The organism is Polaribacter sp. (assembly GCF_051251875.1).
GTDB lineage: Bacteria > Bacteroidota > Bacteroidia > Flavobacteriales > Flavobacteriaceae > Polaribacter.
The window spans coordinates 1-57,671 of record NZ_JBPOGL010000004.1; the positions used below are offsets into that span (position 1 = coordinate 1).

At 31.5% G+C, this 57,671-nt stretch carries 39 protein-coding genes and 1 tRNA gene; 32 read left to right on the forward strand and 8 right to left on the reverse strand.

Annotation, left to right across the window (positions count from 1 at the left end; translation table 11 throughout):
• Window positions 1-553 precede the first annotated feature (553 nt).
• A complete protein-coding gene (locus tag ACSHW5_RS03035) occupies window positions 554-1,882 on the reverse strand; it encodes a RagB/SusD family nutrient uptake outer membrane protein (RefSeq protein WP_435674637.1) in 1,329 nt (442 codons plus the stop codon).
• A gap of 19 nt (window positions 1,883-1,901) precedes the next feature.
• Window positions 1,902-5,093: a SusC/RagA family TonB-linked outer membrane protein gene (locus tag ACSHW5_RS03040; protein ID WP_435674638.1), complete on the reverse strand. Its 3,192-nt coding sequence runs from the start codon at window positions 5,091-5,093 to the stop codon at window positions 1,902-1,904.
• A gap of 568 nt (window positions 5,094-5,661) precedes the next feature.
• Between ACSHW5_RS03040 and ACSHW5_RS03045 the strand changes: the two genes are divergently transcribed.
• Complete coding sequence (locus ACSHW5_RS03045) at window positions 5,662-6,735, forward strand: T9SS type A sorting domain-containing protein (RefSeq protein ID WP_435674639.1); 1,074 nt, start codon at window positions 5,662-5,664, stop codon at window positions 6,733-6,735.
• Window positions 6,736-6,744: 9 nt separating this feature from the next.
• On the opposite strand, the gene ACSHW5_RS03050 is transcribed toward ACSHW5_RS03045, so the two are convergent.
• Window positions 6,745-7,710, reverse strand: a complete 966-nt coding sequence (locus tag ACSHW5_RS03050) for a Gfo/Idh/MocA family protein (protein ID WP_435674640.1) — start codon at window positions 7,708-7,710, stop codon at window positions 6,745-6,747.
• A 301-nt stretch (window positions 7,711-8,011) separates the two neighbouring features.
• Here ACSHW5_RS03050 and ACSHW5_RS03055 point away from each other — a divergent pair, with 301 nt between their 5' ends.
• The 16 genes from ACSHW5_RS03055 to ACSHW5_RS03130 all read left to right on the forward strand — a co-directional run bounded on the left by ACSHW5_RS03055 (window position 8,012) and on the right by ACSHW5_RS03130 (window position 31,491).
• Window positions 8,012-10,318 carry a chondroitinase-B domain-containing protein gene (locus ACSHW5_RS03055; RefSeq protein ID WP_435674641.1) on the forward strand — a complete coding sequence of 769 codons (2,307 nt, stop codon included), beginning with the start codon at window positions 8,012-8,014 and terminating at the stop codon, window positions 10,316-10,318.
• Between the two features lie 939 nt (window positions 10,319-11,257).
• Window positions 11,258-12,475: a D-mannonate dehydratase ManD gene (manD, locus tag ACSHW5_RS03060; protein WP_435674642.1), complete on the forward strand. Its 1,218-nt coding sequence runs from the start codon at window positions 11,258-11,260 to the stop codon at window positions 12,473-12,475.
• A 19-nt stretch (window positions 12,476-12,494) separates the two neighbouring features.
• Window positions 12,495-13,637, forward strand: coding sequence for a Gfo/Idh/MocA family protein (locus ACSHW5_RS03065; protein ID WP_435674643.1), 1,143 nt, complete (start codon window positions 12,495-12,497; stop codon window positions 13,635-13,637).
• Between the two features lie 12 nt (window positions 13,638-13,649).
• Window positions 13,650-15,404, forward strand: a complete 1,755-nt coding sequence (locus ACSHW5_RS03070) for a sodium:solute symporter family transporter (protein ID WP_435674644.1) — start codon at window positions 13,650-13,652, stop codon at window positions 15,402-15,404.
• A 60-nt stretch (window positions 15,405-15,464) separates the two neighbouring features.
• A complete protein-coding gene (locus ACSHW5_RS03075) occupies window positions 15,465-16,256 on the forward strand; it encodes a hypothetical protein (RefSeq protein ID WP_435674645.1) in 792 nt (263 codons plus the stop codon).
• A gap of 474 nt (window positions 16,257-16,730) precedes the next feature.
• Window positions 16,731-17,654, forward strand: coding sequence for a T9SS type A sorting domain-containing protein (locus tag ACSHW5_RS03080; protein ID WP_435674646.1), 924 nt, complete (start codon window positions 16,731-16,733; stop codon window positions 17,652-17,654).
• A 211-nt stretch (window positions 17,655-17,865) separates the two neighbouring features.
• A complete protein-coding gene (locus tag ACSHW5_RS03085) occupies window positions 17,866-20,136 on the forward strand; it encodes an alginate lyase family protein (protein WP_435674647.1) in 2,271 nt (756 codons plus the stop codon).
• A gap of 25 nt (window positions 20,137-20,161) precedes the next feature.
• Window positions 20,162-20,536 (forward strand): cupin domain-containing protein, encoded by a 375-nt coding sequence (locus tag ACSHW5_RS03090; RefSeq protein ID WP_435674648.1) that lies wholly within the window; start codon window positions 20,162-20,164, stop codon window positions 20,534-20,536.
• A gap of 351 nt (window positions 20,537-20,887) precedes the next feature.
• Window positions 20,888-24,004, forward strand: coding sequence for a SusC/RagA family TonB-linked outer membrane protein (locus ACSHW5_RS03095; RefSeq protein WP_435674649.1), 3,117 nt, complete (start codon window positions 20,888-20,890; stop codon window positions 24,002-24,004).
• Between the two features lie 29 nt (window positions 24,005-24,033).
• Window positions 24,034-25,467, forward strand: coding sequence for a RagB/SusD family nutrient uptake outer membrane protein (locus tag ACSHW5_RS03100; RefSeq protein WP_435674650.1), 1,434 nt, complete (start codon window positions 24,034-24,036; stop codon window positions 25,465-25,467).
• Between the two features lie 29 nt (window positions 25,468-25,496).
• Entirely contained in the window at window positions 25,497-26,468 is a 972-nt protein-coding gene (locus ACSHW5_RS03105; protein ID WP_435674651.1) for a PKD domain-containing protein, read from the forward strand.
• Between the two features lie 90 nt (window positions 26,469-26,558).
• Window positions 26,559-27,440, forward strand: coding sequence for an NAD(P)-dependent oxidoreductase (locus ACSHW5_RS03110; RefSeq protein WP_435674652.1), 882 nt, complete (start codon window positions 26,559-26,561; stop codon window positions 27,438-27,440).
• A gap of 164 nt (window positions 27,441-27,604) precedes the next feature.
• A complete protein-coding gene (locus tag ACSHW5_RS03115; protein ID WP_435674653.1) occupies window positions 27,605-28,309 on the forward strand; it encodes a FadR/GntR family transcriptional regulator in 705 nt (234 codons plus the stop codon).
• Between the two features lie 153 nt (window positions 28,310-28,462).
• A complete protein-coding gene (locus ACSHW5_RS03120; protein WP_435674654.1) occupies window positions 28,463-29,767 on the forward strand; it encodes an MFS transporter in 1,305 nt (434 codons plus the stop codon).
• A gap of 28 nt (window positions 29,768-29,795) precedes the next feature.
• Window positions 29,796-30,560, forward strand: a complete 765-nt coding sequence (locus ACSHW5_RS03125; protein ID WP_435674655.1) for an SDR family NAD(P)-dependent oxidoreductase — start codon at window positions 29,796-29,798, stop codon at window positions 30,558-30,560.
• 88 nt (window positions 30,561-30,648) lie between these two features.
• Window positions 30,649-31,491: a DMT family transporter gene (locus tag ACSHW5_RS03130; protein ID WP_435674656.1), complete on the forward strand. Its 843-nt coding sequence runs from the start codon at window positions 30,649-30,651 to the stop codon at window positions 31,489-31,491.
• Between the two features lie 171 nt (window positions 31,492-31,662).
• On the opposite strand, the gene ACSHW5_RS03135 is transcribed toward ACSHW5_RS03130, so the two are convergent.
• Window positions 31,663-31,736, reverse strand: a tRNA-Asn gene (locus ACSHW5_RS03135).
• Between the two features lie 186 nt (window positions 31,737-31,922).
• Between ACSHW5_RS03135 and ACSHW5_RS03140 the strand changes: the two genes are divergently transcribed.
• The 4 genes from ACSHW5_RS03140 to ACSHW5_RS03155 all read left to right on the forward strand — a co-directional run bounded on the left by ACSHW5_RS03140 (window position 31,923) and on the right by ACSHW5_RS03155 (window position 39,088).
• Entirely contained in the window at window positions 31,923-34,655 is a 2,733-nt protein-coding gene (locus ACSHW5_RS03140) for a 2-oxoglutarate dehydrogenase E1 component (protein ID WP_435674657.1), read from the forward strand.
• A gap of 179 nt (window positions 34,656-34,834) precedes the next feature.
• Entirely contained in the window at window positions 34,835-36,043 is a 1,209-nt protein-coding gene (odhB, locus tag ACSHW5_RS03145; protein WP_435674658.1) for a 2-oxoglutarate dehydrogenase complex dihydrolipoyllysine-residue succinyltransferase, read from the forward strand.
• 193 nt (window positions 36,044-36,236) lie between these two features.
• Window positions 36,237-36,605: a DUF2200 domain-containing protein gene (locus ACSHW5_RS03150; RefSeq protein ID WP_435674659.1), complete on the forward strand. Its 369-nt coding sequence runs from the start codon at window positions 36,237-36,239 to the stop codon at window positions 36,603-36,605.
• Between the two features lie 74 nt (window positions 36,606-36,679).
• Complete coding sequence (locus ACSHW5_RS03155; RefSeq protein WP_435674660.1) at window positions 36,680-39,088, forward strand: helix-turn-helix domain-containing protein; 2,409 nt, start codon at window positions 36,680-36,682, stop codon at window positions 39,086-39,088.
• Window positions 39,089-39,095: 7 nt separating this feature from the next.
• On the opposite strand, the gene ACSHW5_RS03160 is transcribed toward ACSHW5_RS03155, so the two are convergent.
• Entirely contained in the window at window positions 39,096-39,731 is a 636-nt protein-coding gene (locus ACSHW5_RS03160; RefSeq protein ID WP_435674661.1) for a YqaA family protein, read from the reverse strand.
• A gap of 140 nt (window positions 39,732-39,871) precedes the next feature.
• Here ACSHW5_RS03160 and aat point away from each other — a divergent pair, with 140 nt between their 5' ends.
• Window positions 39,872-40,516 (forward strand): leucyl/phenylalanyl-tRNA--protein transferase, encoded by a 645-nt coding sequence (aat, locus tag ACSHW5_RS03165; RefSeq protein ID WP_435674662.1) that lies wholly within the window; start codon window positions 39,872-39,874, stop codon window positions 40,514-40,516.
• 26 nt (window positions 40,517-40,542) lie between these two features.
• Here the strand turns inward: aat and ACSHW5_RS03170 are convergent, their stop codons facing one another.
• Together ACSHW5_RS03170 and uvrC are read right to left on the reverse strand one after the other, a co-directional pair.
• The gene (locus ACSHW5_RS03170) at window positions 40,543-42,738 is read right to left on the reverse strand and encodes a patatin-like phospholipase family protein (RefSeq protein ID WP_435674663.1); all 2,196 of its coding nucleotides are present in this window, start codon (window positions 42,736-42,738) and stop codon (window positions 40,543-40,545) included.
• Window positions 42,739-42,757: 19 nt separating this feature from the next.
• The gene (gene uvrC / locus ACSHW5_RS03175) at window positions 42,758-44,575 is read right to left on the reverse strand and encodes an excinuclease ABC subunit UvrC (RefSeq protein WP_435674746.1); all 1,818 of its coding nucleotides are present in this window, start codon (window positions 44,573-44,575) and stop codon (window positions 42,758-42,760) included.
• Between the two features lie 181 nt (window positions 44,576-44,756).
• Here uvrC and ACSHW5_RS03180 point away from each other — a divergent pair, with 181 nt between their 5' ends.
• From ACSHW5_RS03180 to ACSHW5_RS03210, 7 genes are all read left to right on the forward strand, one after another.
• Entirely contained in the window at window positions 44,757-45,134 is a 378-nt protein-coding gene (locus tag ACSHW5_RS03180; RefSeq protein ID WP_435674664.1) for a hypothetical protein, read from the forward strand.
• 254 nt (window positions 45,135-45,388) lie between these two features.
• On the forward strand, window positions 45,389-45,787 hold the full coding sequence (locus ACSHW5_RS03185) for a hypothetical protein (protein WP_435674665.1): 399 nt from the start codon (window positions 45,389-45,391) through the stop codon (window positions 45,785-45,787).
• Between the two features lie 131 nt (window positions 45,788-45,918).
• Complete coding sequence (locus ACSHW5_RS03190) at window positions 45,919-46,710, forward strand: sensor histidine kinase (protein WP_435674666.1); 792 nt, start codon at window positions 45,919-45,921, stop codon at window positions 46,708-46,710.
• Window positions 46,711-46,723: 13 nt separating this feature from the next.
• Window positions 46,724-47,404, forward strand: a complete 681-nt coding sequence (locus tag ACSHW5_RS03195; protein WP_435674667.1) for a response regulator — start codon at window positions 46,724-46,726, stop codon at window positions 47,402-47,404.
• Between the two features lie 285 nt (window positions 47,405-47,689).
• Window positions 47,690-48,262 (forward strand): phage tail protein, encoded by a 573-nt coding sequence (locus ACSHW5_RS03200; RefSeq protein ID WP_435674668.1) that lies wholly within the window; start codon window positions 47,690-47,692, stop codon window positions 48,260-48,262.
• Window positions 48,263-48,779: 517 nt separating this feature from the next.
• Window positions 48,780-49,352 carry a phage tail protein gene (locus ACSHW5_RS03205; RefSeq protein WP_435674669.1) on the forward strand — a complete coding sequence of 191 codons (573 nt, stop codon included), beginning with the start codon at window positions 48,780-48,782 and terminating at the stop codon, window positions 49,350-49,352.
• A 163-nt stretch (window positions 49,353-49,515) separates the two neighbouring features.
• The gene (locus ACSHW5_RS03210; RefSeq protein ID WP_435674670.1) at window positions 49,516-52,680 is read left to right on the forward strand and encodes a T9SS type A sorting domain-containing protein; all 3,165 of its coding nucleotides are present in this window, start codon (window positions 49,516-49,518) and stop codon (window positions 52,678-52,680) included.
• A 358-nt stretch (window positions 52,681-53,038) separates the two neighbouring features.
• On the opposite strand, the gene rseP is transcribed toward ACSHW5_RS03210, so the two are convergent.
• Window positions 53,039-54,394, reverse strand: a complete 1,356-nt coding sequence (rseP, locus tag ACSHW5_RS03215) for an RIP metalloprotease RseP (RefSeq protein WP_435674671.1) — start codon at window positions 54,392-54,394, stop codon at window positions 53,039-53,041.
• Window positions 54,395-54,566: 172 nt separating this feature from the next.
• Between rseP and ACSHW5_RS03220 the strand changes: the two genes are divergently transcribed.
• The 3 genes from ACSHW5_RS03220 to feoB are packed head-to-tail and all read left to right on the forward strand — an operon-like array spanning window position 54,567 to window position 57,638.
• Window positions 54,567-55,247, forward strand: a complete 681-nt coding sequence (locus ACSHW5_RS03220; protein WP_435674672.1) for an SCO family protein — start codon at window positions 54,567-54,569, stop codon at window positions 55,245-55,247.
• 51 nt (window positions 55,248-55,298) lie between these two features.
• On the forward strand, window positions 55,299-55,523 hold the full coding sequence (locus ACSHW5_RS03225; RefSeq protein WP_435674673.1) for a FeoA family protein: 225 nt from the start codon (window positions 55,299-55,301) through the stop codon (window positions 55,521-55,523).
• A gap of 6 nt (window positions 55,524-55,529) precedes the next feature.
• Window positions 55,530-57,638 (forward strand): ferrous iron transport protein B, encoded by a 2,109-nt coding sequence (gene feoB, locus ACSHW5_RS03230; RefSeq protein ID WP_435674674.1) that lies wholly within the window; start codon window positions 55,530-55,532, stop codon window positions 57,636-57,638.
• Window positions 57,639-57,671: the final 33 nt, after the last annotated feature.

Here is a 57,671-nt window from a genome sequence, read left to right on the forward strand (position 1 = left end):
CCCATAAGAGACATATTCTGCCAACTTCGTCAACACAATATTCAGCTCTGGCCTATCGGCGAGCCGAATACTTAGTTGTTCTAAGCTCTTATTTATGGTATAAGTATTGGTTGTAGAACTGTTCTACTTTAAGGAAATGTATATTTATTAGTTATGGATGCGGGTTTTACTAGAAAAGAGAGATGATTACTAGCATTATGTGTTATACATTAAAAACTACTAATATCATTTATAAAGCGATATTTAAGGTTTCTTATAGGTATTAAATTATGGTATTAGACAAATTTAACCATACTTTAAATTATCCTGATGGGTATTTATTTTTAGATTGAACTAACTAGGAAATCAGTGGCTTGGGTTAGGGATTGCAGCATTTGTTTGAGCTCTTTTTGAGGTACGAAAAAAAGCGAGTGCGGAAAGCCCGGCCGCGCCTTTTTTTGGCGTGGAAACCCCCAAATTTTACAACTAAAGGGTATATGAAGTAAACAAAAAAAGGGTTTACAACTTTTTATAGTTGTAAACCCAATATAAACTCAATCCAAATTAATAATTTTTAATAGCCTGCGTTTTGAGTAATTACACCGTTGGTTGCAGTAATTTCTGATAATGGAATAGGAAATATATAATAATTACTATTAACTGATACCCCCATTTGAGCATCAACAGTTCCTGTTCTTACCAAATCGAACCATCTATGGCCTTCTAAAGCTAACTCTAATCTTCTTTCATTAGCAATGGCAGTTCTAACAGCTGCTTGAGAGCTAATGGTTCCTGTTAAGCTATTTAAACCAGCTCTACTTCTTATTTTATCTAATAATGGAAGTACTGTTGTTGCAGGAGAACTAGTTTCATTTAATGCTTCTGCATACAGTAAAATAGCATCAGATAATCTCATTTCAATAAAGTCTTGATCTAAACCACCTGTATATTTTACACCTTTACTGTTTGCTACATCTATAGTTAATGCTTTTCTTAAATCTGTACCACCACCACTTGCACTACTAGCATCAAATGCAGCAGTTAAGCGTGGGTCTAATGGTAAAAGTGATTTTGTATCAGAACCACCAAACCATCCTACAAATGTAGAAGATGAAGAAGAACCATCTGCTACTGAAATAGATGATGATATTTGAGTTGCAAAAAGGATTTCTGAGCTAATATCTGTTACAACGTCTGCAAAGTTATTTTCTAAAATAACATTTGCAGCAGTAGCAGCGCTTACAACAGCTGCAAGTTCTGTTACTGCACTAGCATAATTACCTCTGTGCATGTATACTTTTCCAAGAAATGCACGTGCAGCAATTTGAGATGCACGGCCTGATGCTAATCCAGTATTATCTAATCCTGCAATAGCAGCTTTAAAGTCTGGAATGATTACGTTATTGTACACGTCTGCAGCTGGTTGTCTGGTTAATATAGACAAATCAGAAGTGCTTGGTGTAGCTGATAAATTTATAGAAACATCACCAAAAATCATTACAAGCTTAAAGTAAGACAGTGCTCTTATAAACTGAGCTTCAGCTACTTCTGTAGGTTCTGATGAGTTTTCAATAACGTTATTTGCACTTAAAATTGCCTTGTACAAATTACTATAAACTGGGCTAAAAAATGCCTCTGTCATATCTCCTCCTGCTAAATCTGAATTGTAGGTGTCTATAGATGTAAATGGATCTTCTTGCATTAACATATTGTCTGCTCTAAAGTCTCCCATAACCGCTTGGGACATGGCTACTCCAGTTTGATAATAATATGCTGCATTTAAAACAGGTCCGAAATCTACTAAATTACTTGCTTCCAAATCTAAAATAGGAGATTGGTCTAGGTCATTATCACATGATGTAAATAACACCAGTGCGGCTAATACTATATATATGGTTTTCATTTTTTTCATTTTTTCTTAATTAAAAATTAACATTTAGTCCAAAAGTAAAACTTCTTACAATTGGGCTTGCACCTTCTTGGTATCCGTAAGTAGTTGGACCTCCATAATTAGTGTTTTCGGTTTCTATACCTTCTGGATTAAAAGAAGTATAATTACTAGCCATTATATATAACAAGTTAGTACCTGCAAGATATACTCTCATAGAACCTATACCCATTTTGCTGATAAACTCTGGTTTAAGTGTATATCCTAAAGTTAAGTTTCTTAATGCAATGTATGACGCATCTTGAATTAATGCACCATGTACATCTCTAGTTAATAAATAGTGCTTACCATTATTATCTGCAATTCCATCGCTTGTAAGGTCAAATGCAGGTGTTGTAGAGTCGCGAAATTGCGATTGCCAGTAAATAGGGTCTATATTATACAATTCTGCTCCTTGAGATCCTTGAAACTGTAATGAAAGATCAAAATCTTTATAATTCATATTACTTGATACTCCCCAATAGAAATCTGGAGTAGCAGAACCTAACTTCACATAATCATCTTCATAAGTTATTTTTCCGTCATTATTTTGATCTACTACATATTGCAAACCGCTATTATTTCCAACATTTCTAGTTGGATCTGCCATATATATAGATTCAACTTGACCAGCGCTTTCATATCCCCACATTTCACCAAGCTCTCCACCTACATAATTTCTAAACTCAGCACCTCTTCCAGATGGTCCTCCGTAAATTTGACGAGGTAATTCATCTACAGCACCTAAACTAGTAATTTCTGAATTAACGGTAGATAAATTTGCATTCATACTCCAGTTAAAATTGTCTTTTTGTATAATTCTAGCATTAAATTCTAATTCTAAACCAGAACTTGTTATATCTCCACGATTCAGTCTTACTTGATCTGTACCTAGAACTTCAGAAACACTTTGTTGAATCAACATATTATTAACATCAGATGTATAATAATCTACGCTAAACTTGAAACGGTTATTTAAAAATCCTGTATCAAGACCAAAATTTGTTTCTTTGTTGGTTTGCCAAGTTAAATCTGGATTTGCTACATCGTCTGGAATTAAGAACCCAGTTCCAAAAGCGGTTGGATTTGTACCCAAAACACTAAGTGAACTGTATGAACCTAAATCAGAAGAAGTACCTAAAGAACCTGTACTAAATCTTAATTTTAATGTACTTAACTTTTCATTATCTTGTAAAAAAGATTCTTTATGCATATTCCAACCTAAAGAAAGTGCTGGAAATACTGCATATCTTTCATTAGCTCCAAAACGAGAATCACCGTCTCTTCTAATTGATGCAGATACTAAATAACGATCGTCAAAAGCATAGGCAACTCTTCCGAAAAGACCTCTTCTAGATTGCTTTTCATCTATACTTTCTGAAACTACATCTTCAGGAGCTAAAAAAGAATAATTTAAAGGTAGACCAAAGGGTACATTCGATCCTTCTGATGCAAGTCCTTTGTATTTAGTGTTTACAAATTCTATACCTACTACAGCAGAGATATCATGTTTATCATCAATTACTGTTGAATAATCTAAAGTAGTTGTACTTAACACGGTAGATTTTTTAATGTTTGATATGTCTAATGTACCTCTATCAGATCTTTGTTGACCATCAGATAACACCCCGTGATATTCGTATAGTTGAACATCTTGCATATCTGCACCAAAAATAGTTTTAATATTTAATCCATCTATAATTTGATATTGTAAATAAGAACTTACATTACCATAATATGTTTTTTTAGATCTTTTTGAATTATCAAATTTAGCGGCTACACCTGCATCACCAGTACCACCAATACCATTTTGATTTCTACCATATTGCCAGTCATGTACAACGTCTCCTGGTTGTAAATCATAGATACTTGTAGGGTCTAAACCATTACCTCTATAATCTTGATCAAATGAACGACCGATATTATTACCAGTAAAACCTGAATTGAATAATGCTTGTCTTTTTTGATCTAATTGTTGCACAAAATCAATTGAAGCTTGCGTATGGTAAATAGGGCTAATACTATATGCTCTCAATAAATCTCTCATTTCCCAAGGTACAATATCTTGGTTTCCGTAAAATCCATTCATGCTTAATCCTGCTTTGAATTTATCATTCAAGTTAGCATCAATATTCATACGTCCATTATATCTTTCATAACCTTGACCTTTTACAATACCTTGTGTATCTAAATATCCAATTGAAGCAAATGCTTTTATTTTGTCAGATCCACCGCTTACGCTAAAGTCATGGCTAGATGTAGTACCACTTTGAAAAAGCCAATCTTCCATACTAACAACATCAGGTGCATTTGTATAAGCATCTAATCTGTACGCTAATAAACCTGGGTCTGTATTAGAAAGATCATAAGCATCTGTTTGTAATTCAGCCGCCCATTCTCCGGCAGTTTTTAGCATTTCAATATCTTTTACATATTTTCTTGAAACACTTGTATATGCATTGTAGCTAAAATTTAGTTTACCAGATTTTCCTTTTTTGGTAGTAACTAAAATAACACCATTTGCACCCAAAGAACCATAAATAGCAGCAGATGCAGCATCTTTTAATACTTCCATGCTTTCAATATCGTTAGGATTAACTGTAGCTAAATTACCTGAAATAGGGAATCCATCTACAACAATTAACGGATCTGAGTTGCTTGAAAGTGATGAACCTGTTCTAATTTGAATCTTTGGATCTGCACCAGGCTCTCCACTTTGATTTTGAATTAAAACTCCTGATAACTTACCAGTTAAAGCTTCATCTACACGTGCTACTTGTACAGCAGCAAGATCTTCTCCTCCTACTTTAGAAATTGATCCTGTAAGGTGAGATTTTTTACTTGTACCATATCCAACTACAATAATTTCATCTAAAGCACTTGCGTCTTCTACTAAATTAACAGTAATAGTTTTTTTACCCGCTACCGGTACATTTTGGATAGCGTACCCTAAATAACTGAAAATTAAAGTTGCTTCAGCATTTGATACAGTTATTGAAAAGTTTCCATCAAAATCAGTTGTAGTACCATTTGTGGTTCCTTTTTCTTGTATACTAACTTCCGGCAGTAGATCCTTATTAGGCCCTCCTGTTACAGTACCTGTCACCTTTTGCTGGGAAAAAGCAAAAAGCGATGCTAAAAGAAAGAAGCACGTACTAATTTTTTTAATTAAGTTGTTTCTTGACATAAAATTTGAATTTGTTTGAATTAAATTTTTGGTTACCCAATTTGGTTAACCAATCTGGTTCGCCAAATATACAATTTTATTTGAATTAACAATATATTAACTATAAAAAAGTATTTTAATAAAAAAAAAGTATTTGATACTTCATTGAAAATAATTACTAAATTCAAATTAATTTATGGTTTTACATGCGTAAAAATTAGCATGGTGATTTTGTTTTATAGTTCTAAAGTTATATAGGTATTTGAGGTATTTAATACAAGTGTAATTCGTTGGTTTTGTAGGTGTTACTTTGTATTTTAATTTTTTATTACCGCTTTTTACTTTTTTAAAAATAATTTAAGACTTTATATCTCATCTTATTACTTGGTCATACATAATAAAAGGTCTTTTTTAGGAATTGTTGATTACATTTTCTTTTATAGACCCTTGTTTTTTTTGTGATTATTTTTGTTAAAAAATGTTTTCCTATTTCCCAGAATTAACATTTTGGTTCACAAGATAGTTCTATTTGTTATAGATAATAATTTAATGTATATTTGGAAAACCAAAGTGGTTAACCAATTTTTTTATGAGAAAGAATGTCATTTTATTAGCAGTCTGTAATTTAATTTTTCAAGGAATATATAGTCAAGTTGTTTTAAGTGCAGATGGCCCTGGTAATACATACGAACTCATTAATGCTGTTTTGGCAAACCCAAATAGAGATGTTGTTGAAGTTCCCGATTGCAATCATGATGCTTTTGGAAGACATATAGACGAAGTTTTTGATACAGCATTAAACAAAAATGTTTTCCAATTTTATATACATGTAACGCCAGATAATGATCGTTGTCTGAAAGATGATAGACAACGTAATGAAATTAAAACCTATGGTGATTCTCCTGAAAATTTAAAGGCAAATATTGGTGAAACTGTAGCATATAAATGGAAGTTTAAATTGTCTGATACTTTTAAACCCTCTTCTAGCTTTACGCATATTCATCAAATAAAGGCGGTTGGCGGACCTTATGCTTCCGTGCCTATGATTTCTTTTACGTTAAGAAAAGGAAGTCCTGATAAATTTGAATTAAGATACACAGCTACAACAGATCAAAACACTTTAAAAACAGCAGACTTAGAGTTGTTTAAAGGGCATTGGGTTTCTGTTACTGAAGTGATAAAATTTGGTGAAGAAGGAAGTTATTCTGTTGAAATAAAAAAGATAGCCAACAATGAAGTCCTTTTTAATTATACTAACAGTCCGTTAGATACTTGGCAAGATGGCGCTGAATTTGCAAGACCAAAATGGGGAATTTATAGAAGTCTTAACAATCCGCAAGATTTACAAGACGAAATTGTAAAATATGCAGATTTTAGTATAGAAGAAATTACCGATGTACTTTCTGTAGAAACCTTAAAAGAGAAAGCAGAGACTATTTTGTTGTTTCCCAATCCGTCTTCTGATGAGGTTGAATTTAAAAATGCCAATTCAGATAATTATGACCTTATTGAAGTCTATGATTATTCCGGAAGAAAAATTTCTATTGATAAAAAGTTACACAATGATAAATTAGATGTTTCTGGTTTTTCTAAAGGACTGTATTTTATCGTCTTTAAACAAGATACAGTTATTGCTAAAGTTTTAAAGTGTTATGTAAAATAAAGCGCTTTTTTATGTTGTAAAAGATTCCATGATCTGCATAATAATTACGCCATTTTCTATAGCGCAAGGGTTCTTTTCTTTTCCTAAAAAATAATTTACGGTACTTTCTATCATCGGTTGTTGAAGATGCATCGGATTTTTAAAATTGAAAACTTCTTCTTTATGATTGGTTGATAAAATTACTTTTTCACCATAAAAAGAAAATGTAATGGTACCTTTTTTACCATATATTTTACATTCATCTTTCACTTCTTTTTCAGAAGTATTAAAATTCCAAATACCTCTAAATTGAATTCCGTTTTTAAATTCAATTATTCCATTTACAAGATCATCAACATTGGTATTTAAGGTTGAAGTAGAAAAACCTTGTACTTGTTTAATTTCACCAAAGTAAGAATACATTAAATCTAATTGATGAGGCGCAATATCATGAAAATAACCACCACCAGAAATTTGTGGTTGTAAACGCCAATTTGCTTCCGTTTTAGTAATTATATTATTTTGTTTCGATTGAAGAATTTGAATATCTGCGTAGATAATTTTTCCAATACTATTGGCATCAATTAATTCATTTACTTTTAGAAAAACAGGTAATTTTCTTCTGTAATGCGCAACCACTAATTTATCATCTTTGGTTATTAATTTATGTAATTCTTCGGCTTCAGAAAAGTTGAGAGTTATTGGCTTTTCTAGATAAATACACTTTTTTGCCTGTAAACATTTTTTAACCATTTTTAAATGTGAAGATGGCGGCGTTGCAATATAAACGGCATTAATTTCTGGGTTTTCTAATAATTCATCAACAGAAGTATACCAAAAAGGAACTTTGTGTCTTGTAGCAAAATCTTTGGCTTTTGCAGCATTTCTCCTCATAACGGCAACTAATTTTGAGTTTTTTACCTTCTGAAAAGCAGGGCCGCTTTTAACTTCAGCAACATCTCCACAACCAATAATTCCCCAGTTAATTGTATTCATTTTTAGTGTTATTTCTACAAGATAAAAATAATTACGGTTTTATTGTCTAATTTAGTAAGATGTTTGTGCTTTTTCTTCTAAAAAAGAGCGTAATTAAAGTGCCTTGAAATAAGGTTTTAGCTTTAAAATTTCTTCAATTCAAAATAAGTGTATATATTTGGTAAACCAAATTGGTAAACCAGTTTGGTTTTCGAAATTATAGCAGGCGAGGAATTACGCATATTTAATAAATTCTATAGAATTTTCTAACGTTAAATAGTTTTACTTAGCAATTACACATTAATCAATTATTAAAAAATTTATGAAAAAATCATTTCTAATTATCAGTATAATTTTGTTGTTAGTTTCTTGTAATGAAAAAGTTACAAATAGCATTTTAGTAAGTACAAAATCTGAACTTAATGAAGCAATTAAAAATGCAAAACCCGGAGATGATATTGTTCTAAAAAACGGAATTTACAAAGACTTAGAAATAGTTTTTACTGGTGAAGGAACAAAAGAGAATCCTATAACTTTAAGGGCAGAAACTCCTGGTGAAGTTTTTATAGAAGGGGTTTCTAGTTTACAATTAGGAGGTAGTTATTTAGAAGTAAATGGATTGTTTTTTAGAAATGGGCATTCTCCTTCTACAAATGTTATAGGATTTAGAATTAGCGAAAAAGAAGTTGCAAATTATGCCAAAGTTACCAATTGTGTAATTTTAGATTTTAACAATCTAGAACGAGATCAAGACAATCTTTGGGTACAATTTTACGGAACTCATAATGAATTAAGTAATTGTTACATTGCCGGTAAAACAAATGGTGGTCCAACGGTAAGAGTAGATTTAAAAGGAAACCAAAGTATTAGAAATTATCACAAAATTATAAACAATCATTTTGGACCAAGACCTAGAAAAGGTGGCGCAAGAGGAGAAACTATTCAATTAGGTAGTAGTTTTACTTCTATGTCGCCAAGTAATACCACTATTGCAAACAACTTATTTGAAGAGTGTAATGGTGAAGTTGAAATTATTTCTAGTAAAACAAATTTCAACTTAATTAAAAACAATGTTTTTTATAAAAGTGAAGGTTCTGTGGTTACTCGTCATGGAAATTACGCAACAATAGATGGTAATTATTTTATTGGTGATGGTGTAAATAAGCAGTTTGGAGGAATTAGAATTGTAAACACAGGTCATTGGATTATCAATAATTATTTCTATAATATTATTGGAGAAAACTTTAGAAGTCCATTGGCAGTTATGAATGGTATTCCTAAATCTCCATTAAATAGATACAATCAAGTTACAGATGTTGTCGTAGCATTTAATACTTATGTAAATTGTAAATCTCCTTGGCAATTTGGCGTAGGAACAAATATTGCACAAGCTGCAGTTTTGCCAAAATCAGAAATTCGTTCTGCTAGAGCGCTTAGATCTGTTGTAGCTAACAATATTATTTACAATAAAGATGGAGACAAAAATCCTATTATAGAACATGACAAAGCAGACGGTGTTACTTTTAAAAATAACATTATTAATAACCAAGGTGTAGATTTTGGTGATACAAAAAGAATTGCAGCAAATAAATTTGAATTGACAAAATTAAGTGACCTTGTGTATATTCCTAACATTACAGGTAAACAAGAAATTTACAATGGGTTTGGATTTAATACGATAAAAGAAGATCTTTTTGGTAATTCTAGAGCCAACTCAAACTCAATAGGAGCAACACTTCAAGCAGAATTAAAAGATCCTGCTATTTTAGATAAAACAAAGTATGGTGCTTCTTGGTATTCTAATGTAGTAGAAGCTAGAGAACCTGTAATACATTCTGTAACCAAAGCAGCAGAATTACAAGATAAAATTAATGCTGCCAAAAACGGAGATATTATTGATTTAGGATTTGGTGTTTTTAATGTTGATGTATCTCTAATGATAAATAAAACAATTACAATTCAAAGCTCTGGAGATGGAAAAGCACACATTATTTTTTCAGGTAAGGAAAATACACCTTTATTTGAGTTAAATCCTAAAGGGAAATTAACAATTAAACAAGTAATTCTTGAAGGTAATAAATCTAATTATGCTTTTGCAAGTTTAAAAGCAAACATGTCTAATCATTTTGGATTGTCAGTTTCTCTTTGTGAAATAAGTAATTTTAACTATGTACTAAAAGCTTATAAACAAACATTTTCAGAAGAAGTAACTTTTGAAGGTACTTCAATTTCAAACTGTGAAAACGGAATAGAATTGTCTGAAGAAACAAATGATAGAGGTGATTATAATACAGAATTTTTAACCATTGAAAACTGTAATTTTACAAACGTGAAACAAAATGTAATAGATTATTATAGAGGTGGTTATGATGAGTCTACCATTGGTGGAAACTTATTAGTAACCCAAAGTACATTTACAAATTGTGGAAGTAAAGAAAAAAATAAAATGTTACTAAACCATAGAGGAATTGTAAATGTAAACATCAATAATAATACCTTTAAAAATAATAAAGTGCAGTTTGTTTCTATTTTATGGGGAGCAAAAAATAATGTGGAATCTAAAAATACGTTAAGTAATTCTGGAAAAATAAAAACAGAAGAAAACTTAGTAATGAAGTTGATGTATTAATAGTATAAAAATAAAAAGAATTACTAAAATGAAAAAAATAACTTTTATAATCTTCATTTTAGTAATTCTCTTTTGTGAAAATAGTGGTTCTAAAACTACCGGAAATGACTTTTTTTTTAAAGAAATAAAAACCAGTCTGATTATTTGTTCAGGAGTACTTAACAAGAATATCTAGTAATTCAAGAACAGAATTAGGAAAAAAAAGCATATTAAATTCCTGAAAATAGAGGAAAATAAATAAGGACTTTAAAAGTACAACACATCTTTATAACAAGAGATTACTAAAGCTTTTTCCTATTCAGTAGTAGTTGTACAAATTCACAGTGTTAAAGGTTATGAAAACGAACCTTTGAAATCTAATATAAAAAATTTTCAGGACACACAAAAGGTTCCGTTTTTTGGAAATATGAAATTAATACTAAAGACGATAACTCTGGGAGGTTTAATTTCTCTACTGTCGTTTAGGTATATGATTTTTCAAAAGTTGGTAAAAGCGCAAACATCTATACAGAAGAACCAAAAATGGTATTGCTTTAGGTGAAAAATTTAGTTATAAAGTAAATGTTTATAAAGGAATAACACACCTCACTTTTGCATGTAAAAATTACGAAACTGTAAAATTTACAAAAATTTATTGTAATCGGATTTTTCAATAAAAGAAGATATTCCGCTACAGGTTATCAATAGGTATTCATCTAAACATACAGTACGCGTAGCAAGTGAAAAGCCATGCTAGCAAAATTAATTATTTTAAGCAAAGAGTATATAATCAGGCAAAAAAAATACAAAACCTGAAACTTATAATGGTGAAATAGCCAAAAAATATGCCTATTGAAGCTAAACAGAGGTTTGGCTTAAAGAAGCAACAAAAGTTGAAAATATAGTGCTAAAATAAAGAGTAATTTTTAAGAAATAAACCTTTAAATTCTAAAAAAACAAATGAAGATTAAGGACATTAAAATATTTGTTAGTAATCCAGGACGTAATTTTGTAACCGTAAAAATTATTACAGATAACGGTGTTTACGGCTTGGGTGATGCTACTTTAAATGGAAGAGAATTAGCTGTGGTTGCATATTTAGAAGAACACATCATTCCATGCTTGATAGGTAAAGATCCACATCAAATTGAAGATATATGGCAGTATTTATACAAAGGATGTTATTGGCGAAGAGGGCCAATAACCATGACTGCAATTTCAGGAATAGATATGGCACTTTGGGATATCAAAGGAAAAGTAGCAAACTTACCTGTGTATCAATTATTAGGTGGAAAAAGTAGGGAAAAAATAAAAGTATATGGTCATGCTAATGGTCAAAATATAGATGAAACTTTAGACAATTTAGGGCATCTTGTTGATGAAGGATACAAGGCAGTTCGATTACAATGTGCAATACCAGGTTTAGATGGCACTTATGGTACTTTAGACGGTAAAAAAGATTATTATGAATTGCAAAGCAATCGTCCGCTACCACCAGAGCAACTTTGGGATACTAGTGAATATCTTAATTTTATCCCTCAATTGTTTCAAAAAGCAAGAGAAAAATATGGTATGGATATCGAATTATTACATGATGTGCATAGTCGTTTAACACCTATTGAAGCTGCAAGGTTGGGTAAAACGTTAGAACCTTATAATTTACTATTCTTAGAAGATTGTGTTACTGCAGAAAATCAATCGGGTTATCAACAAGTACGTCAACATACTACAACACCACTTGCCGTTGGTGAGATTTTTAATACCATTTGGGATGCAAAAGAACTTTTAGAAAATCAATGGATTGATTATATCCGTACAGCAGTTACACATGCCGGTGGAATTACCGCAATGAGAAGAATAGCAGATTTTGCTGCTATTTACCATGTAAGAACTGCGCCACACGGTCCACCAGATATATCACCAATTGGTCATGCAGCTCATGCACATTTGAATAGTTGGACACCCAATTTTGGGATACAAGAATTTATAGGTTTTGGTGGAGCACCTTTGAATGAAGTTTTTAAACATCCATTAGTTTTTGAAAACGGACATTTATTAATAAATGATAAGCCTGGACTTGGAGTAGATTTTGACGAGAAAGCTGCTAAAAAGTATAGTTATAAAAAATCTTATTTACCTATAAGTAGATTAAGAGATGGTACTTTATGGAATTGGTAAAAATAAAAAGTTGAACATAATGAATAAAAAATTAAAAGTACTTATTTCAGGAACCGGGTTTGCTGGTCAAGGTCATGCAGATGCATTTCGTGCAGTAGGCGCCGAGGTAGTTGGTATTGTTGGTAGAACACCAAGTGTTGTAAGTAAAGTAGCCAATAAAATGGCAATTCCTTACTCAGGTACAGATTGGCAACAAGCTTTAAAGGATTGCCAGCCAGATATCGTTTCAATAGCAACTCCCGGCGGTGCTCACTATGAGACAATAACACAGGCAATCGAGTTTGGTTGTCACGTATATAGTGATAAACCGCTAACGGTTGATGGAGATTCTGCTTTAAAGTTGTATGAACTTGCCAAACAAAAAAATGTAAAAACCGCATTTGCTTCAAGTTTTCGTTATATGCCATGTGTTATGCACGCAAAACAATTGGTAGCCAGTGGCGCAATTGGGGAACCAGTGGAAGCTGAGTTTATGTCACACTTCAATTTAGAACGAGATATTCCCTTTGGATGGTCGCATAGAAAAGAAGATGGTGGTGGTCGATTAAATAACAACTTTACACACATGATGTCAATTGCAACATCAGTAATCGGTGAAAATATATTATCCATAATAGGAGAGGTAAGAGACGATTTAGGGAAAGCACCTATTGTTGAAGGTGTACATAATTTCAAAACAAGAAGGGACTTTATACCTAAAGATCTAAATGATCCTTCACTTAAATGGGGAGAAAGTAATGTGGAATGGTCATATACTGTTATGGCACAGTTGAAAAGTTCATTTGCCACTAAACCGGTCTCTGTACTCTTCAAACATGGCGGGCTTAATCCCAAGTTTCACGAGAACCATATAGTGTTTTACGGTACAAAAGGAGCAATTTTCATTGAAGGCCACTATGGCATGGGACCTCTTTATACTTGGGACAAAATTAAAAATACATGGCAAGAGTTGCCTTTACCAAAAGACATTGTAGATGATCAACCAAAAGTTGAAGGTGATACAGAGCGCAATTGGCAATACTTAGCTAGAGAGTTTGTGAAAGATATTAATGGTGAAAAAGTAGAATATTACCAATCCTTTAAGGAAGGTAGTTTATATCAACAACTTATTGATTTAATTAGAAAAAATAATAATTGGACGGATGTTCGTCATCTTCAATAAAAAAATAAACCTATGTTTTACGATTATATAGTTATCGGGCTCTACTTTGTGATGATACTTGCAATTGGTGTCATATTCTCACGAATGGCAAGTAAATCTACGAGTGATTATTTTCGTGGCGGCGGAAGGATGTTGTGGTGGATGGTAGGCTCAACCGCTTTTATGGCGCAATTTTCAGCAGTTACTTTTACAGGTGCAGCGGGAAAAGCGTTTAATGATGGTTTTGCCATTTGTGCTGTATATATTGGTAATACTTTTGCATTCTATTGTGGATATTTGTTCTTCGCTCACCGATTTAGGCAAATGCGAGTAGATACACCTACAGAAGGAATTAAAAGACGATTTGGCTCTGAAAATGAGCTGTTTTTTTCCTGGATGTTAATTGTATTTTCTTTCATAAATGCAGGTGTTTGGTTAAATGCTTTAGGGGTTTTTACCAGTGCTGTTTTTGATGCGGATATTTTTACAACCATCATAGGGATAGGTTTGACCGTAGTTTTTGTATCGGTACTATCAGGCGCTTGGGGCGTTGTTGCGTCAGACTTTGTTCAAACGTTGGTAGTGGCAGTTGTTTCAATCGCTACTGCGATAGTGGCATTGATAATGGTTGATGGTCCGGTAAATTTGGTTGAAAATTTCCCAGGAGGTTTTCTCGTAGGCCCGAATATGAACTACCCTTTAATATTGATTGGGACCTTTATTTTCTTTTTACCAAAACAGATAATAACCATGATGAATCTTCATGATTCATTTCGATTTCTTGGTGCAAAAGACAGCATCAACGCCCGTAAAGCGGCCTTATTAGCCATGACGCTAATGGGAGTGGGAACTATTATTTGGTTTATCCCGCCATGGGCAGCTGCTACCCTTTATCCAGATGCTGCTGCCGACTATTCGCAACTAGGAAACAAGGCGGCAGATGCAGTATATTTAGTATTTGCTCGAAACGCTATGCCAATAGGAACAGTTGGCTTACTTATGGCTGGTCTTTTTGCTGCTTCCATGTCTTCCATGGACTCGGCACTGAATAAAAACGCTGGAATCTTTGTTAGAAGTATCTATCAACCTTTTCTCGCCAAAAGAAATAGCCAGAGAAGTGATAAGAAGTTGCTAAGAATAAGCCAATTAGTTAGCTTAATTAGTGGAATGGGAGTTATTGCTGTGGCGTTTTATTTTGCAACACTTAAAGAACTCAGTTTGTATGAACTTATGATGCGAGTTTCAACTATGGTTCAGCTGCCAATGATGGTGCCGCTAGTAGTTGGTATTGTTGTAAAAAAGACACCTAAATGGGCACCTTGGGCAACTATTGCTCTAGGTTTAGGCGTCTCTTGGATGGTTGATAGTGTTATCACTCCAGATGTTTTTGTTTCATGGTTTGGTGTTGATTCTCTTACGGCTCGTGAAATTGTTGACATGAATATAATCCTAACTATTGCGGGACATGTGTTTATCACAGGAGGATTTTTCTGGGCAACTTCTTTATGCTACAATGAAGCTAAGGATGATCACAAACTCGAAACTGATCGCTTTTTTGAGGATCTTGTTACACCAGTTATTGCAGATGATGAACAAGATGAAGTTGACAAGCAGCAAAGAATTAAATTGGGTAATATGGTATTAACAATGAGTGTGGGTATTATGCTTATGACTTTAATTCCGAACCCACTTTGGGGTAGAGCTATGTTTGCAATTTGTGCGTTGCTCATTGCCGGAATTGGCTATTTGTTAAAGCGTAGTGCAAAGAACAAGGTTTCTTCAAACTAACTTAAGAATATAATTATGTACTTGAAAAATTTGACATCATTATTCATTCTTCTATTATTGTTGAGTTCCTGTACTAAGGAGAAATTACAACTTACGCATGGTATAGATGAATCTGCTGGAGGGGTATCAGTATATATTATAACCACGCCTTCAGCTATTTATTATTTAGAAAAAGAAGGTGGTGGTTTGTCTAGCATGATTGATAAGGATGGTATAGATTGGATAGGTTTTCATAATAAAAAAGGATCAGCTCATAAGGGTGAATACAGAGGATTTCCGAATGCAATTCATAAACAGGACGGGAGTTATTTCCATGCTATGAATGCTAAAACTGATGGTTCAAGTTCGGAAATAGATATGGAGTTAAAAGAGCATGTTCGTATTACATTTACTTCAGATAATAAAAAATGGCAAGGGCAATGGGATTTTTACCCAAATCGCTGTGATTTTACAATGACAAAAATTAGTGTAGGTTACAACTATTGGGTGCAATATGAAGGTGTGCCTGGTGGAGAAATGGACAACAATGATTTTTGGTACGCCTCTATAGATCATAAAAAACATCCAATTGAAAAGCCTTTTGCAGGTGATTTGCCTGCGCCAGAATGGATGGCTTTCGGAGATCAAAAATATCCACGAGTACTATATATACTACATCATGAAGATGATGAATTGCCCGATAATTATGTATACAGACCAGATATGACGGTGTTGGGGTTTGGTCGTGAAAACGGCGAAAAAACAACCAAGCATTTAAACACCGTTCAAACATTTTCAATTGGCTTTGTGGAGTCTAAAGAGTATTCAGTAATAAGTGAAAAAATATCACAACAATTGAGTACATACAAATAAAAAATAATGTTGATTCTGAAAATTTATTTATTCTGATAAAATAAAAACAGAAGAAAACTTAGTAATGAAATTAATTTCTTAATTAAGCACTGATTTTAAAGATTAATACATGGTGTTAAGCCAAGTTAAAATTTTTAAAATCAGTGCTTTTTTTATAATTCCAATTCAAAACAAGGTAGAAAGATTATTATAGCTTTGAGCGTTTTTCTAATTTATTAAACACTTATTTTCAATTTTATACATAGCAACCCTTTTATCCTCAAAAAAAGAAAATCTTAAAGGAAAGAATAGCATTCTGCATAGAGGTTTTTACGAATAGGTACAATTTATAAGGTATTAAATACCAATCCCTTAAAATAAGTCAAATAAAATTTTTATTATTCAATTTTATTTGTATTTTTGGTTTACCAGTTTGGCAAACCAGTTTGGCAAACCAGTTTTGATATTAACTTTTTAACTTTTAACTTTTAAATTATGAAAAAAACATTACTTTTTATTTGTATTGCATTTATAAGCACAACTTATTATGCACAAGATCCCGTTATTCAAAACCGTGAGCTTTCTAATATAGAGAGAACAGGAACTACTAATTGTTCATGTGCCGGTTGGATGAATAAAGATTTAGGAGACCAATTAGAATCTTCTTCTTGGAATTCTAGCACTTCTTTTGGTGCTAAATTTGATGAAATAGAAGCAGATATTATGTATCAAGAAATTGCTGTTTTAGCAAATACAGATTACAAATTTACGTTTATATATAATTTTGAAGATAAAATAGATACAGAACCTGCTACGTCTTTAGAATTCAGAATTTTAGCTGGAACTGGTTATATTGCTGATTATACTCCTGAATATCCTGCAGCTGTAGACGGCCAATCTAGAGATTTTGGTTATGAAGATATTACTGTTGTTGAAAATGCTGCTAATAATTTGGCTTCAACTATTATAGCAAACCCAGGAGATAAAGATTTTAGAACAGGAGAATTAACTTTTAATTCAGGATCTAATACGAGTATTGCAATATTTGGTAGAGGTACTGGGCGTCCTAACACAGTTCCTCAAGATGCTTCTGATTCAAGACCTTGGACTTGGTCTAGTGGTGGTTCGGAAATTAGAATTGACGAAGTGAATATGACTAACGAAAGTACAGCATCTGTTAATGACGTTTTTTCTTCACAAATTAGTATTTATCCAAACCCAGCAAAAGAGTTTGTACAAATTTCTACAAATGAAACAATTACAGGAATCGCAATTTATAATTTAATTGGTAAGAAAGTTATTTCTTCTAACAATTTAATAAATAATAAAATAGACGTTTCTAATTTGTCTAAAGGTATTTATGTTCTAAAAGTTATGAGTAATAATCTTTTAGGTTCTAGAAAAATAATTATTGAGTAATTTTTTGAATTAATTACTATAAAAGAAAAGCCCATTTTTAAATAAATGGGCTTTTTTTACTTTAAAAAATAGCTTCTTTTATTTAAGTATAAATATGTTAAAGCCAATAATTTGTATCTTATTATTTTGTTAAAATATCAAATAAGCCTATATTTGGTCGACCAATCTGGTTAACCAATTTTAAATTCAATTTACAATCAAAGGATTAAGTATGAAATTAAAAAGCAGCAAATCAAAAAACATCATATTTCTATTATTAATAATGTTTTCATTTTCATGTACTAAGACAACAGAAAAAACAAATAATGATGTTAAAGGCGAAGATTCTCATCCTAGCTTAATTCTTACTGCTAAAGGGGTTAAAGATATTAGAGCTCAATTGGGAAATATTCCAATTTTTGACAATTCCCTACAAGTAGTAAAAGAAGAAATTGATGCAGAAATAGCATCAGGAATAGAGGTGCCAATTCCAAAAGATTATTCCGGTGGATATACACATGTAAGACATAAACGTAATTGGGTAGTATTACAAAAAGCGGGTGTTTTATACCAAATTTTAAATGACGAAAAATACGCAAAGTATGTAAAAGACATGCTAATGCAATATGAAGCAATGTACAGAACATTGCCATTGCATCCAAAAACAAGGTCTTATGCAAGAGGAAAATTATTTTGGCAATGTTTAAACGATGCAAACTGGTTGGTTTATGTAAGTCAAGCCTATGATTGTATCTATAATTATTTATCCGAAGAAGAACGCAACAAATTAGAAACAAACTTATTTAAACCATTTGCAGACCATATTTCTGTAGACAGTCCGCAATTTTACCAAAGAGTACACAACCATAGTACTTGGGGTAATGCAGCTGTTGGTATGATTGGTTTGGTGATGAATGATGAAGAATTAATAGATCGTGCATTGTACGGAATAAAAGATTTAAAATTAGATACAGAAGAAAAAGATGATGATGGTGGTTTTTTAAACAAAGACGGAAAAGCTGGTTTTTTAGCGAATATAGAAGAACCTTTTTCTCCGGATGGATATTACAATGAAGGACCTTATTACCAACGCTATGCAATGTATCCTTTTTTAGTTTTTGCTGAAGGATTGCACAACGTAAAACCAGATTTAAAGATATTTGAATATAAAGAAGGCGTGCTTTTAAAATCTATAAATGCACTTTTAAATTTATCGGATGCAGACGGTGATTTTTTTCCGCTGAACGATGGTCAAAAAGGAATGTCTTATTATAATGATGCTTTGGTAACAGCAGTAGATATTTCTTATCATTTTGGTACACAAGATGCAGGTTTATTAACCATTGCTTCAGAACAAAATAAAGTATTATTAGACGATTCTGGTTTGGCTGTTGCATTGGGTATAAAAAATGGAAAAGCAAAACCATTCGATAAAAAATCAATTAATTTATCTGATGGACCAGAAGGGAAACAAGGTGGTGTTGCTATTTTAAGAAACAAAGATATTGAGCTTGTTTTTAAATATGCATCTCAAGGTTCTAGTCATGGGCATTATGATAAATTATCATATTCTTTATATGAAAAAGGAGATGAGGTAATTCAAGATTATGGTTTAGCGCGTTTTGTAAATATTGAACAAAAAGGTGGTGGAAATTATCTAAAAGAAAATAAAACTTGGGCAAAACAAACAATTGCACACAATACGGTAACTCAAAATGAAACTTCGCACTACAATGGTGAATATGAAATAGGAAGTCAAAATCATCCAGATTTACATTATTTTTCTTCGGATAATAAAAGCGTACAAGTTTCAAGTGCAAAAGTAGCCAATACATATCCTAATACAGATATGCAAAGAACTTTAGCCGTTATTAAAGATGAAGATTTCGAAAAACCATTTGTATTAGACATTATGCAAGTAATTTCTAATAAAGCAAATCAGTATGATTTTCCATATTACTTTTTAGGTCAAGTTCTAAATACCAATTTTGAGTATACAATTCCAAAAACATTAAAACCTTTAGGAAGTAAAAACGGCTACCAACATTTATTTGTAGAGGGTAATGGAAAATCAAAAGAAAGCAATGCTAAATTCTCTTGGTTAAATAAAGGTAAGTTTTATACTTTATCAACTATTTCTGATACAAAAGATGAAATACTTTTTACGAGAATAGGAGCAAATGATTCAGAATTTAATTTACGTAGAGAAGCTGCAATAATGTTCAGGAGAAAAAATACTAAAAACACACTTTTTGTTTCAGCAATAGAAGCGCATGGTAGTTATAGTCCTGTTTCAGAATCTGCTATTAATTCTAAAAGTAATATTAAAGAATTAAAAGTGGTTATAGATACGGCAGATTATACAGCTCTTGCTATTACAACGTTAAATGGAAGCTCTAAAATATTTATTACAGCAAATACAAACGCTTCTAATGAAGCAAAGCATACTTTAAAAATCAACAATAAGAATTATACATGGGTAGGTTCTTATTATTATAAATAAATTATTCAACTAAAAAATAAAAAAAATGAATAGAGTAAGTGAAAAGTACGTTATCGCAAAAGACATTAAATGGGAAGAACTTGGTGGTGGAGTATCAAGAAAATTCTTAGGATATGATAATCAAATTATGATGGTAAGCGTAAAATTTGATAAAGGAGCATTAGGTGCACCGCATCAACATTTTCACACGCAAGCTACTTATTGTGTTTCAGGTAAATTTGAATTTGATATTGATGGAGTGAAACAAATTGTAGAGGCAGGAGATGGAGTTTATATAGAGCCTAATTTATTGCATAGTGCAGTTTGTTTAGAAGAAGGACAGCTAATTGATACATTTAGCCCGGTAAGAGAAGATTTCTTAACTGGTGATGGACCATCTTATTTTGGAGATAAGGCATAAGTAAAAAGATGCCAGAAACTACGCAATGTTAAAAACAGTTTTTTAGATTAATTTCATTTTGTATTCATTCTAAGTCATGTATTTTACAGAATTACATGTGCAAATGTGTGTATTCATAGTATTATGAAATAAGATATTATGAAATAATTAACAAAAAATTTTTTTATCAATAAACAAATAGATATATTTGGTTAACCAATTTGGTTCACCACTTTGGTTAACCTATATTAGACTCAATATAAAAGCTTTAATTGTATTATGAAAATAATATAATTTAATAGTGGCAGCATTTAGTTTTAAAATTGTACTAATATAAATTTATGTAACAAAAATAATTCAAAACAATTAACGATGAATTTAAAATTTAAATCAGTATTTATTGTGCTACTTTTATTTTGTGCAACTTTAAGTGCACAAAATGAAGTTACAGTAACAGGTACTGTTACTTCATTAGCTGATAATGAACCTATTTTGGGCGCTAATATTATAATTGTTGGTACCCAAAAAGGAACAAGCACAGATTTTGACGGTAACTTTAAGCTTAGTGTAAATTCTGGAGATATTCTAGAATTTTCTTACTTAGGTTTTAAAGCAAAACAAGTGCCATTTGTGAATCAAAAAACAATTAACGTAGCTTTAGAAGAAGATGCAAATGTTTTAGACGAAATAGTAGTTATTGGGTATGGTACACAAAAGAAAAGTCATTTAACAGGTGCAATTTCTAAAGTAAAAAATGAAGATTTAGATCAAATAGCAACCTCAAGAATAGATGATGCATTAGTTGGTCAGGTTTCTGGTGTAAATATACAGTCTACAGATGGTGAAGCTGGTGCAGCACCAACTATAACTATTAGAGGTGTAGGTTCTATGTCTGGAGATTCTACTCCGTTAATTGTAGTAGATGGTATTATTGTAGACTCAGATTTTTTAGGTTCTTTAAATATGAATGATGTAGAATCTTTTGAGATTTTAAAAGATGCAGCATCTTCTTCTATTTATGGTTCTAAAGGTTCAAACGGTATTATCATGATTTCAATGAAATCTGGTGTAGAAGGTAAAACACAAATTAATTACAGTACGTATACAGGTTATAAAACTGCTAGAAAAAGTGATGCTTATGGGTACACAACCAAAGCTTGGGCAGCGCAACAATTGGCTGAAGGTAGAGAGTTGTCAATATATACGCAAGCACAATTACAAATAGGTACAGACCGTTCTTGGCAAGATATCTTTTTTGATGGAGGAACAATAACAAGTCATTCAATCTCTTTTAGTGGTGGAAATAAAGACACAAAATACAGCACAAGTTTAAACTATTCTGATGATGAAGGTGTATTGCTAGGAGATAATTATAAAAAATATGGATTGAGATTAAAGTTAGACACTAAAATAAATAAGAAGTTTTCTATTGGAGCTAACCTTAGTCCTTCTTTTACTGTGAGAGATCGTTTTTCAGAATCTATACATAACGTAGCAAGACATCAACCTTGGTTGCCAATTTATCATACAGAAGAAACATTAAAGCATGTGAATCCTGCAATATATCCTGATAAAAAAGTAGGAGATTATGCAAGACAAGGAGATTTTACAATCTTTGATATGGACGGAGATGGTGAAATTGATGATGAACTAAATAATATTGGGAATAGTAATAATCAAAACCCGTATGCAAGAACTACAGAGAGAGATAGAGAAGATAGAAAGTTTAAATTATTTGGTAGCGTTTATGGTAAATATAAAATAGCAGAAGATTTAAATTTTAAAACTAGTATATCTGGTTCTATTCAAGATACTAAAAGAATAGATTATATGGGAACCTTGGCAAGAGAATCTGTTTCTGATGCCTATATGACTGAAATTACCCAAAGAGAGCAATATTATATTTTTGATAACTTTTTAAATTATAATAAAAATATTGGTAAGCATGATTTTGGTATTACTTTAGGAAATTCAATTGAAATAAGAGATTACTTTTTCTCTACCATTACAGGAATTGGTTATACAAATGATGTTGTAAAACAAATTACCAATGCTACTCAAATTTCTGAAGCAGATGGATTTGAATGGCAAAAAAGAGGTGTTTCTTACGTGTCAAGAGTAAATTATGCCTATGATGATAAATACCTAGCTTCCTTTAGTATGAGAAGAGATGGTAGTTCTATTTTTGGATCTGAATTTAAATATGGTAATTTTCCGGCAGTATCTATTGGTTGGAATATTTCTAAAGAAGACTTTTTATCAAATAGTAACGCTATTACAAATCTTAAGTTTAGAGCAAGTTATGGTGTTACAGGTAATGACCGTTTAAATACAGGATCTGTAGATCCAGATGCACAAGGAAGTACTTCTACATTAAGTACAGGTAATATTATGAAAGATTACTATCCGCATTTATCATTATTAGAATCAACTACTTATAGTGTAGATGGTACTATAATTGCAGGTTTTTCTCCTTTAAATATTGCAAATCCTGAATTAAAGTGGGAACGATTAATTGAAGTAAACCCTGGATTAGATTTTGGCTTCTTTAATAATAAAATTTCTGGTTCTGTAGATTGGTATCAAAGAACAAGTGATCAACTATTATTAAACAACCCTATCTCTGCTACAACTGGTTTTAATAGTGCTTTGGTAAATTTAGGTGAAGTAAAAAATCAAGGTTGGGAATTTGAGTTTAGAACTAAAAACGTTGCTACAGAAAAGTTTAAATGGAATTCTACTATTATTGCAACAACAAATCAAAATACATTAGTAGATTTTGCAGATTCAGACGGTCAAGTAACAAGTATAGATACTTCTAGACCAGCAGAATGGATTAACACAGAAGGACAACCAATTTCATCTTTTTATGGCTATGTGGTAGAATCAGAAGTGCCTATTGAATATAGAGATAGACCTTATAGACATGTTGGTGCTCAATTTGGTTTAGTTCAAGTGAAGGATTTAAACGGAGATGGTGTTTTAGATGATGAAGATAAAACCATTTTAGGAAATCCATATCCTGAATTAATCTGGAGTTTTACAAATCAATTTGAAATTGGTAATGTAGATATTTCTTTTATGTTTCAAGGGTCTCATGGTGCAGAAGTAAGAAATATTGGAGATCATTATTTATTTACGCACAACTCTAATAAAACATTAAATGACGCAGCTGCAGCAGCGGGTTACGAAACAGACTTTTTAGTAGATAAATATTTTACAAATAGTATGATACAAGACGCGTCTTATATTGCACTAAGAAACGTAAATATTGGTTTTAATTTACCTGAAGATGTATTAAAGAAATTAAATGTTTCAAAATTAAGAGTCTATGCATCTGGGCAAAATTTAATGTACTTCGTTGCAGATGATTATACAGGATGGAATCCAGAGGCTTTAGATAAAACAAGCCCAACTCAATATGGATACCAAAGAGGAGGGTCTCCAATATATAGTACAATTTCTCTAGGAATAAATCTAGATTTTTAAAAAAAATTAATTCGTAAATATAACATATTATGAAATTTATAAAATATATAATGTTACTACTCATAGTAAGTTTTGCTACCTCATGTAGCGACTTCTTAGAGCCTGCGCCAAGTTCTGCCATAACATCTCAAAATTATTACACTACTATAGCAGAATTAGAATCTGCCTTAATTGGTGTTTATGATGCCATACAAGGAGATGGTAGTTATGATAAGGATGAAAACCATGGTATTCAGTATGAGTTTTATATTACAGAAATGAGAAGTGGAAACACATCTACTAAAATTGCAGATACTGACGATTTTTCTGATGCAGGCCAATTCGAATCTTTTAATGTGCTACCAACAAACGGGTTTGTAGCAAACTATTATTCAAGTTTCTTTCAAATTATTTATAGAGCCAATGTGGTGCTAGAAAATTTAGGAAATGTAGACGGTAATACAACGGCTATAGAAGCTGAAGCTAAATTTTTAAGAGGATACGCATATTTTAATTTGGTAAGACTTTTTGGAGATTTACCATTAATAGACCACGTACTTACAGCGTCTGAAACAGATATTCAATTTACTAGAGTAGATAAAAGTTCAGTGTATGATTTAATAGTTAGTGATTTATTAACAGCTGTTTCAGGATTAGATAATACCTACAAAACAAGAGCTTCAAAAGCTGCGGCTCAAGGATTATTGGCAAAAGTATATTTAACCTTAGAGAGTCCTAATTATACCCAAGCACAATTGTTGTGTGAAGAAATAATTAATAGCAAACAGTTTGGTTTACCTAACTTTAACGATGTGTTTTATTCAGAATTAAATGAAGAAATTATTTTTGCTATTGGTTTTCAATCGGGTATTGTAAGTGATAGTCAAAACTTTTCGGCGCAATTTATGAATGCAGTGGGACGATCTAGTGGTGTAAATTATGCAACTTATGACCTAGTTGCGGCAGTAGATGCTAGCGGCGGAGATAGAACACAATATACATATAGAAAAGATCCTAAACATTTAACTTCAGACAGATACCAATGTGCTAAGTATTTTCCTGATGGAGATGATGGAGGTCCTTCTGGTGATGTAGGTGGTACTCCTGAATTAGCAGGAAACGATTGGATTGTTTTACGTTATGCAGATGTATTATTAATGCATACAGAAGCTATTATGGGAACAGCAACAAATACCACAAATGTAAACGCTTTAACATCATTTAATAAAGTTAGACTACGTGCAGGTTTAGTTGATGATGACGATGTAACCAAAGATGAGCTACTATTAGAAAGACGTGTAGAATTAGCTTTTGAAAATCACAGATTGTTTGATTTAGTGAGATTGAATAAAGCAAGTGAAATTCTTTCTGCGTACTCTAGTGCTAACGGTTTTGGATTTAGTTCAACAGATTTATTATTACCTATTCCTCAAAACGAAGTAAACTTAAGCAATGGGTTAATGAAACAAAACCCAGGCTATTAATTAAGATAAAATAATTTAATACATAAGATATGAAAAATTTTATAAGTTTAAAAAAACAAGTATCGAAAATACCTTTAGTGGTATTCGCGCTAATAATTGGTATAACATTTACTTCATGTGAAGATTTGTTTGAATATGACTTAGCAGAAGCAAATTCAAAAGCAGATTTAACGCCTCCAGCGGCAAATTTTACGGCTACAGTTTCTAATGATTATTTAATCTATAATTTTTCAAATACATCTGTTAGCGCAACAGATTATGTGTGGAGTTTTGGTTTTGATGGTGATGGTGACGGTAACATAGACACTTCTACAGAAACAGATGCAGAATATGAATTTCCTGGTGAAGGAACATATACCGTAACATTAACTGCTTCAGATAAATTAAATGTTTCAAATACTTTTTCTATGGACATAGAAGTTGTAAAACCAGCAGTTCCGCCAGCAATAAATCCAGAAATTAAACATGGAGATTTTAATGACAATCCTGATGGTAAATATTCTTGGGATGAATGGAAAATTGACAGTTTTACTGATGGAACAAGAAATCCTTATAACGCCAGTTCTGATGGTGACCCTGTAAATTATGAAGGTGTAGACACGGGGAGCAAAACAAGAGGTGCAAAATGGACAGGATCTACGTCTGCAGGACCTTCCTTAAGTAGTTCTTCTAGGTTTTCTTATCAAGCCCTTACAGTTACACCAAATACAGAATATTTAGTTGAATTTAGTTATGCAATAAAAACTGATAAAGCTGATATTGATGGTGGTGATAGAGTGGTTTTAGAAATATTAGACGGTTGGTTTTCTGATGGAAAAGATGTGTTAGCAAGTGGTACTAATTTAACAAAACTTGAAGGAACCACGGCAAATGGTAAAGGAAATTTTGAAGTAGTTAAGAAATTATTTACATCAAATGCAACCGGAGAAATAGCTATTTGGATTTATGCAATAACAAATGATGAATTATATGTGGATAATGTAAAATTGTATCCCCTATAAATTAATTTTAAAACTACATTATTTATATAATGTAGTTTTAAAATTTGTAAAATATTACTAATATTAATGATTAAATAAAAGAAGTTAAAAATGAATAAACCCACAATCGGATTTATTGGACTTGGCCTTATGGGCGGTAACATGGTTGAAAACCTTCAAAAGAGAGGTTTCAAATTAACAGTAATGGACCTTAATAAAGATGAAGTTGCAAAAGTTATAGCTCGCGGTAATGCATCGGAAGCTTCATCTCCAAAAGAATTAGCAGAAAAAAGCGATATCATAATGTTCTGTCTTACTACTTCTGCTGTTGTGGAGAAGATAGTTTATGGAGAAGAAGGTATTCTTGCAGGAGTAAAAGAAGGAGCTGTATTAATTGATTTCGGAACGTCTATTCCGGCTTCAACTATAAAAATAGGCAAAGATTTAGCTAAAAAAGGCGTAGGTATGATTGATGCTCCTCTAGGACGCACACCTGCACACGCAAAAGATGGTCTACTTAATATTATGGCGGCAGGTAATATAGACACTTTTAATAAAGTAAAACCTGTTCTAGATGAACAAGGTGAGAACGTATTCTACCTAGGTGCTCTTGGGGCTGGTCATACAACTAAATTGATTAATAACTTTATGGGTATGACTACAGTAGTTGCTATGTCTCAAGCTTTTGCAGCAGCAAAATTAGCAGGTGTAGATGGGCAACAACTGTTTGATATTATGTCTTCTGGTCCATCGAATTCGCCGTTTATGAAATTTTGTAAACACTATGCAGTAGACAATGTAAGTGATTTAGGTTTTTCTATTGCAAATGCAAATAAAGATTTGGGTTATTTTGTACAAATGATGAATGATCTTGGTACAACCTCTAAAATTGCGGAAGCAACTTCTTCTAATCTTCAGGCAGCAGTAGCTGCTGATATGGGGAATGGAAATGTTCCTGAAATTTTAGATTATTTTATGACACTAAAAAAATAATGCTAATAGATTTAAAGTTTAGATGAGTTTTTACTTTTTTGAACAGATAAATATTCTAGAAGAATCGTTATAAAAATCAATTTGCACATAATATTAATATTGTGTGCAAATGATTTAATAATAATTATTTTACCTTAGCCGTTTTTTTTAAATAATTTTTAACTATGAAATTAGAGACACTGGCAAAAATTGAGAATTCAAAAGTTCAAAATGAGATTATCTCTAAAATGAGAGATTTAATCAATTTAAAAAACTTAGAACCAGGTGATAAACTTCCTTCGGAAAGAATGTTATCTGAAAAATTTGGCGTGTCTAGAAGTAATGTTAGAGAAGCAATTCAGAAATTAGAATTTTATGGCTTGTTAAAGTCCATCCCACAAAGTGGAACTTTTGTTGCAAATATTGGTGTTATTGCCATGAATGGTATGATTGAAGATATTATAGGCTTAAAGACACCAGAATTTAAATCGTTGGTAGAAACAAGAATTTTACTTGAGTTAAAAACCTCTAGATTAGCCGCTTTAAGAAGAACAGAAGACGATTTGCGTAAAATAGAAGAGGCTATGCTAGCCTTTAAAACAAAAGTAGAAGAAGGTAAAGATGCTGTACAAGAAGATTTATTGTTTCATTTAGCCATTGCAAAGGCAAGTGGTAATAGTACAATGAATACTTTTATGTTAATCATTACGCCAGAAATTATTACTAATTTTAGGAAACATCATGTTTGTGATGCGAACTTATCACTTAGAGGAATAAATGATCATCAAGCAATATTTGATGCTATAAAAGAACAAGATCCTCAATTGGCAAAACAAAAAATGAAAGATCATTTTAAGGTGCTATATGAGTATTGCTACAATTTAAAATAGTATTTACAAGAACTTAAATAATTGTTATTGAGTTATTTAAATATTTATTTTTAAAATAAATATTTAAATGCTAGGATTTTAGTATAAAATCACTAAATTTGGTAAACCAAACTGGTTAACCAGATATGAAAATATTAACCTAAAAAATTAAACATGAAAGTAAAAGGATTACGTTGGTGGGTTGTAGCTTTAATAGCTATTGCTACTATTATTAATTATATTGATCGTACCTCATTAAGTGTACTTTGGCCAGAAATAGCTAAGGAATTGTATCCTGGGCATACAGCCGATGAAACAAAATCAATCTACGCACTTATTTCAATTATTTTTGTGTTTTCATATGCTTTTGGACAAGCAATATTTGGAAAAATTTTCGATTGGGTAGGTACGCGATTAGGCTTTGTATTATCAATTGGTGTTTGGTCTATAGCTACCGCATTACATGCTTTTGCCAATGGAATATTAAGTTTTGGTATATTTAGAGCAATCTTGGGGGTTTCAGAAGCGGGTAACTGGCCAGGTGCTACCAAAGGTAATGCCGAGTGGTTTCCTACAAAAGAACGTGCGCTTGCACAAGGAATTTTTAATTCTGGGGCGGCCATTGGTGGAATTATTTCCATTCCGTTAATTGCATTTTTAACCATATATTTTAGTTGGAAATCCATATTTATTTTGATAGGTTTAGCTGGTTTACTTTGGTTAATACCTTGGTGGATTATTGTAAAAGCACCACCTAAAAATCACCCTTGGATTACAGATGAAGAACGTGAATATATTTTAACAGGTCAAAGAAACGAAGATTTTGATGGTGATGGAGATGTAGATCAAGAATATAATCCAGATACTAAAGAATTACTTAAACATAAACAAAGTTGGGGCGTAATATTGGCTTCGGCAGCTATTGATCCTATTTGGTGGTTATTTGTTTTCTGGATACCAATTTATTTAAATGAAGTTTATGGAATGGATGTAAAATCTATCGGACTTTATGGTTGGGTTCCTTATGCAGGAGCTATGTTAGGTGCTTGGTTTGGAGGCTTATTAGCGCAAGATAGACTTAAAAAAGGCTGGTCTGTGAATAGAACACGTAAGATGGTAATAACACTAGGTTGTTTAATAATGTTACCAGCATTATTGGCAATGGCAGATCCAGGAGGCCCTACAACAGCGGTTATAATTATGGCGGTTATTTTGTTTGGATTTCAAACAGCTATTGGGAATGTTCAAACTTTAACAAGTGATCTTTTTAGTGGAAAAACAGTAGGTACTTTGGCAGGTTTTTCTGGTATGGCGGCAAAACTTACTGCAGCAGGGTTAACATATTTGGTGCCTTGGTTAACTAGTGGAGGAAATTATACACCAGCTTTTATAATCGGAGCGGCATTGGCAATTTTAACATTGGCTAGTATTTGGGTTTTAATTCCGAAAGTGGAGCCAATAACAAAGAAAATAGAATAATATTATCAAACTAAAAATTAGAGATAAAATGAGTAAAGTAGAAAATAAAGTAGCTGTAATTACAGGAGCCACAGGAGGAATTGGTTTTGCTGTTGCTAAAAGGTTGGGAAAAGATGGTTATACTGTTATTTTAAACGGTATAGACGATGAAGCAGGTGTGGAAAGAGTAAAAGAATTAAAAGCTGAAGGCATTACTGCAGAATACTATGGTTTTGATGTTACAAAAGAAGAAGAGGTAACAGCTAATATTAATGAGATTGGTAATAAATTTGGTAAAATTGATGTGCTAGTAAATAATGCAGGTGGTTTAGGTGGTAGATCTAGGTTTGAAGAAATGACAACTGAATTTTATAGATTTGTAATGGCTTTAAATCTTGATTCAGCATTTTTTGCATCTAGAGCAGCTATACCTTTTCTTAAGAAAAGTGAAAATGCCTCAATTATTAACTATACTTCTAACGCTGGTTGGAATGCAGGTGGGCCAGGAGCTGGTATCTATGGTACTTCTAAAGCAGGAGTTCATGCAATTACAAGAGCATTAGCAAAAGATTTAGCAGAATATGGTATTAGAGTAAATGCAGTATCTCCAGGTACAATTGATACTCCTTTCCATGCTCAAATTAAAGCTACCAAGCCAGAGGTTTTTGCTTCTTGGGCAAATAGTATTATGTTAGGAAGATTAGGTCAGCCAGAAGATGTGGCAGGTGTTGTTGCTTTCTTAGCAAGTAAAGACGCTGCTTTTATCACAGCAGAAACTATCCAAATTGGTGGTGGTCAGGCTTTAGGTATATAATATATTTTTTAATTTGTTAATAAAAGCCGTTTTGTATATTGCAAAACGGCTTTTTTTATTTATACTTTTATAGCGATTAAGTAGTTCTATGGAAAAAAAAAAGGCGATTTTTTATATGATTTTTAGCGTAATTGCCTTCGCGCTAATGAATACAGTTGTTAAATATTTAAATTCTTTTAATGTATATCAGATTGTTTTTTTTAGATCTATAGGTACATTATTGTTTACAATACCATTACTTATAAAGAATAAAATACCCGTGCTTGGTACACATAGAAAATGGTTGATTATTAGAGGGCTTGCTGGTGTAATTTCATTAACTTGTTTTTTTCAATCTTTAAATTATTTGCCGGTAGGAACAGCCGTTTCCTTGCGATATACTTCTCCTATTTTTGCTGCTATTTTTGCATATTTTTTTCTAAAAGAGAACATTAAACCTTTGCAATGGATATTGTTTGTTGTTGCTTTTATGGGGGTTTTAATTATTAAAGGCTTTGGAGTAGAGGTAAATTCTATTGGGCTAATTTTAGTCATGTTTTCAGCAATTTTTTTAGGAATTATTTTTGTTGTAATTCGTAAAATAGGAAATCAAGAAAATCCATTGGTAATTATCAATTATTTTATGGTAATGGCCTTTGTTTTTGGCGGAGTTATGTCTATTAATTATTGGAAAAATCCTACTGTTACTGAATGGTTGCTTTTATTAAGCTTAGGTGTTTTCGGATATGTTGGTCAATTATATATGACCAAGGCATTTCAATCTCATGAAACAAATGTAATTGCACCTTTAAAATATTTAGAAGTAGTTTTTATGATTATTATTGGAGCTATATGGTTTGGAGAGATTTATAACCTCTGGACTTTATTTGGCATCTTTTTAATTCTAATGGGCCTTGTGTATAATATTTACATAAAACAACAATCAAAATAGTGTAGAGTTTTAGGTGTATTCAAACTTTAAATGGAAATGTTTTTTTTGATTTAAAGAACTTGAATTTAAGTTTGTGTGTTGATTTTTAATGGTTTATGGTTTTTTATGCTTGGGATTTTAGGATAGTTTAGAGCATAAAAAAAGCCTTATCAAATGATAAGACTTTTTTTGCTCCTCTTCAAGGACTCGAACCTTGGACCCTCTGATTAACAGTCAGATGCTCTAACCAACTGAGCTAAAGAGGAGTTTGCAACACTGTATTTGTGTTTAGCGGTTGCAAATATATATCTTTTTTGAGTATCTGCAAATTTTTTTTAATTTTTTTTTAATTTTTTTAATATTAATTTTTAAACTAAAATAAATTCAACTTTATATCTAAAATTGTATTTTTGCTAGTAAGTATAGCTTATTTAAAAAGCATAAACTAAAATATGGATAAATTTTCGTTCTTAAACGCAGCACACACAGGCTTTATAGCAGACCTATATGATAAGTATTTAATAAACCCAGATTCCATTGAACCAAGTTGGAGAAGCTTCTTTCAAGGGTATGATTTGGCAAATGAGAATTATTCTTTAAAAGAAGAAGATGTTTCCTCAGAAATACCTCAAGAAGTTCGTAAAGAATTTTTTGTTTTAGATTTAATTAATGGCTACAGAACACGTGGACATTTGTTTACTAAAACCAATCCGGTAAGAGATAGAAGGCAATATCAACCTACTTTAGATATAGAAAACTTTGGTTTGTCTCAAGATGATTTAAATATAGAATTTTCTGCAGGTGAAGTTTTAGGCTTGGGCAAAGCAAAACTTTCTGAAATAATAAAAAACTTACAACGTATTTATTGCGATTCTATTGGTGTAGAATACATGTACATGCGTAATCCTAAGAAATTAAAATGGTGGCATGATCGTTTTAATAAAAACGACAACCATGCAAACTACTCTATAGAAGCCAAAAAATATATTTTAGGAAAACTAAATCAGGCAGTTACTTTTGAAAGTTTTTTACAAACTAAATATGTAGGTCAGAAACGTTTTTCTTTAGAAGGAGGAGAAACTTTAATTCCGGGAATGAGCGTTATTTTAAGAGATGCCGCAGAAATATACGGAGTTAAAGAATGCGTGATAGGAATGGCGCATAGAGGTAGGTTAAGCACTTTAGTAAACATCTTTAAAAAGCCAGTTAGAGATTTATTTAGTGAATTTGAGGGTAAAGATTTTGAAGATGAAGATATTGATGGTGATGTAAAATACCATTTAGGTTTAACGTTAAGTAAAACCTATAGAGATGGTAATGAAATTAAAATGAATTTAGTTCCAAATCCTTCGCATTTAGAAACGGTTGCCGCCGTAGCAGAAGGAATTACAAGAGCTAAAATAGATAGAAAATACAATGGTGATGAAAGTAAAATATTACCAATTATAATTCATGGAGATGCTGCAATTGCAGGGCAAGGTATTGCTTATGAGGTTACTCAAATGGCAAAACTAAATGGATATAAAACGGGTGGTACTATTCATATTGTTGTAAATAACCAAATTGGTTTTACCACCAATTATTTAGACGCTCGTTCTAGTACCTATTGTACAGATGTTGCAAAAGTAACTTTATCGCCAGTATTACATGTAAATGCAGATGATACAGAAGCTGTTTGTCATGCAATGGAAATGGCGCTAGAGTTTAGAATGAAGTTTAAACAAGATATTTTTATCGATTTATTAGGCTATAGAAAATATGGGCATAATGAAGGTGATGAACCTCGTTTTACACAACCAAAATTATACAAAGCTATTTCAAAGCATAAAAATCCAAAAGATATTTATGCTGCACAATTACTTGCAGAAGGTTCTATAAATAACTCTTATTTAGAAGAAATTACTTCTGAATTCAAAGAAATGCTTGAAAGAGAATTTGATGAAGCCAAAAAAGTGGAAAAATCGATTGTAAGAGAATTTATGCAATCTACTTGGGAAGGATACGAGCGTGAAGATTTAGAAGCAATGTTACTTACCAACGATACAAAGTATGCTGAGGATAAATTAAAAAATATTGCAAAAGTAGTTTCTACAGTTCCAGAAGGTGCAAACTTTGTTAGAAAAGCAGAACGTATTTTAGCCGGAAGAGCTAAAATGGCTTTTGAAACTAATAATTTAGACTGGGGAATGGCAGAAACCTTAGCCTACGGAAGTTTAATGGAAGAAGGATATAATGTAAGAATTTCTGGACAAGATGTAGAAAGAGGAACCTTCTCTCATAGACATGCTATTTTACGAGATGAAATTACAGAAGAACGTATTAACTTATTAAACACAAACGTTAATAATAAAGGGCAAATGACCATTTATAATTCGTTATTGTCTGAATACGGTGTACTTGGTTTTGATTATGGTTACGCCATGGCAAACCCTAATACATTAACTATTTGGGAAGCGCAGTTTGGAGATTTTTCTAACGGTGCTCAAATAATGTTTGACCAGTATATTTCTGCTGCAGAAGACAAATGGAAATTACAAAACGGAATTGTTGTTTTATTACCTCACGGTTATGAAGGGCAAGGATCTGAACATTCATCTGCAAGAATAGAGCGTTATTTACAATTATGTGCCATAGATAATATGACCGTTGCAAATTGTACAACGCCTGCAAATTTTTATCATTTGTTACGTAGACAAATGAAACGTACCTATAGAAAACCATTAATTGTATTTACTCCTAAAAGTTTATTACGTCACCCAAAAGCCGTAAATACAATTCAAGATTTAGCAAATAGTGAGTTTCAGGAAGTTATAGATGACACACTAGCACCTAAAAAAGTAAAGAAACTGGTTTTCTGTACGGGTAAATTCTATTATGATTTACTAGAAGAAAGAGAAAATTTAGAAAGAGATGATATTGCTTTGGTAAGAATAGAGCAATTGTTTCCACTACATTTAGAGAAGATTCAGAAAGTTATAGATAGATACCCTAATGTTGAAGAATATATATGGGCACAAGAAGAACCAAGAAACATGGGCGCTTGGAGTTTTATGTTAGAGCGTTTTGAGTTGGTGAAACTAACAGTTCGTTCTCGTAAATACTACGCAGTACCAGCAGCAGGTTCTAGTACAAGATTTAAAAAACGTCACAAAGCTGTTATAGACAGTGTTTTTGACAATGAGTAAGCGCGTTAAGGATTGAAACGGCATCCTTTTTTCTGTCAGTTCGAGTGAATTTACTTTTTTGTAAATTTGTATCGAGAACAGAAGAAAAAAGATATAGTGGAAAGCCTGTTAAAACGCCCAAATAATAAAAGTATAATTAAAAGCCGAAAATAGTTTGGCATAAAGTAAAACAAGAACTGATGATTTTAGAAATGAAAGTTCCTTCTCCGGGAGAATCGATTACAGAAGTAGAAATTGCAACTTGGTTAGTTGAAGATGGAGATTATGTTGAAAAAGATCAACCAATTGCAGAAGTAGATTCTGACAAAGCAACCTTAGAATTGCCTGCTGAAGAAAGTGGAATTATCACTTTAAAAGCTGAAGAAGGTGATGCTGTTGCTGTTGGTGCAGTTGTTTGTTTAATTGACACCAGTGCTGCCAAACCAGAAGGTGATGTCCCTGCAAAAACGGAAGCGCCAAAAGAAGAAAAGAAAGTTGAAGTAAAAGAAGCGCCAAAAGCGGCAACCTACGCAACTGGTACAGCGTCTCCTGCAGCTAAAAAAGTATTGGCAGAAAAAGGAATTGCTCCTTCTGCTGTAACAGGAACGGGTAAAGCGGGTAGAATTACCAAAGATGATGCTGTAAAAGCAGTACCTTCTATGGGTACACAACCTGCCAGCGGTTCTAGAGGAACAGAGCGCAAGAAAATGTCTATGTTACGTAGAAAAGTTGCAGAACGTTTGGTAGCTGTAAAAAGCGAAACGGCTATGTTAACTACTTTTAACGAGGTAAACATGCAACCAATTTTTGACTTACGTACAGAATATAAAGAAGCTTTTAAAGCGAAACACGGCGTAGGATTAGGCTTTATGTCTTTCTTTACGTTAGCAGTGGTTAGAGCTTTAAAATTATTCCCAGATGTAAACTCTATGATTGATGGAGATTATCAAATTAAAAACGATTTTCAGGATATTTCTATTGCAGTTTCTGGGCCAAAAGGTTTAATGGTTCCTGTTATTAGAAATGCAGAAAACTTGTCTTTTAGAGGAGTAGAAAGCGAAGTAAAACGTTTGGCAATTAGAGCAAGAGATGGTCAGATTACAATTGATGAAATGACTGGCGGAACTTTTACAATTACCAACGGTGGTGTATTTGGTTCTATGTTATCTACGCCTATTTTAAATCCTCCACAAAGTGGAATTTTAGGTATGCACAACATTGTAAACAGACCAATGGCAGTAAATGGCGGAATTGTAATTCAGCCAATTATGTACGTTGCTTTGTCTTACGATCATAGAATTGTAGATGGTAGAGAATCTGTTGGTTTCTTAGTGGCTGTTAAAGAGGCTTTAGAAAACCCAATAGAATTATTGATGGACAACAACCCTGCAAAAGCATTAGAAATGTAGTCAAACATTTTGACTTATAAATATTAAAATCCTGAGCTTTTGCTTGGGATTTTTTATGGGTAGCTATTTCCAGCTTTCCACTATATCTTTTTGTGAAAAACAAAAAGGATGCCGTTTCAATCTGGGCTAAGTATGTTTGGGAGCTTATTGTTTGTGATAATTTTGTAAATTGCTACATTAACACGTATATAAAATGAAAGTTACAGGTGAAAAAAACGAAAAAGTTGCGAAAATGATCTTTGCATCTATTTATCCACTTTATTGGAATAGATTAGAAAAAAATGGTAGAACAAAAGAAGAGTTTCATCAAGTTCTAGAATGGTTTACAGGTTTTGACGAAAATAAATTACAATCACTTATCGAAGAGAAAGTAACCTTTAGAATGTTTTTTAAGCAAGCCAAAATCCACCCAAATGCAAACATGATTAAAGGAGTTGTTTGTGGTTATAGAATTGAAGAAATAGCAGATGAATTCGAAACCTATAAACTTTGCAGACAAATGGAAAAACTAATTGATGAGTTAGCAAAAGGTAGAAAAATGGAAAAGATTTTACGAGCTTAAAAATACCAAGCAATTTTGTTTATGTTTTTTTACATTTTATAAATGGATTATTTACCTTGCATCAAAAAGCTCCAATGCCCAAAAATCCTGAATTAGAACTTGCCTTACAATTTATAGATAAAACAGATAGAAATCTTTTTATCACCGGAAAAGCAGGTACAGGAAAAACTACTTTTTTACATCAAATTAAAAAGGAATCTTTAAAAAGAATGGTGGTGGTTGCTCCAACAGGTGTTGCTGCAATTAATGCAAAAGGAGTAACTATTCATTCCTTTTTTCAAATGCCTTTTGGCCCTATTTTACCAAATCAGATTGCAAATACTTCTAATGCTCAACGTAAGTTTTCTAAGACAAAAATTGATATTATAAAATCGTTAGATTTAGTAATTATTGATGAAATTTCTATGGTGAGAGCAGATTTATTAGACGGAATAGATCAAGTAATGCGCAGATATAAAAACCGAAATAAAGTATTTGGTGGTGCGCAAGTTTTAATGATTGGAGATTTGCAACAATTAGCTCCGGTTGTTAGACCAAACGAATGGAGTTTATTACAACAACATTACAATACAGTTTACTTTTTTAGTTCTAAAGCCTATCAAGAAGCCAATGTGGTTTCTATAGAATTAAAACATATTTATCGTCAGAAAAACGAAGATTTTATTACTATTTTAAATGAAATTAGAAATGATACTTTATCAGAGAAATCTGCCGAAATTTTAAATAGAAACTACAATCCTACCTTTTCTCCTACAAAAGATGATGGTTATATTACACTAACTACGCATAATAACAGGGCCAATTTAATTAACAATTCTGAGTTGAATAAACTAAAGAATAAAAGCTACTTTTTTGAAGCTGAGGTTTCTGGTAAATTCAATGAAAATTCGTATCCGAATGATCAAAAATTAGAACTGAAAATAGGTGCTCAAGTAATGTTTATCAAAAATGATTCTTCTCAGGATAAAAAATATTACAACGGAAAAATAGGAATTGTAACCGATATTTCTAGCGAAAATGTAACCGTACAATGTGCCAATGAAATTGATGAGATTGTTACAGAAAGAGAAACGTGGGATAATGTAAATTATTCTATCAACGAAGAAACAAAAGAAATTAAAGAAGATATTATTGGTTCTTTTTCTCAAATTCCGTTGCGTTTGGCTTGGGCAATTACCATTCATAAAAGTCAGGGTTTAACCTTTGAAAAAGCCATTATAGATGCCGAGGCTTCTTTTGCACATGGGCAAACCTATGTTGCCTTAAGTAGGTGTACTTCTTTAGAAGGTTTGGTTTTAAAAACGCCAATTTCTAGCAGTGCAATTATTAACGATAAAACGGTTAGTGTTTTTAATGAAAGTGTAGAAGAAAATCATCCGGATGAGGGAGTTTTAAACGAATCGGAAAAACATTTTCAGTTGAATTTAATTGCAGAATTGTTCGATTATCAGCCATTTTTATATCCTATTTCTAGATTAATTGATATTTTCTATAAGAATAAAACAAGCATAAAAGGAGATGTAATAGATCATTTACAAACCATAAAAGATGATGGTGTGGTTGCGTTAATGAAAGTTTCTAACGGATTTAAAAATCAGTTAGCACAAATTTCTGAAGACAATATTTTACCTGAAAATAGTTCTCAAATTCAAGAACGATTTAAAAAAGCTGTAGATTACTTTTTGGCGCAAACCAAAGGAAATATTTTAAAACCTTTAAATACCATTCAGTTTTCTACAGATAATAAAGCGGTTAAAAAAGACTTTTCTACACAGTTTGATTCTTTGCAAGAAAAACTGATAGAAAAACTGTTTGCTTTAAATAAAATGACAAACGGTTTTAAAGTACAAGAGTATTTAGAAATAAGAGCAAAAGCAGTTTTACAAAAGTCTGCATCAACCACAAAAAAGAAAAAAATATCTACTCGAAAAGATCCTTTATTAGCACTAAAATTACGCGAATTGCGTGATGAAATTCGAGTAAATGAAAACGTACCTGCCTTTCAAATATTTACACAAGAAACTTTGTATGCACTTTGTGACGCATTGCCTAGAACCGAAAAAGAATTGCTAAATGTAAAGGGAATGGGTAAAATTCGTGTTCAAAAATACGGAGAAGAAATATTAAGTGTTGTAGAAAAATATTGCAACGAAAACGGAATTAATAAATTTAAAGAACAGAAAAAAGAAGACAAAAAATCAACCAAACAAATTACTTTAGAATTGTTTAAAGCAGGGCTTTCAATAAAAGAAATTGCCAAAGAGCGCAGTCTAACTTCCAATACAATAGAAAGTCATTTGGCAAGTTATATTCCTTCTGGAGATGTTGATATTTTAGAATTAATAGACATTAAAAAGTACAAAAAAATTGTAAAGGCTATAGAAGATACCGAATTTAAAAACCTAACTGAACTTAAAGAAAAAGTAGATAAAAACTTTTCTTTTATGGAGTTGCGAATGGTGTTGCTGTCTATGGAAAATTAAAATAATTTTAGTCTACAACACTAAAAATTGCCCAAGCGTAAATAGCAAATCTGGCAAATCTAAATAAACCAAAAAGTACCACATTTTTAAACGGATATTTTATCATACCAGCTGCCATACAAGTTATAGAGAAAGGAATAGGAAGTAAGGCGCCAACTACAATTAAAAAACCTCCCCATTTACTGGTATTTTTTAAGTTTTTTGCCATTTTTACCTCTAAATATTCTTTTACAGATTTTATTTTTAAGACCATTTTTCCTATGGAGTAAGAAAGCAATCCTCCGGTATAAGAGAGCGTTGCTAAAATGGCTAAATTTAATATGGGGTTGTCTGTTTTTTTAGACCAAGCAATAAATATTTCTGGCGGAATTAGACCTAAAATAGTTTCAGAAATAAAGAAAACAATAAGCACACCAACTCTAGAAAAAGTTTCTGTTACGGTTTGTAAACCATCATTAATGTTATATACGTAATTGTTAAAAAGCACCACGCCAATAACAACAGCAACTACGGGCAAAAAAGCCTTTTTTAAACTTTCCCAAATAAACATATAAAAACCTGTTCTAGAATAGTAATAATGCAATAATTTTGCTTTTTGACTATTGGTTTTTATTTTTTTCTTTCCTTTTTTAGTTTTTGGCATTTTCTGGTTTCTATTAAGTTGAAACTTACAACAAAAATAAGCTAAAAAGTCTGAATATAAGTGCTCATAGCTTTTAGAATAACGCTTTTTTAAGAATTTAGTACATTCGCTTTATAAGTTGATAAAAAAATGGTTTTTATATGATTTGGCTTACTGATAAAATTGAATTTCCTGCTCATGTTTTTGCCAACAAAGATGGTATTATTGCTTTGGGCGGAGATTTATCTGAAGAGCGTTTAGTAGTTGCTTACAAAAACGGAATTTTCCCTTGGTTTTCTGAAGGCGAGCCTATTGTTTGGTATTCTCCACAGAAAAGAATGGTGTTGTTTAAAGAAGATTTAAAAGTTTCTAAATCGATGCAAAAAATAATTGATAAGAATCAATTTTTAATCACAGAAAATACTGCTTTTTCCCAGGTAATTCATAATTGTAAAACCATCAACAGAAAAGATGGTTTTGGAACCTGGATTACAGATGAAATGGAACAAGCGTATATAAATTTACATAAAAAGGGAATAGCAAAATCTATTGAAGTTTGGCAATTATCAACAGAAACTGATGAAAGAGAGTTGGTGGGCGGTTTGTACGGATTAGAAGTCAATACTATTTTCTGTGGAGAAAGTATGTTTAGTACGGTTTCTAATGCTTCAAAATTGGCATTTATTCATTTGGTAAAAACCAAAAATTATGGCTTTATAGATTGTCAGGTATACAACAATCATCTTGCTAGTTTAGGTGCTAAAGAGATAGATAGAGATGCATTTTTAAAGTTATTAAACGTATAAAATTGATAAAAAGTTAAACCTTCTTTTTAAAACCAAAAACCTAAATTAAACAACCAATGACTTTGCCTGTTTTCTGGAGACCAACTGTATTTAAGTTCTATTGGACCAATAAAAGTATCATAACTATATCCAAGCACATAGCCAGATTTTATATTATTAAATAAATTAAGGTTTTTAAATACATTTTCTTCCAATCTTCCATAATTGGCAATAAAAGTAGCGTAATGTTTGTCTGCAAAATGATATCGAAAAGAAAATTCAGATTTTATGAAACTACGGTCAGAAAGTTCTCCAAATTCATAGCCATAAAGCGAAACAAAATTGTTGATGTAGTTTTTGTTATAACCACCTAAATAGAAATCGAAAACTCTAGAATTAGGAGCATCAAAGGTAAAACCAGCTTCATTGGTTACTTGAAAAGTTAAATTGTCCCAAAATGTAGTTGCAAAACCTAAGGTACCTTTAACTTGAGAAAAACTGTTAAAAGTATTGTTGAAATCTGATGATGCCAAATACCACTTAAAGTTTAAATCGGTAAAATACCCTTTGGTAACAAAGTATTTATGGTCATAAGTATCTAATTTTATATAGCCAAATAAGTTTGCATAATTACTATTATCAAAAGTAGTAGCATTATTATTGGTGATAATAGTTTCTGTTGTTGCTTTTATATTTTTATGTTCTATACCAACGCCTAATGCAAATCTTCTATTAAAGGTGGTTTGAAAAAAAAGTTGATTACTAAAATCTGTGTATTTTAAATTGATACGATTTACCGTAGGATTCGAGTTAATAAGAGGGTTAAATTTAGAATTACTTCTAAAGTGATTGTACCTAGATCTAAAACCATAACTGATGTAAAACCCGTTATCTACAAAATAATTTAGGTTGTAGCGTAAATTATCGCCTAAAATCATATCTAAAGAAAGTACATCATTATTTAGCAATAAATGTTTCTGACTGTAATTAGCCAACACGCCAGATTTATACAAAAAATCATAATGAACACCTAGTTTTAAATTAGCGTTTAGGTGAGATTCTTTTAAATTAAAATCTAGGGTATAAGAACTGTCTTTTTGTATTAAATTATATTCTATTTGATCATAATTTTTAGTGGAAGATAATAATGAAATTCTTTTTGTAATTTCATTTCTAGTAAGACTATCATGTATCCTAATTTTTAATTTTCCCAAAACATAAGCTCTGGTGTAATTTTTAGCTCCTGTTAAATTAATTTTAGAGATATGGTGTTTTTTGTGTGAAAAAGGAGGTCTTATTTTCTTTTTTTTGTGTTTTTGTTTTAGGGCAATTTCTTTAAAAATTTCACTAAATTTTTCTCCTGTTATATTTCCTTTTTCTAAGATTTCTTCTTTTTTATCAAAATCTACCACATTGTATTCGTAAATATCTGGATGAATATAAACGTCTAATTTTTCTTTTTCTGCACCACTGTTATTATACATCTGGTAACTTACAATCTGATTTAGAATAGAGACAACGGAGTTTAGTTTATGTTTTTCAAATAATTTACCTTCAACATCTACACCAATAATAATATCTACATTTTTAGATTGCATAATGCTTACCGGAAAATTATTTGCGATACCACCATCTACTAATAATTTTCCGTTTAATTCTACCGGATTTAATAAAGTAGGAAAAGAACTGCTTGCGCGTAATGCCAGGGCCAAAGAGCCTTTTTCTAACAAAACAGTACCACCAGTTTCTACATCTGTTGCAATGCAATAAAAAGGAATGGGTAATTTACTAAAATCGGTATTGTTGTTATGAGAGCCCAATAATTCTAATAATGAATTTAATACATTTTGTCCTCTAGAAACTGCTTTTGGTAAACCAAGAACACCTTGGGTAACAGGTAAGGTAAAGGCTGTTTTTTCGCCATATTCTTTTTCAAAGAAAGTTTCTGTACTTCTAGGTAATTGATCTCTTAACAGGGTGTTAAAATCTATATTGTCAATTATTTTTTCTATTTCAACACCAGAATAACCAACAGAGTATAACGCACCCATTATTGCACCCATACTTGTGCCGCCAATATAATCTATTTGAACACCTGCTTTATCTAATGCTTTTAAAACTCCAACATGTGCCATACCTTTTGCGCCACCACCACTTAAAACCAAACCTACTTTAGGTTGTTTTTGTTGCCCAAAAATTATGATAGTAAATAGGACTAATAAAAGTGTAAAGTGCTTTTTCATTTTGTTGGATAAACCGGTTCTAATGTAAAGGTTCTTTATTATTGGTTTTTTTTGGTTGATAAAATTCGAATATCTTTAAAGCTCTTGCATTTCCTACAACTTCTTTCAATTCTTCAAAAGTTGCTTCTTTTACCCGCTTTGCGGATTTAAATTTACGTAATAAAGTTGTAATTGTTTGATTTCCAATTGTAGGTATTTGTTCTAATTCTGATTTTATTGCACTTTTACTACGTTTATTTCTGTGAAAAGTAATACCAAACCTATGGGCTTCATTTCGTAAATATTGCGTTATTTTTAAAGTCTCAGATTTTTTGTCTAAATACAACGGAATAGGATCATCTGGATAATATATTTCTTCCAAACGTTTTGCAATGCCAATTATTGCAATTTTGCCTCGCAAACCTAAAAGATCTAAACTTTTTAAGGCAGAAGATAATTGTCCTTTTCCTCCATCAACTATAATCAATTGTGGCAAAGGTTCTTCTTCTTCTAACAAACGTTTGTATCTTCTATACACCACTTCTTCCATAGAAGCAAAATCATCTGGGCCTTCAACGGTTTTTATATTGTAATGTCTGTAATCTTTTTTACTTGGTTTACCATCTTTAAAAACTACACAAGCAGCCACAGGATTTGTTCCTTGAATGTTAGAATTATCAAAACACTCTATATGTCTGGGTTCTACAGATAAGCGCAAATCTTTTTTCATTTGCGCCATAATTCTTTTCACGTGCCTGTCTGGATCTACAATTTTAATTTGCTTAAATTGTTCTTGTCTGTAGTACTTTGCATTTCTTTCTGAGAGTTCTACAATACGTTTTTTGTCGCCCAATTTAGGGATGGTTACTTTTACGTTTTCACCCAAATCAACTTTAAAAGGAACGTATATTTCTGGTGAAATGGAGTTAAAACGCTGTCTAATTTCAATAATAAACAACTCTAATATTTCTTTGTTACTTTCATCTAACTTTTTCTTAATTTCTGTAGTATGAGACTGAATAATAGATCCGTTAGAAATTTTTAAGAAATTGGCGTACCCGTGTGTTTCATCAGAAATAATAGAAAACACATCTACATTGTTTATAGATGGATTTATAATGGTGCTTTTAGCTTGGTAATTGCCTAATAATGAGAGTTTTTCTTTAATTTTTTGTGCTTCTTCAAATTCCATGTTTTCAGCAAAAAACAACATCATTTTCTGAAATTTATCTAAACTTTCTTTAAAATTTCCTTTGATAATGTTTTTAATTTCTTTGATAGAATTGTTGTAATTTTCTTCTGTTTCTAAACCTTCGCAAGCGCCTTTACAATTTTTTAAATGATATTCTAAACAGACTTTATATTTACCCTCGTTTATATTTTGTTGACTTAAATTATGCACACATGTTCTAAGCGGATAAAGTTCTTTTATTAATTCTAACAAAACTCTTACCGTTCTTACAGAAGTGTAAGGACCAAAATATTCAGAACCATCTTTTATGACTCTTCTGGTCATAAAAATTCTTGGAAAACGTTCTTTTTTGATACAAAGCCACGGGTAACTTTTATCATCTTTTAATAAAATATTATACCGAGGTTTGTATTTTTTAATAAGGTTGTTTTCTAACAGCAAAGCATCTGTTTCTGTTGCAACAACAATATGTTTTATACGAACTATTTTTTTTACAAGCACACGTGTTTTTCCATTTTCATGGTTTTTATTAAAATATGAAGCAACGCGTTTTTTTAAATTTTTTGCTTTTCCAACATAAATAATTACATCGTTTGCATCAAAATATTGATACACGCCAGGAGAATCTGGTAAGGTTTGCAATTGAAGTTCTAAAGGAGTTGGCATAGAACGAAAATACATATTTTTAAAGCATTTATTTACAGAAAGGGTAAGTAATTTACTGAAAAATTAGAGGGTAAAAATTCTGTGTATTGTGTTATTTTACATAAAAAAACGGTTTATTTTTTTTTGATAACTTTACAAATAAATCAAACTTACTTTTAGTGAAACCAAAACTTTCTTAAAAATGAAAAAAAAGAATACTATTACCCTAAAAACTGCCAAGAAATGGGCTAAAAGATGGAGAAAAAAAGAAAGTAACTATAATAGTTACAACAAGTTAAATGCTTTTAATATTCCCAAAATAGATTTAATAGAAGTTTTACAAGAAGATGGCGTTGCCAGTATAAGAGCGTATTTAGGCGTAGAAAAATTTGTAAATAAAGACACTGGAGAAAAAATTTACCAAGAAAAATTAATGATTGTTGGTGTAGATGTTCATGGTAAAGACATGCTTTCTGTAGATAGAAGTGGCAAAGCTTTAATTGCTGGTAATGGTAGTGAGATTTATGATTTTACAAATCCTTGTCCTGATAGTTGTGATACTGAAAGCCCTTTAAATTAACATCTGTGGATTATAGTGAGTTAATAGTTTATCTGGGGTATTTTTTTTTGGCAGTAAATACGTTGCTTTTTTTAAAAAGTTATAGAAAAGAAAATTTTGCTTTTAAAGTATTTTCTATTTATCTGGTTTTTATTTTAGTGATTCAGATCTATGCTCATTATTTAAATAATTTAAATAAACATAATTTATATTTAAGCCATTACTATTTTATTAGTCAGTTTGTATTATTAAGTCTTTTTTTTAGAAGTATTCTCATGCATTCTTTAAAGAAGGTGTTTATAAATAGGACCTTAACAGCAGTACTTTTAGTGTTAGGTATTTATTATGTATGCTTTCCAGAAGATTATTTTATATTTAATCAGTTCGAAATTATAATTACTTCTGTACCTTTAATTGTATATTGTTTTTTATTTTTTTTACATAGATTAAGTGATATAGATAAGAAATATGTTTTTATTATTTCTGGTCTTTTTGTGTACTTACTATGTAGTACATTATTATTTACAACAGGAAATATAGGCTCTAAATCTGTAAAAAAAATTATTTGGGATATGAATTCGTTCTTGTACTTGGTGTATCATATTTTAATTTTTGTAGAATGGTATAAAAATTTTAGAAAACCAGCCATTGCAATACCAAACGAAAAACAATAATTTTTTTAACATCACAATAGAAACAAGTAGAAACCCCTGTTTTTATTTTCACGTATAATAAAATCAAAGTAAACACATAATTTTAGGGTTCACTATTTTTCCTTAACTTCGTTATTTTAGTTATCCCCTATATGGAAAAATTACTTACTCAAGAAAATCAAGTGGTCACAATTGTAATTATAGGTGTGTTATTTTTATTGCTGATGAGCGTAGGGTTATTATTGTTTTTCTTTTTATCAAGAAAAAAAATTGTAGAAAAAGAATTAGACAAAAAATCTTTAGAAGTTAGTCATCAAAAAGAATTGTTGAAATCTATTATTGTAACACAAGAAAAAGAACGAAAAAGAATAGCGCAAGATTTACATGATGATATTAGCTCTAAATTAAATGTAATTAGCTTAAATGCCAACCTTTTAAAAGACGGAGAATTAAGTCCGGATGAATATTTAATTATTAATGAAGGAATTTTAGAAGCCACAGAAAAGACTTTAGATAGCGCAAGAAAAATAGCACATAATTTATTACCTCCAATATTGGCAGAATTTGGTCTAAAAGATGCCATAGAAGAATTGGCAGATTCTTACAATAATAGTAGAAAAATTAATGTTACCTACAGCCTTTTTTATCCTAAAAACTATTTGCAAACAGAAAACGAATTGCATGTATTTAGAATTGTTCAAGAGTTAATAAATAATTCTGTAAGACATGGTAATGCTAAAGAAAGTAATATTTATATAGAAATAAAAGACAACATATTTTTTTTTAATTATACTGATAATGGTATCGGTTTTAATATGAAGGATGCAAATTGCAAAAAAGGATTGGGGATGAAAAATATAGAAAGTAGAGTTGCCTTGTTAAATGGAAAATTCAGTATAGAAAGCTCTTTAAACAATGGTTTTAAAATTTTAGTTATTATATAAAGCTGCAGAAATAATGGAAAAAATAAATATTATAATTGCTGATGATGAACTTCTTTTTAGAAAAGGGATTCGATTTTTATTAGAAAAAGAACTCAGTTTTAATATCATTTTTGAAGCTGAAAACGGGAAAAGATTAATAGACTTCTTAAGTACTACAGAAGAGTTTCCAGACATTATTTTAATGGATTTAAAAATGCCAGAAATAAATGGTGTTGAAGCCACTAAAATTATTCATAAAACGCATCCAAATATTAAAATAATTGCACTTACAAGTTTTGGTGGTAAATCTTTTATAACCAATATGATAGATGTGGGCGCTTCTTCCTATTTGTTAAAAAATACAACACCAAAAACAGTAGTGCACACTATAAAGCAAGTTCATAATAAAGGTTTTTATTACGATGAAATAGTGTTAAAAATTATACACGAAAATATTATTTCTGCAACAGGTAAACGTATAAAAAGCGATTTAGATAAGAAACTGCTATCTAGCAGAGAAATAGAGGTCTTAGAACTTATTTGCGCACAAATGACTACCAATGAAATTGCTGAAGAATTATTTATCAGTCCCAGAACTGTAGAAGGTCATAGAAATAATTTGTTACTTAAAACGCATTCTAAAAATGTAGCAGGATTGGTTATTTATGGTATTCAAAAAAAATTAATCGAAATTTCACCGGGTTTTAATTCTTAAGAATTTTATGCTGTAGCTTGCTTTTTTAAACAAGTAAATTTAAATTTCAGGTACTACTTTACCTTTTTTTAATAAAGTATTTATCCCTAGTTTCTAAGAGGTAATCTATTGTTTGTGCTTCTATAATTTATAGGTATTTATACCTGTTTTTTAATAATAATAATTCTTATTAATTATTTTATGTATATTTAGTTGATTGTAAATGTGTTATAAAGATGTTCTAAAACATGAAAAACATAGCGTACAATCAAAACACTTAATACTAACTATTAACTACTTATTATTATGGAACCATTTATAGGTCAAATTATTATGTTTGGTGGCAATTTTGCCCCAAGATCTTGGGCTTTTTGCGACGGTCAACTATTAGCAATTAATTCTTACCAAGCCCTTTTTTCAATTTTAGGAACCACGTATGGTGGAGATGGCAGAACCTCTTTTGGATTGCCCGATTTACGTGGTAGAGCTGCTATATCCGAAGGTACTGGGCCAGGATTGCCTACATACCGTCTTGGACAAAGAGGTGGTGCAGATACACATACTTTAACAGTGCAACAAATGCCTGCTCACAACCACACTGCCACGGTTAGTGATGGTAGTGTAAAGTTAAGTACAACCGCAGGAACTAGAGATACTCCTATTGCTGGTGATGTACCTGCAAGCGCAAGTTTTGGGTCTGGACTAGGCAGTACAAAAGTAAAATCTTTTGGACCAAATGCAGATACTGTAGATGGTCAAGCTTTATCAGCACCCACTATTGGCAATGCAGGGGGAAGCCAAGGACATAATAATATGCCTCCTTATTTAGCAGTGAACTATATTATTGCTTTGCAAGGTACTTTCCCGTCAAGAAATTAACTTGTAAGTACATAAACTTTAGTCAACAAGAACTGAAGTATAAATTAATATTCAACTAAGGTGTTTACTTTAACTTTAGTTGAATATTAAAATTTGTCTTTTTAAAGTATCTAAACTTCTTGAGTTTTTAACAAACAAATCAAAATATACCTTTCCTGTTATATTATTGCTTTTGTTTTATAGGTTTAATTATCAATCGTATTCGCAAACAATTGATAAGGAATCACCAATAGACAATTGTGCTACAGTTTAAGAAGATAAAGGCGGCACAACTGATAATGTGGTTTTTACAGAATTTATAATGCTATAATCTTTACAGGAGTTGCTTCTGTTAATGTAGCTATTATTGATGCTTTAATTTATAGGTGTTTATACCCATTTTTAATAATAATAATTCTTGTTTATAATTTTTTTGTATATTTAGTTGATTGTAAACGTGTTATTAGCATGGTATAAAACATAAAAAACATAGCGTACAATCAAAACACTTAATACTAACTACTAACTACTTATTATTATGGAACCATTTATAGGTCAAATTATTATGTTTGGTGGCAATTTTGCCCCAAGATCTTGGGCTTTTTGCGACGGTCAACTATTAGCAATTTCTCAAAACACTGCACTTTTTTCAATTTTAGGAACCACGTATGGTGGAGATGGCAGAACTACTTTTGCATTGCCAGATTTACGTGGTAGAGCTGCTATATCCGAAGGTACTGGACCAGGATTGCCTACGTACCGTCTTGGACAAAGAGGTGGTCAAAGCACACATACTTTAACAACGTTAGAAATGCCTGTTCATAACCACACTGCCGCGGTTAGTGATGGTAGTGTAAAGTTAAGTACAACCGCAGGAACTAGAGATACTCCTATTGCTGGCGATGTACCTGCAAGCGCAAGTTTTGGGTCTGGATTAGGCAGTACAAAAGTAAAATCTTTTGGACCAAATGCAGATACTGTAGATGGCCAAGCTTTATCAGCACCTACAATTGGCAATGCAGGTGGTAGTCAAGGGCATAATAATATGCCTCCTTATTTAGCAGTGAACTATATTATTGCTTTATATGGTACTTTCCCATCAAGAAATTAACTTGTTGGTTCATATACTTTGGTGAATTAGAATTAAAGTATAAATTAATATTCAACTAAAGTGCTTTCTTTAACTTTGGTTGAATATTAAATATGACACTTTTTAGTGTAACTAAACTTCTTGAGTTTTAACAAACAAACAATCAATCAAATCAAAACGGATCATGAAAAAAAATACTCTTCTTGTTATATTATTGTTCTCATTCTTTATGTTTACCTATCAAACGTATTCACAGACATTTGATTGGGAATCTGCAATTGACAATGGTGCCACAGTTTCTGAAGATAAAAGTGGTATAACGGCAACTGTTTCTAGCTCTAACAATGCCATAGATTTTGTAGATGCAGGTGGTGCTGGTGGTACAACTGGTAAGGTAATCTATACACAATTTAATAATGATAATACAAGTGCTACTATATCATTTACAGGTGTTGCTTCTGTTAATGTAGCTACTATTGATGCTTTCGATTCAGAATTATCAGGATCAAGCATGTGGACTTTTACGCCTATTGGAGGATCTGATGCACCTGTAACGGCTGCAATTTCAGGTACGGTGGCAACAGTAGTCTTAAACTGGACAGGAGTAACGGGCATCACGGTAACTTCTTCAATAGGATTAGATTCCTTTGGTTTTGATGATGTAGTTTTGGGGGCAGGAACGGCGGCGCCTACAGTTTCTACAGCATCAGCAACCCCTATTTCATCAAGTGGCGCTACTTTATTTGGTAATGTTACTGCAAATGGTGGAGATCCAATTACAGAACGTGGTTTTGTCTATTCTTTAACTTCTGTAGATGCAACACCAACAGTGGCAGAGGCAGGAGGAGGAAATGTAACAAAAGTAATTGTTGCAGGAACCCTCGGAACTTATAATCAAGCTATTTCTAGTTTAACGGCTTCATCAGAATATAGTTATACAGCCTATGCAATAAATGGAACAGGAACTAAAGAAGGTCTAGTACAAACATTTACAACCAATGCTATTGGTAGTGACTGTTTGGTTACAAATCCTTTTGATGCATCAAATAATTTTAATAATACTCGAAAATTCGGGCAATCCTTTGTGGCATGTCAAACAGGAGTATTAGAATCAATTGCGGTTCTAGTAGCTGCTGGTCAAACTAGTTCTGGGCACACTATTGATGTATACTCAGGTACAATAATTAGTGCAGCAAATTTATTGGGTAGTGTTACAAATCAGGTTTTAACTGAAAATGGTGGAGATCCTGCTAATCTTGATGTTACAGATTTTTCGGGTGAATCCATTGATCTAATAACTGGGCAATCATATACTTTTAATATTCCTATGGATGCTAATCTTGTTTTTACAGTTGATAACGGTTATCCCAACGGAGATATATATGTAGATAATAGCCCAGATGGAGGTGTAAATGATTTAGTTTTCAAAGTAATTGTTGCAGGTGTTGCACCAACAGTAACTACAAGTGCTGCTAGTGCAATAAGCAATACAGAAGCAACTTTAGGGGGAAATGTAACTGCTAAAGGTAGTACAGATGTTACTGGTAGAGGTATTGTTTATGCTGTACATGCAGTAAACCCTGATCCTATTATTGGTGGTGCAGATGTAACTACAGATGATAATGGCATAGGAACAGGTGTTTTTTCAGAAGCAATATCTAGTTTGTTATTAGGTACTAAGTATGCGTTTAAAAGTTATGCAACAAATTCTGTAGGTACTAGTTATGGTGCTGTGCAAACATTTACAACCACTGGTTCGCGTTGGTCCGGTGTTACAAGTACCAACTGGGCAACTGCAACAAACTGGAGTACGGGCGTTGTTCCTACAGCTGCAGATAATATTGTAATACCAAATGTAGCTAATAAACCAGCTATAGAATCAGGTACAATGGCAATTGGTAATAATTTAACAGTGGAAGCTTCTTCTATGTTATTTGTAAAAAGTGGCGGCGCTTTAACATTAAAAGGAGATGTAACACAAAATGGTCTTTTTGGTATTGAGTCTGATTTTACATCAAATGGATCTTTTATTTTAGAAGGTTTACATTTAGGAACTCAAAAAGTGTATTATGACCGTTATGTATCTACTTCTGCCATAGGAGCTAGAGGTTGGCATGTTGTTTCTGCACCTGTTCACAGTAAAAGAATTGATGAGTTTTTTGGTGTTGTAGTAAGTAATGGAACAAAACGAGGTATTGGACATTATGTGAATACCAATCCTATCTCAACAAGATGGAGTTATTACACCACTGGTGATGTGGTTGGGTTTTTTGAAAAAGCAAAAGGATATGCCATAAAAAAATCTACCGCAGGTGTTTTAGGATTTGATGGTTTTATAAATACAGATCCGGTTTCAATTACAGTAAGTTCATTAGGAGACAAATACAATGCTATAGGAAATCCTTTTACATCTTTTATAAATAGTGGTACTTTCTTAGATAATGTTGGTGCTGGTATTCTTACAGAAAAAACAATTTATTTGTGGGATGAAGGTGGCAATGGAGGTGAAGGAGAGTACATTATTAAAAATCAAGCAGAAAGTTATATTGTTGCTCCTGCACAAGGGTTTATAGTAAAAGCTGCTTCAGACGCTGCTGTAAACTTTACCGAAGAATTACAAACACATGTTGGTGGCAATGCTTATTTAAGAGAAACTACTAGGCCAAAAGTTAGCTTATTTATGAAAGATGATACCAATCAAAAATATACTGAAGTTTATTATATTGAAAATAAAACAACAGGTTTTGATGATGGTTATGACAGTTCTATATTTGATGGTGTTGAAACAGATTTTGCCGTGTTTACACAATTAGTTAGTGATAACGAAGGAGAAAATCTGGGAATACAAACTTTACCAAAAGAAAATTATGCATCCATGGTAATTCCTGTGGGTGTAAAAGCAGACACTGGAAAAGAAATTAGCTTTTCTGTAGACCTCGTAGATTTTCCATCTTATTTAAAAGTGTTTATTGAAGATAGAGAAACAAATACATTTACCCGATTAGATGAAGATAATGATTCTTACAAAATAGCCTTGTCAGAATCTTTAAACGGAATAGGTAGGTTTTATCTTCATGTAACAGAAAATGCATTAAATATTAAATCGAATGAAACTACTGACAATATAAGTGTCTATTCAATAGATAAAACTACATTAAAAATAACAGGTTTACCTCAAGGAGATACAAATGTAAAGTTATTTAACATACTTGGTAAACAGCTAAAGGAAATTGCATTTAATACCAAGGGAGTAGAAACTGTTTCTTTACCTAATTTTTCGGAAGGTGTTTATATTGTGAAGATAAAAACAGAAAAAGGAAAATTAAATAAAAAAATAATTTTAAAATAAAGGATTCATTCAGTTAAATTGGTTCTACCAAAAACTGATATTTAATAGTATTATAAGAAGGGGAAGTAATATTGATAATCGTCTAAGAATAACATTTTAGACGATTTCTTTTTTTGTATCATTTTAGTGTTTTTTTTTATGGGAACATTGTTTGTTATTATAATATATGTAAATCTGTTATAGATGCTACTTGTGAAAAAACATGTAAATATTAATGTAATTCGCTTTGTTATCATATTTTGCAGAAAATCAATTATAATATTCTTAATTACAATCTGCTATAGAAGAGTATTATCAATAAAAAAACCTTCTTAGAAGATTATTCTAAGAAGGTTTTTTTATTGTATAGTTTACTTTTTTACTTAGCAAGCCATCTATATACATCGTTTCCATTAGCAAAAAGCAGTAAAGCTATTAGAAAAATAAAGCCTGCAACTTGTGCATATTCTAAAAATTTATCTCCAGGTTTTTTACCTGTAATCATTTCCCAAAGTGTAAAAACAACATGCCCACCATCTAGAGCAGGAATTGGTAATAGGTTCATAAAACCTAACATAATAGATAAAAATGCTGTAATATTCCAAAAAGCTTCCCAACTCCAACTAGTAGGAAAAATATCCATAATTGCTTTAAAACCTCCTAAACCTTTATAAGCACCAGTACTTGGATTAAAAATCTTTTTTAATTGTTTTACATAATCGGTTAAAGTTTTCCAAGCTTTATTAGAACCGGCAGGAATAGCTTCTGTAAAAGAATACTTTATATCTGCTAAATTATAATACCCAAGTTTTTCTAAATCTTTATAAGGTAATTCTCCAAGACCTACACCAAGTTTTCCTTCATCTGTAACTTTAACAGCAATTTCTTTAGTTTCACTACCTCTTTTTACAGTTAATGTAATGTCTTTATTTTTGTTTTTATCAAGTTCAACCTTTGCTTCATCAAAGTATTTAATTTCATTTCCGTTAATGCCAATAACAATGTCTTTTGGTTTTAAGTCTGAAGTTAAATTAGGTGAATCTTTAGAGACTTCAGCAATTAAAAAAGGAATTCTAGGATATAAAAAAGCACCCGCATCTTTTCCTCTTTCTACCAATTCAGAAATAAAGTTTATAGGAATTTCTTTGTCTAAAACCTCACCATTTCTTTCAATTTGGTAAGAATTTCCGTTTACAAAACCTAAAGATAATTCTCTAAATTTTTTTATTTTTTCACCATCAATAGTTAAAATTTTATCTCCGGTTTGCAAGCCTAAATTCATGGCTAAAGAATCTTGAATCCAAACACCATCTTTAGCATTTACACTTTCATTAGGTAAAAAACGTTCTCCATAACCCCACATTAAGCAGATGTAGATTAAGATTCCTAAAACAAAATTCACAAAAACACCACCTAACATAATTATTAAACGTTGCCAAGCTGGTTTTGATCTAAATTCCCAAGGTTGTGGCGGTAAAGCCATCTGCTCTGTATCCATGCTTTCATCAATCATTCCAGATATTTTAACATATCCTCCTAAAGGAATCCAACCAATACCATACACAGTTTCGCCAATTTTTTTCTTGAAAATTGAAAACTTATAATCAAAAAATAAGTAGAATTTTTCTACTCTAGTTTTAAATAATTTTGCGGGGATAAAATGCCCTAATTCGTGCAGCACAATTAATAAAGATAAACTTAAAATAAATTGCGAAGCTTTTATTAATATTTCCATTCGGTATAATAATCTAATTTAAAAAACGCACAAATGTACGGTTTTCAGTAGAGTTGTAAAAGAACTATTAAATCTACCTTTTTATTTTAACAAAGATTTTAGATTGATTAACAAGATGTATTTTTTTTTAGGCTTCTTTTAAGTTGTAAATTTGTAGTTCTAAAAACATTATATGGAGATTAAATTCTTTAAGAAATCATTGCCTACGCTTATTTTTATAGTGGTTTTTTCGGCAATCACAATTCCTGTTTTTTATCACCTGTTAAAAGTTGATAAAACTTTAAAAATATATAACCCTATAGATGTAAATCCGCGTTTGGTTGATGAAAGCATGATGCATATCAATAAAAATCATACCATTGCAAAATTTGAATTAACCAATCAGAATGGCAAAATTATCACCAATAAAAATTATGCTAACAAAATTTATATTGCAGATTTCTTTTTTACACGTTGCCAAACAATTTGCATTGCCATGGCGTACAACATGAGTGAATTGCAAGAATTTTATAAAAATGATCCGGATATTATGTTTCTTTCACATTCGGTAACGCCGGTTATAGATAGTGTTTCTGTGTTAAGAGAATATGCAGATAGAAAAGGTGTTATAGACGGTAAATGGAATGTAACAACTGGTGCTAAAAAACATATTTATGAGTTGGCAAGAAAAAGCTATTTTGCTGTTATAGAGGATGGTGATGGTGGAGAAAATGACTTTATTCATACAGAACAATTTGTGTTGGTAGATAAAGAAAGACGCATTCGCGGATATTATGATGGTACAGAAAAAGAAGATATGGAAAAACTAAAAAAAGATATAGTTTTGCTAAAAGAAGAATATACCAAAAAATAACTTGTTTAGAATCATTCTAAATTCCTATCTTTGCTTCCCAAATAAAAATCATTGACCACAATTGCAACATTACGTAAAGGAGAAATAGGGTATATTTCTGAAGAATCTTTAGATTTTATTCCCTTAAAATTGCTAGAGATGGGATGTTTACCAGGAGCTGAAGTAGAACTTGTTCAAACTGCTCCTTTAAAAGATCCCTTATATATCTGTGTAAACGGAAGCCATTTGGCAATAAGAATAGAAACTGCGTGTAAAATTAAAATTCTGAAAAGCTAAAATTTCATGTCTAAAAATGATATTAAAGTTGCTTTAATAGGAAACCCTAATACAGGAAAAACCTCACTTTTTAATCAGCTTACTGGGTTAAATCAAAAGGTTGGAAATTATCCAGGGGTAACTGTTGATAAAAAACAAGGTGTTAGTAAATTATCTACTACACAAAATGCCATTATTACAGATTTACCAGGAACTTACAGCATAAATCCTACTTCCTTAGATGAAAGTATTGTTTTAAAAACCTTATTAAAAAAGGATATCAAAGAATCTCCAGACGTAATTTTGGTGGTTGCTGATGTAGAAAATTTAAAAAGAAACTTGCTGCTTTTTTCTCAAATTAAAGATTTAGAAATCCCTACAGTTCTTGCTATCAATATGGTAGATCAAATGAACAGAAAAGGTATTACTATTGATTTGTCTTTGTTAAAAAAAGAATTAAATACAGAGGTAGTTTTAATAAGTGCTAGAAAAAATGAAGGTATAGATGATGTAAAAGCCGCAATTATTAGGTGTCATGTAGCGGCAAAAGCATCTCCTTTATGTGGCATTAATCATCAAATTGATCCTGATTATTTTACAAAATTAAAAGAAATTAGTCCTAACTATTCTTTATATGAATTGTGGTTGATGGTAACTCAAAACAACTATCCAGAAACTGTAAGTAAAGAAGAAAAGGAAAAATTATTAGCCTTTAAACAAGATGTTTCTAAATTAAAGAAATATCAACATAAAGAAACTATTTACAGATATCAAGAGATTAATAAAATTCTTAAGAAAACATATATAGTTGATAAAAGTAAAGCCAAAGATTTACGTGGTAGATTAGATAGAATTTTTACACATAAAATTTTTGGTTATGTGTTTTTCGTCTTTTTATTATTAGTTATTTTTCAATCAATTTTTGACTGGGCGACCTTTCCTATGGATTTAATTGATGGCACATTTGCAGAATTATCAGATTTTGCCAAAAGTAATTTACCAAACGGAGTACTTACAGATTTGTTGGTAGAAGGAATTATACCGGGTATTGGTGGCGTTTTAATTTTTATTCCTCAAATAGCCATTCTTTTTCTATTTATTGCCATTTTAGAAGAAACAGGTTACATGAGTCGTGTTGTTTTTCTTATGGATAAAATTATGCGACGTTTTGGTATGAATGGTAAAAGTGTAATTCCTTTAATTTCTGGAACAGCCTGTGCAATTCCTGCAATTATGGCCACAAGAACAATTGCTAGTTGGAAAGAACGATTAATTACCATTTTGGTAGTGCCATTTACAACTTGTTCTGCACGTTTGCCTATTTATGCAATTCTAATTTCCTTGATAATTCCTGATAAAAAAATATTCGGATTTTTAAATTTACAAGGGTTGGTGTTGTTGTCTTTATATGCTTTAGGTTTTGCAACAGCAATTTTAGCAGCGTATATTTTACATAATACTTTAAAGATAAAAACCAAATCTTTTTTTATAATAGAAATGCCAAATTACAAAATACCATCTCTTAAAAATGTGTTTTTTGAAGTGGTAGAAAAAACAAAAGCATTTGTTTTAGGTGCAGGAAAAATTATTTTGGCTTTGTCTATTGTGTTATGGTTTTTGGCTTCAAATGGGCCTGCATCATTTAAAAATGCTGCTAAAAATACTATTGAAAACACCAATAATCAGAATTTATCTGATAATGAGTTGCAGCAAAAAATTGCCTCTTCAAAATTAGAAAACTCCTACATTGGTATTTTAGGAAAAACAATAGAACCTGCTATTAGACCTTTGGGGTATGATTGGAAAATAGGTATCGCTTTAATTACATCATTTGCTGCTAGAGAAGTTTTTGTAGGAACTTTAGCTACCATTTATAGTGTACAAGCAGATGATGAAAATGCTACAACTATTAAGCAAAAAATGGCATCAGAAGTAAATGCAACAGGAGGTAAGCTTTTTAACTTACCTGTAGGCATGTCTTTATTAGTATTCTATGCATTTGCTATGCAATGTATGGCAACGTTGGCCATTGTAAAACGAGAAACGAAAACATGGAAATGGCCATTAATTCAACTTTTTGGGATGACAGGTTTAGCCTATGTTTCTTCATTTATTGTGTATCAAATTTTAAGTTAATGCAAGAAATTATAACATATACTTTAGTAGTTT

Bases quoted from the DNA above. Each gene is read 5' to 3' on its own strand.
- feoB (WP_435674674.1), top strand. From the start codon at position 55,530: ATGTCTAAAAATGATATTAAAGTTGCTTTAATAGGAAACCCTAATACA.
- ACSHW5_RS03220 (WP_435674672.1), top strand. From the start codon at position 54,567: ATGGAGATTAAATTCTTTAAGAAATCATTGCCTACGCTTATTTTTATA.
- ACSHW5_RS03150 (WP_435674659.1), top strand. From the start codon at position 36,237: ATGAAAGTTACAGGTGAAAAAAACGAAAAAGTTGCGAAAATGATCTTT.
- ACSHW5_RS03100 (WP_435674650.1), top strand. From the start codon at position 24,034: ATGAAATTTATAAAATATATAATGTTACTACTCATAGTAAGTTTTGCT.
- ACSHW5_RS03185 (WP_435674665.1), top strand. From the start codon at position 45,389: ATGCATTCTTTAAAGAAGGTGTTTATAAATAGGACCTTAACAGCAGTA.
- rseP (WP_435674671.1), bottom strand. From the start codon at position 54,394: ATGGAAATATTAATAAAAGCTTCGCAATTTATTTTAAGTTTATCTTTA.
- ACSHW5_RS03040 (WP_435674638.1), bottom strand. From the start codon at position 5,093: ATGTCAAGAAACAACTTAATTAAAAAAATTAGTACGTGCTTCTTTCTT.
- ACSHW5_RS03155 (WP_435674660.1), top strand. From the start codon at position 36,680: ATGCCCAAAAATCCTGAATTAGAACTTGCCTTACAATTTATAGATAAA.
- ACSHW5_RS03080 (WP_435674646.1), top strand. From the start codon at position 16,731: ATGAAAAAAACATTACTTTTTATTTGTATTGCATTTATAAGCACAACT.
- ACSHW5_RS03070 (WP_435674644.1), top strand. From the start codon at position 13,650: ATGTTTTACGATTATATAGTTATCGGGCTCTACTTTGTGATGATACTT.
- ACSHW5_RS03125 (WP_435674655.1), top strand. From the start codon at position 29,796: ATGAGTAAAGTAGAAAATAAAGTAGCTGTAATTACAGGAGCCACAGGA.
- ACSHW5_RS03120 (WP_435674654.1), top strand. From the start codon at position 28,463: ATGAAAGTAAAAGGATTACGTTGGTGGGTTGTAGCTTTAATAGCTATT.
- ACSHW5_RS03110 (WP_435674652.1), top strand. From the start codon at position 26,559: ATGAATAAACCCACAATCGGATTTATTGGACTTGGCCTTATGGGCGGT.
- ACSHW5_RS03045 (WP_435674639.1), top strand. From the start codon at position 5,662: ATGAGAAAGAATGTCATTTTATTAGCAGTCTGTAATTTAATTTTTCAA.
- ACSHW5_RS03065 (WP_435674643.1), top strand. From the start codon at position 12,495: ATGAATAAAAAATTAAAAGTACTTATTTCAGGAACCGGGTTTGCTGGT.
- ACSHW5_RS03195 (WP_435674667.1), top strand. From the start codon at position 46,724: ATGGAAAAAATAAATATTATAATTGCTGATGATGAACTTCTTTTTAGA.
- odhB (WP_435674658.1), top strand. From the start codon at position 34,835: ATGATTTTAGAAATGAAAGTTCCTTCTCCGGGAGAATCGATTACAGAA.
- ACSHW5_RS03140 (WP_435674657.1), top strand. From the start codon at position 31,923: ATGGATAAATTTTCGTTCTTAAACGCAGCACACACAGGCTTTATAGCA.
- ACSHW5_RS03205 (WP_435674669.1), top strand. From the start codon at position 48,780: ATGGAACCATTTATAGGTCAAATTATTATGTTTGGTGGCAATTTTGCC.
- ACSHW5_RS03130 (WP_435674656.1), top strand. From the start codon at position 30,649: ATGGAAAAAAAAAAGGCGATTTTTTATATGATTTTTAGCGTAATTGCC.
- uvrC (WP_435674746.1), bottom strand. From the start codon at position 44,575: ATGCCAACTCCTTTAGAACTTCAATTGCAAACCTTACCAGATTCTCCT.
- ACSHW5_RS03190 (WP_435674666.1), top strand. From the start codon at position 45,919: ATGGAAAAATTACTTACTCAAGAAAATCAAGTGGTCACAATTGTAATT.
- aat (WP_435674662.1), top strand. From the start codon at position 39,872: ATGATTTGGCTTACTGATAAAATTGAATTTCCTGCTCATGTTTTTGCC.
- ACSHW5_RS03105 (WP_435674651.1), top strand. From the start codon at position 25,497: ATGAAAAATTTTATAAGTTTAAAAAAACAAGTATCGAAAATACCTTTA.
- ACSHW5_RS03050 (WP_435674640.1), bottom strand. From the start codon at position 7,710: ATGAATACAATTAACTGGGGAATTATTGGTTGTGGAGATGTTGCTGAA.
- ACSHW5_RS03180 (WP_435674664.1), top strand. From the start codon at position 44,757: ATGAAAAAAAAGAATACTATTACCCTAAAAACTGCCAAGAAATGGGCT.
- ACSHW5_RS03200 (WP_435674668.1), top strand. From the start codon at position 47,690: ATGGAACCATTTATAGGTCAAATTATTATGTTTGGTGGCAATTTTGCC.
- ACSHW5_RS03055 (WP_435674641.1), top strand. From the start codon at position 8,012: ATGAAAAAATCATTTCTAATTATCAGTATAATTTTGTTGTTAGTTTCT.
- ACSHW5_RS03160 (WP_435674661.1), bottom strand. From the start codon at position 39,731: ATGCCAAAAACTAAAAAAGGAAAGAAAAAAATAAAAACCAATAGTCAA.
- ACSHW5_RS03090 (WP_435674648.1), top strand. From the start codon at position 20,162: ATGAATAGAGTAAGTGAAAAGTACGTTATCGCAAAAGACATTAAATGG.
- ACSHW5_RS03035 (WP_435674637.1), bottom strand. From the start codon at position 1,882: ATGAAAACCATATATATAGTATTAGCCGCACTGGTGTTATTTACATCA.
- ACSHW5_RS03210 (WP_435674670.1), top strand. From the start codon at position 49,516: ATGAAAAAAAATACTCTTCTTGTTATATTATTGTTCTCATTCTTTATG.
- manD (WP_435674642.1), top strand. From the start codon at position 11,258: ATGAAGATTAAGGACATTAAAATATTTGTTAGTAATCCAGGACGTAAT.
- ACSHW5_RS03085 (WP_435674647.1), top strand. From the start codon at position 17,866: ATGAAATTAAAAAGCAGCAAATCAAAAAACATCATATTTCTATTATTA.
- ACSHW5_RS03095 (WP_435674649.1), top strand. From the start codon at position 20,888: ATGAATTTAAAATTTAAATCAGTATTTATTGTGCTACTTTTATTTTGT.
- ACSHW5_RS03115 (WP_435674653.1), top strand. From the start codon at position 27,605: ATGAAATTAGAGACACTGGCAAAAATTGAGAATTCAAAAGTTCAAAAT.
- ACSHW5_RS03170 (WP_435674663.1), bottom strand. From the start codon at position 42,738: ATGAAAAAGCACTTTACACTTTTATTAGTCCTATTTACTATCATAATT.